This is a genomic window from Streptomyces sp. NPDC002838 (assembly GCF_040295365.1).
Lineage (GTDB): Bacteria > Actinomycetota > Actinomycetes > Streptomycetales > Streptomycetaceae > Streptomyces.
In genome coordinates, this window is record NZ_JBEOVF010000029.1 from 1 (window position 1) to 56,355 (window position 56,355).

Annotated in this window: 53 protein-coding genes and 7 pseudogenes (1 of these 60 only partly in view); 35 read left to right on the top strand and 25 right to left on the bottom strand. The window is 70.0% G+C overall.

The window, feature by feature from the left end; genetic code table 11:
• The coding region (locus tag ABT063_RS30930; protein WP_351063042.1) for a transposase at positions 1–252 on the bottom strand (252 nt) is incomplete at its 3' end.
• Positions 253–388: 136 nt separating this feature from the next.
• Here ABT063_RS30930 and ABT063_RS30935 point away from each other — a divergent pair.
• The 4 genes and pseudogenes from ABT063_RS30935 (at position 389) to ABT063_RS30955 (ending at position 5,337) form a co-directional block, all read left to right on the top strand.
• Positions 389–595, top strand: coding sequence for a hypothetical protein (locus ABT063_RS30935; protein ID WP_351062857.1), 207 nt, complete (start codon positions 389–391; stop codon positions 593–595).
• Between the two features lie 123 nt (positions 596–718).
• Entirely contained in the window at positions 719–3,334 is a 2,616-nt protein-coding gene (locus ABT063_RS30940) for a fibronectin type III domain-containing protein (protein WP_351062858.1), read from the top strand.
• 244 nt (positions 3,335–3,578) lie between these two features.
• Positions 3,579–4,632 (top strand): annotated as a pseudogene (locus ABT063_RS30950) (IS30 family transposase); the annotation flags it as partial.
• Between the two features lie 201 nt (positions 4,633–4,833).
• The gene (locus tag ABT063_RS30955) at positions 4,834–5,337 is read left to right on the top strand and encodes a GNAT family N-acetyltransferase (protein WP_073492597.1); all 504 of its coding nucleotides are present in this window, start codon (positions 4,834–4,836) and stop codon (positions 5,335–5,337) included.
• Positions 5,338–5,394: 57 nt separating this feature from the next.
• Here ABT063_RS30955 and ABT063_RS30960 read toward each other — a convergent pair.
• From ABT063_RS30960 to ABT063_RS30980, 5 genes and pseudogenes are all read right to left on the bottom strand, one after another.
• Positions 5,395–5,841: pseudogene (locus tag ABT063_RS30960) on the bottom strand (MaoC family dehydratase); the annotation flags it as partial.
• Between the two features lie 28 nt (positions 5,842–5,869).
• The gene (locus ABT063_RS30965; protein WP_351062861.1) at positions 5,870–6,727 is read right to left on the bottom strand and encodes an HpcH/HpaI aldolase/citrate lyase family protein; all 858 of its coding nucleotides are present in this window, start codon (positions 6,725–6,727) and stop codon (positions 5,870–5,872) included.
• Positions 6,728–6,827: 100 nt separating this feature from the next.
• A pseudogene (locus tag ABT063_RS30970) lies at positions 6,828–6,920 on the bottom strand (phosphopantetheine-binding protein); the annotation flags it as partial.
• Between the two features lie 38 nt (positions 6,921–6,958).
• Complete coding sequence (locus ABT063_RS30975) at positions 6,959–7,969, bottom strand: beta-ketoacyl-ACP synthase III (RefSeq protein WP_351062862.1); 1,011 nt, start codon at positions 7,967–7,969, stop codon at positions 6,959–6,961.
• Positions 7,966–8,094, bottom strand: coding sequence for a 4-hydroxy-2-oxovalerate aldolase family protein (locus ABT063_RS30980; RefSeq protein ID WP_351062864.1), 129 nt, complete (start codon positions 8,092–8,094; stop codon positions 7,966–7,968). The genes ABT063_RS30975 and ABT063_RS30980 overlap by 4 nt, the downstream gene beginning before the upstream one ends.
• A 44-nt stretch (positions 8,095–8,138) precedes the next feature.
• On the opposite strand from ABT063_RS30980, the gene trpA reads away from it, so the two are divergent.
• Together trpA and ABT063_RS30990 are read left to right on the top strand one after the other, a co-directional pair.
• On the top strand, positions 8,139–8,978 hold the full coding sequence (trpA, locus tag ABT063_RS30985; RefSeq protein WP_351062866.1) for a tryptophan synthase subunit alpha: 840 nt from the start codon (positions 8,139–8,141) through the stop codon (positions 8,976–8,978).
• A 689-nt stretch (positions 8,979–9,667) separates the two neighbouring features.
• Complete coding sequence (locus ABT063_RS30990; protein WP_351062868.1) at positions 9,668–10,108, top strand: hypothetical protein; 441 nt, start codon at positions 9,668–9,670, stop codon at positions 10,106–10,108.
• Between the two features lie 278 nt (positions 10,109–10,386).
• Here ABT063_RS30990 and ABT063_RS30995 read toward each other — a convergent pair whose 3' ends face one another.
• The 6 genes and pseudogenes from ABT063_RS30995 to ABT063_RS31020 all read right to left on the bottom strand — a co-directional run bounded on the left by ABT063_RS30995 (position 10,387) and on the right by ABT063_RS31020 (position 14,990).
• Positions 10,387–10,845 (bottom strand): CBS domain-containing protein, encoded by a 459-nt coding sequence (locus ABT063_RS30995; RefSeq protein WP_351062870.1) that lies wholly within the window; start codon positions 10,843–10,845, stop codon positions 10,387–10,389.
• A gap of 173 nt (positions 10,846–11,018) precedes the next feature.
• Positions 11,019–11,111: pseudogene (locus ABT063_RS31000) on the bottom strand (PucR family transcriptional regulator); the annotation flags it as partial.
• A 64-nt stretch (positions 11,112–11,175) separates the two neighbouring features.
• Positions 11,176–12,273, bottom strand: a complete 1,098-nt coding sequence (locus tag ABT063_RS31005) for an SPFH domain-containing protein (RefSeq protein WP_351062871.1) — start codon at positions 12,271–12,273, stop codon at positions 11,176–11,178.
• A gap of 27 nt (positions 12,274–12,300) precedes the next feature.
• Positions 12,301–12,738 (bottom strand): NfeD family protein, encoded by a 438-nt coding sequence (locus ABT063_RS31010; RefSeq protein ID WP_351062873.1) that lies wholly within the window; start codon positions 12,736–12,738, stop codon positions 12,301–12,303.
• A gap of 386 nt (positions 12,739–13,124) precedes the next feature.
• A complete protein-coding gene (locus ABT063_RS31015) occupies positions 13,125–14,654 on the bottom strand; it encodes a potassium/proton antiporter (RefSeq protein ID WP_351062875.1) in 1,530 nt (509 codons plus the stop codon).
• Positions 14,655–14,699: 45 nt separating this feature from the next.
• A complete protein-coding gene (locus ABT063_RS31020; protein ID WP_351062876.1) occupies positions 14,700–14,990 on the bottom strand; it encodes a DUF3040 domain-containing protein in 291 nt (96 codons plus the stop codon).
• Positions 14,991–15,958: 968 nt separating this feature from the next.
• On the opposite strand from ABT063_RS31020, the gene ABT063_RS31025 reads away from it, so the two are divergent.
• The 11 genes and pseudogenes from ABT063_RS31025 to ABT063_RS31075 all read left to right on the top strand — a co-directional run bounded on the left by ABT063_RS31025 (position 15,959) and on the right by ABT063_RS31075 (position 24,973).
• Entirely contained in the window at positions 15,959–16,909 is a 951-nt protein-coding gene (locus tag ABT063_RS31025; protein WP_351062878.1) for a HAMP domain-containing sensor histidine kinase, read from the top strand.
• 2 nt (positions 16,910–16,911) lie between these two features.
• On the top strand, positions 16,912–17,571 hold the full coding sequence (locus ABT063_RS31030; protein ID WP_351062880.1) for a response regulator: 660 nt from the start codon (positions 16,912–16,914) through the stop codon (positions 17,569–17,571).
• Between the two features lie 126 nt (positions 17,572–17,697).
• Complete coding sequence (locus ABT063_RS31035; RefSeq protein ID WP_351062881.1) at positions 17,698–18,105, top strand: hypothetical protein; 408 nt, start codon at positions 17,698–17,700, stop codon at positions 18,103–18,105.
• Positions 18,092–18,544, top strand: a complete 453-nt coding sequence (locus ABT063_RS31040; protein ID WP_351062883.1) for a CBS domain-containing protein — start codon at positions 18,092–18,094, stop codon at positions 18,542–18,544. Before ABT063_RS31035 ends, ABT063_RS31040 begins: the two co-directional genes overlap by 14 nt.
• Before the next feature lie 59 nt (positions 18,545–18,603).
• Positions 18,604–19,995: a Na+/H+ antiporter NhaA gene (nhaA, locus tag ABT063_RS31045; protein ID WP_351062884.1), complete on the top strand. Its 1,392-nt coding sequence runs from the start codon at positions 18,604–18,606 to the stop codon at positions 19,993–19,995.
• A complete protein-coding gene (locus ABT063_RS31050; protein ID WP_351062885.1) occupies positions 19,992–21,119 on the top strand; it encodes a site-2 protease family protein in 1,128 nt (375 codons plus the stop codon). The genes nhaA and ABT063_RS31050 overlap by 4 nt, the downstream gene beginning before the upstream one ends.
• 144 nt (positions 21,120–21,263) lie before the next feature.
• Positions 21,264–21,671, top strand: a pseudogene (locus ABT063_RS52360) (IS1380 family transposase); the annotation flags it as partial.
• 206 nt (positions 21,672–21,877) lie between these two features.
• A complete protein-coding gene (locus tag ABT063_RS31060) occupies positions 21,878–22,201 on the top strand; it encodes a TraR/DksA family transcriptional regulator (RefSeq protein ID WP_351062889.1) in 324 nt (107 codons plus the stop codon).
• A gap of 693 nt (positions 22,202–22,894) precedes the next feature.
• A complete protein-coding gene (locus tag ABT063_RS31065) occupies positions 22,895–23,149 on the top strand; it encodes a hypothetical protein (protein WP_351062890.1) in 255 nt (84 codons plus the stop codon).
• A 332-nt stretch (positions 23,150–23,481) separates the two neighbouring features.
• Positions 23,482–24,738, top strand: coding sequence for a cation:proton antiporter (locus ABT063_RS31070; RefSeq protein WP_351062892.1), 1,257 nt, complete (start codon positions 23,482–23,484; stop codon positions 24,736–24,738).
• A 76-nt stretch (positions 24,739–24,814) separates the two neighbouring features.
• Entirely contained in the window at positions 24,815–24,973 is a 159-nt protein-coding gene (locus tag ABT063_RS31075; RefSeq protein ID WP_351062894.1) for a hypothetical protein, read from the top strand.
• A 422-nt stretch (positions 24,974–25,395) separates the two neighbouring features.
• On the opposite strand, the gene ABT063_RS31080 is transcribed toward ABT063_RS31075, so the two are convergent.
• The 10 genes from ABT063_RS31080 to ABT063_RS31130 all read right to left on the bottom strand — a co-directional run bounded on the left by ABT063_RS31080 (position 25,396) and on the right by ABT063_RS31130 (position 33,123).
• Positions 25,396–25,599, bottom strand: a complete 204-nt coding sequence (locus ABT063_RS31080) for a cold-shock protein (protein ID WP_055711351.1) — start codon at positions 25,597–25,599, stop codon at positions 25,396–25,398.
• 277 nt (positions 25,600–25,876) lie between these two features.
• Positions 25,877–26,287: an Rv1733c family protein gene (locus ABT063_RS31085; RefSeq protein WP_351062895.1), complete on the bottom strand. Its 411-nt coding sequence runs from the start codon at positions 26,285–26,287 to the stop codon at positions 25,877–25,879.
• A 496-nt stretch (positions 26,288–26,783) separates the two neighbouring features.
• On the bottom strand, positions 26,784–26,939 hold the full coding sequence (locus ABT063_RS31090) for a DUF6131 family protein (RefSeq protein WP_351062897.1): 156 nt from the start codon (positions 26,937–26,939) through the stop codon (positions 26,784–26,786).
• A 453-nt stretch (positions 26,940–27,392) separates the two neighbouring features.
• On the bottom strand, positions 27,393–27,974 hold the full coding sequence (locus ABT063_RS31100; RefSeq protein ID WP_351062899.1) for a DUF6262 family protein: 582 nt from the start codon (positions 27,972–27,974) through the stop codon (positions 27,393–27,395).
• A 9-nt stretch (positions 27,975–27,983) separates the two neighbouring features.
• On the bottom strand, positions 27,984–29,162 hold the full coding sequence (locus tag ABT063_RS31105; protein WP_351062901.1) for a tyrosine-type recombinase/integrase: 1,179 nt from the start codon (positions 29,160–29,162) through the stop codon (positions 27,984–27,986).
• A 406-nt stretch (positions 29,163–29,568) separates the two neighbouring features.
• A complete protein-coding gene (gene tgmC, locus ABT063_RS31110) occupies positions 29,569–30,687 on the bottom strand; it encodes an ATP-grasp peptide maturase system methyltransferase (RefSeq protein WP_351062902.1) in 1,119 nt (372 codons plus the stop codon).
• Complete coding sequence (gene tgmB, locus ABT063_RS31115) at positions 30,684–31,631, bottom strand: ATP-grasp ribosomal peptide maturase (RefSeq protein WP_351062904.1); 948 nt, start codon at positions 31,629–31,631, stop codon at positions 30,684–30,686. The genes tgmC and tgmB overlap by 4 nt, the downstream gene beginning before the upstream one ends.
• Positions 31,628–31,840 (bottom strand): putative ATP-grasp-modified RiPP, encoded by a 213-nt coding sequence (tgmA, locus tag ABT063_RS31120; protein WP_351062906.1) that lies wholly within the window; start codon positions 31,838–31,840, stop codon positions 31,628–31,630. The genes tgmB and tgmA overlap by 4 nt, the downstream gene beginning before the upstream one ends.
• A gap of 327 nt (positions 31,841–32,167) precedes the next feature.
• Positions 32,168–32,389, bottom strand: coding sequence for a hypothetical protein (locus ABT063_RS31125; RefSeq protein WP_351062907.1), 222 nt, complete (start codon positions 32,387–32,389; stop codon positions 32,168–32,170).
• 290 nt (positions 32,390–32,679) lie between these two features.
• A complete protein-coding gene (locus ABT063_RS31130; RefSeq protein ID WP_351062909.1) occupies positions 32,680–33,123 on the bottom strand; it encodes a hypothetical protein in 444 nt (147 codons plus the stop codon).
• 407 nt (positions 33,124–33,530) lie between these two features.
• Between ABT063_RS31130 and ABT063_RS31135 the strand changes: the two genes are divergently transcribed.
• The 6 genes and pseudogenes from ABT063_RS31135 to ABT063_RS31160 all read left to right on the top strand — a co-directional run bounded on the left by ABT063_RS31135 (position 33,531) and on the right by ABT063_RS31160 (position 36,835).
• Positions 33,531–34,571: a helix-turn-helix domain-containing protein gene (locus ABT063_RS31135; protein WP_351062910.1), complete on the top strand. Its 1,041-nt coding sequence runs from the start codon at positions 33,531–33,533 to the stop codon at positions 34,569–34,571.
• Positions 34,572–34,583: 12 nt separating this feature from the next.
• On the top strand, positions 34,584–34,790 hold the full coding sequence (locus ABT063_RS31140) for a hypothetical protein (RefSeq protein ID WP_351062912.1): 207 nt from the start codon (positions 34,584–34,586) through the stop codon (positions 34,788–34,790).
• Positions 34,791–34,806: 16 nt separating this feature from the next.
• A complete protein-coding gene (locus ABT063_RS31145) occupies positions 34,807–35,280 on the top strand; it encodes a hypothetical protein (protein WP_351062914.1) in 474 nt (157 codons plus the stop codon).
• A 194-nt stretch (positions 35,281–35,474) separates the two neighbouring features.
• A pseudogene (locus ABT063_RS31150) lies at positions 35,475–35,863 on the top strand (DUF1152 domain-containing protein); the annotation flags it as partial.
• 262 nt (positions 35,864–36,125) lie between these two features.
• Positions 36,126–36,392: a hypothetical protein gene (locus tag ABT063_RS31155; protein ID WP_350846586.1), complete on the top strand. Its 267-nt coding sequence runs from the start codon at positions 36,126–36,128 to the stop codon at positions 36,390–36,392.
• Positions 36,389–36,835, top strand: a complete 447-nt coding sequence (locus tag ABT063_RS31160; RefSeq protein WP_351062916.1) for a hypothetical protein — start codon at positions 36,389–36,391, stop codon at positions 36,833–36,835. Before ABT063_RS31155 ends, ABT063_RS31160 begins: the two co-directional genes overlap by 4 nt.
• Positions 36,836–37,317: 482 nt before the next feature.
• On the opposite strand, the gene ABT063_RS31165 is transcribed toward ABT063_RS31160, so the two are convergent.
• Together ABT063_RS31165 and ABT063_RS31170 are read right to left on the bottom strand one after the other, a co-directional pair.
• Positions 37,318–38,445 carry a sugar ABC transporter substrate-binding protein gene (locus tag ABT063_RS31165; protein ID WP_502990919.1) on the bottom strand — a complete coding sequence of 376 codons (1,128 nt, stop codon included), beginning with the start codon at positions 38,443–38,445 and terminating at the stop codon, positions 37,318–37,320.
• 125 nt (positions 38,446–38,570) lie between these two features.
• Complete coding sequence (locus ABT063_RS31170; protein WP_351062919.1) at positions 38,571–39,485, bottom strand: LysR family transcriptional regulator; 915 nt, start codon at positions 39,483–39,485, stop codon at positions 38,571–38,573.
• Positions 39,486–39,706: 221 nt separating this feature from the next.
• On the opposite strand from ABT063_RS31170, the gene ABT063_RS31175 reads away from it, so the two are divergent.
• The 8 genes and pseudogenes from ABT063_RS31175 to ABT063_RS31210 all read left to right on the top strand — a co-directional run bounded on the left by ABT063_RS31175 (position 39,707) and on the right by ABT063_RS31210 (position 47,612).
• Positions 39,707–42,796 carry a DUF3604 domain-containing protein gene (locus tag ABT063_RS31175; protein ID WP_351062920.1) on the top strand — a complete coding sequence of 1,030 codons (3,090 nt, stop codon included), beginning with the start codon at positions 39,707–39,709 and terminating at the stop codon, positions 42,794–42,796.
• Positions 42,797–42,812: 16 nt separating this feature from the next.
• Positions 42,813–43,802 carry a glycine betaine ABC transporter substrate-binding protein gene (locus tag ABT063_RS31180; protein ID WP_351062922.1) on the top strand — a complete coding sequence of 330 codons (990 nt, stop codon included), beginning with the start codon at positions 42,813–42,815 and terminating at the stop codon, positions 43,800–43,802.
• A gap of 5 nt (positions 43,803–43,807) precedes the next feature.
• The gene (locus ABT063_RS31185) at positions 43,808–45,064 is read left to right on the top strand and encodes a quaternary amine ABC transporter ATP-binding protein (RefSeq protein ID WP_351062923.1); all 1,257 of its coding nucleotides are present in this window, start codon (positions 43,808–43,810) and stop codon (positions 45,062–45,064) included.
• Entirely contained in the window at positions 45,057–45,989 is a 933-nt protein-coding gene (locus ABT063_RS31190; RefSeq protein WP_351062924.1) for an ABC transporter permease, read from the top strand. Before ABT063_RS31185 ends, ABT063_RS31190 begins: the two co-directional genes overlap by 8 nt.
• Positions 45,990–46,100: 111 nt before the next feature.
• A pseudogene (locus tag ABT063_RS31195) lies at positions 46,101–46,175 on the top strand (hypothetical protein); the annotation flags it as partial.
• Between the two features lie 180 nt (positions 46,176–46,355).
• Entirely contained in the window at positions 46,356–46,919 is a 564-nt protein-coding gene (locus tag ABT063_RS31200) for a dihydrofolate reductase family protein (RefSeq protein ID WP_351062925.1), read from the top strand.
• 151 nt (positions 46,920–47,070) lie between these two features.
• Positions 47,071–47,298, top strand: coding sequence for a carboxymuconolactone decarboxylase family protein (locus ABT063_RS31205; RefSeq protein ID WP_351062926.1), 228 nt, complete (start codon positions 47,071–47,073; stop codon positions 47,296–47,298).
• Positions 47,295–47,612 (top strand): carboxymuconolactone decarboxylase family protein, encoded by a 318-nt coding sequence (locus tag ABT063_RS31210; RefSeq protein ID WP_351062928.1) that lies wholly within the window; start codon positions 47,295–47,297, stop codon positions 47,610–47,612. Before ABT063_RS31205 ends, ABT063_RS31210 begins: the two co-directional genes overlap by 4 nt.
• A gap of 126 nt (positions 47,613–47,738) precedes the next feature.
• Here ABT063_RS31210 and ABT063_RS31215 read toward each other — a convergent pair whose 3' ends face one another.
• Positions 47,739–49,055: a COG1470 family protein gene (locus ABT063_RS31215; protein WP_351062929.1), complete on the bottom strand. Its 1,317-nt coding sequence runs from the start codon at positions 49,053–49,055 to the stop codon at positions 47,739–47,741.
• Between the two features lie 232 nt (positions 49,056–49,287).
• On the opposite strand from ABT063_RS31215, the gene ABT063_RS31220 reads away from it, so the two are divergent.
• The 4 genes from ABT063_RS31220 to ABT063_RS31235 all read left to right on the top strand — a co-directional run.
• The gene (locus ABT063_RS31220; protein ID WP_351062930.1) at positions 49,288–49,980 is read left to right on the top strand and encodes a response regulator transcription factor; all 693 of its coding nucleotides are present in this window, start codon (positions 49,288–49,290) and stop codon (positions 49,978–49,980) included.
• A gap of 194 nt (positions 49,981–50,174) precedes the next feature.
• Entirely contained in the window at positions 50,175–53,456 is a 3,282-nt protein-coding gene (locus ABT063_RS31225) for a hypothetical protein (RefSeq protein WP_351062932.1), read from the top strand.
• Positions 53,453–54,160: a Pvc16 family protein gene (locus ABT063_RS31230; RefSeq protein WP_351062934.1), complete on the top strand. Its 708-nt coding sequence runs from the start codon at positions 53,453–53,455 to the stop codon at positions 54,158–54,160. The genes ABT063_RS31225 and ABT063_RS31230 overlap by 4 nt, the downstream gene beginning before the upstream one ends.
• Before the next feature lie 179 nt (positions 54,161–54,339).
• A protein-coding gene (locus tag ABT063_RS31235) for an ATP-binding protein (protein WP_351063044.1) crosses the window boundary here: on the top strand, positions 54,340–56,355 show its 5' portion. It continues 93 nt past the right edge of the window; the window shows 2,016 of its 2,109 coding nt (coding positions 1–2,016); it begins with the start codon at positions 54,340–54,342; the stop codon falls past the right edge of the window.

Sequence of the window (56,355 nt, forward strand, 5' to 3'; positions counted from 1 at the left end):
GCGGAAGAAGGCGTAGACCCGGCTCCAGGCGGGGAAGTCCGCGGGCATCGCCCGCCAGGAGATCCCGCCCGCGACCAGGTAGCGGATCGCGTCCAACAGCTGCCGGTGGCAGTAGCCCTCGGGCCGTCCACCCCGCCCCTGAAGCCAGGCCGGCACCGGCAGCAACGGCCGGACGGCCGCCCACTCCGCGTCCGTCATGTCCGACGGATACCGGCGCACCCGGTCCGGATGGTCGGCCGCGTTGCCGTACACGTGCGCGAGGCAATCGCACGACACGGCGGGCGAGTTGAAGCGGGCGGGCTCGGGCGCGTACAACAAAGACAACAGGGCCTCCGGGAACCGCTCGGAATGGGATCGCACCCCCGAGCTACCAGGAGGCTCTGCCTTCATGCGCGTACCGCCGGAAGATCACCGTCCAGGAACTCCGTTCGATCCGCACGTTCCAAGATCGGTTGAGATACGGCTTCATAGAGAACTGGCCAAGCAGGCCGAGCCGGCCGACGACAAACCCGAGGCCGAGCAGTTCAAGACCTGCGAGGAACAGGCCGCTGTTCTCCCGTTGTTTGTTGACCTTCCGTCACGTGCGCCGGTCTAGTTTCCTCGGCACTGTCCTCGGTAGGGAGATATGAACGTGGCTTTACGAAGACCTGCGGGCTCACGCAGATGGCTGGGCCGTTGGCTGTCGCGCCGCCGTGGCCGTCCCTCGTGGATGGCGACCGTGGCCGTGGTCGTGGCCACCGCGCTGATCTGCGGCACAGGGGTGTCCGCCGAGGCGGCGGTGAAGCAGCCGCCGTCCGTCCCGGCCGCTGCCGCCCAGGCCGCCGCGACCCCGGCGAATCTGCCGGGCACCCGCGCCCTGGGCGTTTCCGAGAGCGCGGCCGGGGACGTGATCCTCAGCTTCGACATGGGGACCAGTCTTGACCAGGCCATCCTGCGGCAACTGATCGCCGAGACCGATGCACGCAACCCCCGCCTCAGCGACACGATCAAACAGGACATCGAAACCCACGACTTGAACGTCCCGCACAACTGGTCGGAAGGCTGGGTCGACTTCGACGCCACGATCACCGCGACGCCCACGGGGATCGACGTCACCCTCCCGGAGGCGGAGGTGCGGACTGAGAGCACGTGGTGGCAGAAGGTCGTCGCGGCGGCGGCGGGTCTCGCGGCCACTATGGTCTCGCGGTCCCTGTGTCTCGGCTTCAACCCTGCGCTGGCGGTGGTCTGTGCGTCGATCGGCGCGTTCGTCGGTGCCTTCACCACCCGCGTCATCCTGCAGCACTTCGACGGCACCCTCGCGGACGGGAAGGAGTGGGCCACAACCCTCCTCATCGCCCTTTCCGCTGCCGTCATGGCGGCCGCCTGGGAGGCGTACGTGGGCCCGTGGTCGAAGAAGGATCTGCCCGTCCTGATCGAGCGGATCGGCAACGCGGTGGTGGCACTGGCACGGTCGTTGAAGGGGTGGCTGGGCAGCGTGGCAAACAAGGTGGCCGAGGCCGGCGCCACCCTGGTGCGTTTCGCCGACGCCGTCCGCCAGAAGGCCTTGGAGTACGTTCCGGAGTGGGGAACCGACCTCCCCGACCAGCTGCGGGTCATGGTCGTGGGCGATTCGATGACCCAGGGCGACGAGGGCGACTGGACCTGGCGTTACCGCCTGTGGGAATGGTTCAGGAGCGAGGGTGTCACCGTCGACTTCGTCGGGCCGTACACCGGTACCAAGAACCCCGCAGAAGCGAAGGCGCCGGCCCCACCGGCCCTGCAGGGTGCTCCCGACGCGGAGAAGACCGAGCCCGGCACCTCGGGCGGGTACGCCGCCGGGGCGCAGCCCTTCGACAGTGACCACTTCGCGGTGTGGGGCCGCCAGGCGGCCCAGGACAAGAACCTGATCCGTGAGCAGGTGGCGCTCCACAAGCCCGATCTGCTGCTGGTCGGGCTCGGGTTCAACGACATGGGCTGGTTCATCAGTGGTGCCGAAGGCACCCTGGCCAGCATGAAGACGCTGGTCGACGAGGCCCGCGCCGCCAAGCCCGACGTCAGGTTCGCCCTGGCCAACGTTCCGCAGCGCACCTTCATCGGGGGGCGTGAGGACCTGCCCGTCAAGACCGACACCTACAACCGGATGCTGGCGGACGCGATCCCCGCCTGGAGCACCCGCACCTCCCCCGTGGCGCTGGTCGACTGGCGCGGCAACTACAGCTGCGAGCTCGACAGTTGCCCGGCCGCCTACGACGGTCTGCACCCCAACGCCCTCGGCGAGTACCAGATCGCCCAGGCCTTCGAGCGCACCCTCCACACCGCCTACGGCATCGGATCCGGCGTCGGCACCGTCCCCGCGTCGCTCCCGGCCCGGCCGACCCCTGTACCGGCCGGCGTCTCCGCCGAGGCCGTCCCGTCCGGCATCAAGGTGAGCTGGGACCGCGTCTACGGCGCTCACGGCTACACCGTCCGCGCCCGGGTCAAGGGCGCCACGGACTGGATGGAGCACGACGTGTCGGCGAACCGTTACGACACCACGTGGACGCTGGGCGGCTGGCTGTGGGAGTACCAGGTCCGCACCGACAACGGTGACCAGACCTCCGACTGGTCCCCCGTGGTCGGTGCGATCTCCGACCCGCAGACCGCCCCGGCGCCGACCGACATCGTCACCCGGGCCACCGCCACGGGCATCGACGTCTCGTGGACGCCGCCGACCGGCGACTTCACCGGGACGATCGACCGCTACGAGGTCGTCACCTGGGACAAGGACGTTCCCGGCGCGTTCATTCAGAAGGTGGGGATCAGGGGCAACTCGGCGCACATCGACGGGCTGACGCCCGGCCACCGCTACATGGTCGCGGTGGCGACCTGGAACGCCGCCGGCGGCGGCTTCCCCGACGTCGCCCGCCCGGTCACCATCGGCGCCGGAACACCCGCGGCACCGACCAACCTGAAGGTCACGTCCACCGACGCCACCACCGTCGAGCTGACCTGGGACGGTTCGAGCCAGGCGGCCGGTTACCGGGTCTGGATGCGCAACATCAACGACGGGAGCGAGCTCAAGGCGGACCCGGACCAGGCCATCGAAGGCACCAGCCACTACGTCGCCTTCCTGTTCCCCGGCACATGGAACTACGAGTTCTGCGTCACAGCCCTCAACGGGTCAGCGGAATCAGGCCGTTCCAACTGCGTGGTCGCACCGCGCCCGCCCGGCTGGGAAGAACCTCCGCCCCCGGGAGAACCGGGTGAGCCTCCGCCCCCGGGGGAACCGGGTGAACCCGGTGAACCGGGTGAGCCCCCGCCACCGGGGGATCCGGAGGAGCCTCCTGCCCCGAGCGAGATCTCGATGATCGGGTAGCCCCGAACCGGATGGGGGGACTGTGCCCAGCTGCGATCCCGCAGTCCCCCCAGCAGGCTTCTGACCTGCTGCTTCATACCGGTGGGCGCGGACGGTTTCGAACCGCCGACATCCTGCTTGTAAGAGCGGGTGTCGCAGGTTTGACTCCTGTCGGGGGCACGACGTCGAGCAGGGCAAAGGCCCCGGACTCCCAGGCCAGCTTCCGTTCTAGTGGTCGTCGCAACACCCCACTTCAGGGGATGCGATGGAGTTCGAGATCCGGGAGATCCGGACGGCTCAGGGGCGGAAGAAGCTACTGCGTGAGCGGGAGACATACTTCCTGCTCATGCAGCAGGGCCTGAGCAACAACCAGGCGTGCCGGATCGTCGGCATCAACGCCAAGACGGGCCGCCGGTGGCGTAACGGCCGCCGCGCCGACCGCAAGCAGAAGGCGGCATGCCCGGTTCGGCCGGGCGGTGCCGCCTTCTGGCACGTCCAGGTACCTGCGCGAGGATGAACGGATTTACATCGCCGACCGGTTCCGGGAGAAGGCCACGGTCCGTGCGATAGGGGAACTGAACAGGAGCCCATCGACCATCAGCCGGGAGATCCGCCGTAACCGGCACCCCACCAACGGCCAGTACCGGCCCTTCGCCGCCCAGGCCCGCGCCGATGCCCGTCGACCGCGGCCGAAGGCCGGGAAGATCAAGCAGGTCCCCGGACTGCGCGCCTTCATCCAGGACCGCCTGGACCTACGGTGGAGCCCTGAGCAGATCTGCCAGGCCCTGCGCGCCCAGTTTCCCGACCGGCCGGAGATGCACGTGGTCCACGAGACCGTCTACCAGGCCCTCTACGTCCAGGGCCGGGGTGAACTGCGCCGCGACCTCGCCAAGGCACTGCGTACCGGCCGCGTCCGGCGCAAGCCCCGCCGCCAGGCCCAGCAGCGCCAGCCCCGCTTCCGCGACCCGATGGTCATGATCAGCGAACGGCCCGCAGAGGCCGCCGACCGCGCCGTTCCAGGTCATTGGGAGGGCGACCTGATCATCGGCAAGGACGGAGCCTCCGCGATCGGCACGCTCGTCGAACGCGCCACCCGCTACGTGATGCTCCTGCACCTGCCCAACGGCCGGGGCACCGAACTGGTCCGCGACGCCCTGGTGGAGACCGTCCAGCACCTGCCAACCCACCTGAAGCGGTCCCTGACCTGGGACCAGGGCAGCGAAATGGGCCGCCACCGCGAGTTCACGATCGCCACGGACATCCCGGTCTACTTCTGCGACCCGGCCAGCCCATGGCAGCGCGGCTCGAACGAGAACACGGCGGATTCTAGGGATCGTCGCAACACTCTGAGTGTTGCGACGATCTTAGAAGCCGTTGCCATATCGATCATGGAGTCTGTCGATCGAACGGGAGTCTCGATCGGGTGATCGCGGCTCCTGCCCAGCATGAGAGCAGGGCCTGGCGGTATGCGGGGAAAATCCAGGGGAGCGGACGGCCGCGCGCTGTTACGGTCGGGCGCCATGAGCTGGCTTCCCGATGACTTCGTCCACCCCGTCCTGGTACCGCTGCCGGGCGGTGGTCATCACCTGCGGCCGATCCGGGAGGCGGACACCCCGCTCGACTATCCGGCTGTGATGGGTTCGCGTGAGCGGCTGTGGACCATCTTCGGCCCGGCCTGGGGCTGGCCCGCGGCCACCATGACCTACGAGGCCGACCAGGCCGACCTGTTGCGGCACGAGAAGGAGATCGCCGCACACCAGTCCTTCAACTACGCGCTGTTCGACGCGGCGGAGACAGCTCTGCTCGGCTGTGTCTACATCGACCCACCGGAGAGGGCCGGCGCGGACGGCGAGATCTCCTGGTGGGTGGTGGACGAGCTGGTGGGCAGCAAGGTCGAGCAGGCCCTCGATGCGCTGGTGCCGCAGTGGATCGCTGCCGACTGGCCGTTCGAGCAGCCGCGCTTCCTCGGCCGCGAGATCTCCTGGTCGGACTGGCTCGCCCTGCCGGAGCATCCCGACACGTAAGTGGTTGTTGCACGTACGATCTCGAAGGCTGTCGATCGAACGGGAGTCTCGATTGGGTGAGTTGAAGCCGCTGATCTTGCAGGTGATGACGCCGTGCTCGGGCCGACTCTGGGACTGCCGGGCCTTAAGGATCTCCGTCTCCGCGTAGAGGGTGTCGCCGACGAAGACAGGGTGTTCGAGCCGGAGTTCATCCAGTCCGAGGTTGGCGGTGGTGAGACCGCTGGTACTGCGGATGCTCGCGCCCAGGACAATCCCAAGCGTGACCATGCCGCAGACCAGGACCCGGTCCCGTCCGAGCTTCCCGCAGAAGCGGACATCGGAGTGGATCGGCGCTGGGTTGCCGGTCAAGGCCAGCGTCATGACATGGTCGGTCTCGGTCACCGTCCGTCCGGGCCGGTGCTCGATGACCTGGCCGACGACGAAGTCGTCGAGACCGGCTCCGACGTTCTCCCGCACCCTGTGGTCATCGATCCGCCGGTAGCCCCGCGGGACTGCGCTGCTCATGGGAAGACTCCTTCAGCTACAGGGAAAATCAGTGGGATGCGGTGTCCGCCCGGGCGGCGAGGTCCCGCGCAGCGGCGACGAAGGGCGGGCCGACCATCTGGCTGCCGACGGTCGTGACGGCCGTCTGGGCCTCCTGGTCGGCGGCAACGATGGCGTGTGCCGCGGCGATCTCGTCCTCGGACGGGGTGAACACGCTGGTGATGACGGGAAGGTGCGCGGGGTGGACGGCGCCCTTGCCCAGGAAGCCGAGTTCCTTGGCGCGCTCGGTCTCCCGCTTCAGCCCGTCGAGGTCGTGCAGGTCGAAGTACGGGCTGTCGATCGCCGGGATGCCAGCCGCGCCGGCGCTGTTGGCCACGGCAGACCGCGCATACAACAGTGCCTCCCAGCCGAGTCCGCAGCCGACGAGGGCGGCGTAGTCCGCCGCCCCGAACAGCAGGCCGCCGAGGCGGGCGGCGCGCAGGATCGAGGGCAGTTGCCCGACGCCTCGCGGGGTCTCGATCAGTGCGTAGATCTCGGGGGTGTTGCCGCCGGTGTCCAGCACACCCGCAACCATCTCGATGTCGCGTGCCGTCTCCGTCTTGGGGACGAGCACGAGGGGCGGCCGGGCCGGATAGTCGGCGATGGCCGCGAGGTCGCGTACTCCCTCGGCGGTCAGCGGTGAGTTCAGGCGCAGACCCAGCATCGGGGCGGTTGCTGGAGCCGTCTCGGGGAGGAAGAAATGCTGTGCTGCCCTCCTGGCCGCGGCCTTGTGCGCCGGGGCGACGGAGTCTTCGAGGTCCACCAGGGCGACGTCGGCGCCGGAGGCCCGGGCCTTGCCGAACCGGTCGGCAGCCAGTGCCGGCGTGATGAGCCAGGACCTGACCGGCCGCTTCGCACGCCGGCTCATCGCCGCTCACCAGCCCGCAGCGTGGTCTCGACCAACAGCCAAGGGCTTCGACGGTGGCGGTCTTCTTCAGCACGTCGTCGCTGAGCTGCACGCCCAGCCGCTCGGACAGGAGCTCGGCGAGCTCCGCGAGCGCGAGCGAGTCGAGCCCGGCGTCCTCCAGGCTGGCGTCCGGGCGCAGTTCCGCCTGGTCCATGTGCAGGTCGTCGACGAGAATGCGTTCGAGTTCGCTGATCACGGGCGCTCCCTTGGGGTGTCGTAAAGCGGGTTGTGGTCGGCCGGCTTGAGGTCGGGCCAGATCAGCGTGGTGGCGCCCCACGTCAGGCCGGCTCCGAACGCGGTCAGGACGGCGCGGTGCCCCGGCTGGAGGGCTCCTTGCGCTGACGCCTGGGCCAGGGCCAGCGGGATGGACGCGGCGCTGGTGTTGCCGATGTGCTCGATGTTCTGGACCTGCCGGTCCGGGCCGATGCCGAGCCGTCGGCCGACTGCGGAGGTGATGCGGGCGTTGGCCTGGTGCGGGACGAGCCGGTCGACGTCCTCTATGCGCCAGCCTGCTCGCTGCACGGCGTGGGTGGATGCGCAGCACATCCGGTCGACCGCGTGCCGGAAGAGTTCCGGGCCCTGCATCCGCATGTGGCCGCCGTGCGGGACCACAAGGAGATCGCCGTGTGTGCCGTCGCTGCCGAGCACGACCGGCCCGAGGGCCCCTGCTTCCGTTGCAGATCCGCGGCGCAGCACCACGGCGCCGGCTCCGTCCGCGAACAGAGGCCGAGTGGTTCGGTCGCCGGGGGCAGGGAGAACAGACATACGGTCCGCGCCGATGACCAGGACGGCGTCCGCGGTGTGGGAGGCGATGAGGCCGGCCGCGGCGGCCAGTGCGTACAGGAACCCGGTGCACACGGCGGCGACGTCGAAGGCGGCGATGCCCGCGAGGCCGAGGCGGGCAGCGACGGCCGGTGCGGTGGCGGGCATCTGGTGGTCCGGCGTGGTGGTGGCGAGTACGAGGGCCTGCACCGGGTGCGGGCCGAAGGACGCCAGTGCCTGCGTGGCTGCGTCCGTGGCCAGGTCCTCGGTGGACACCCCGGCATCGGCGATGCGCCGGTGGGTGATGCCGGTGCGTGTGCGGATCCACTCGTCGCTCGTGTCCAGCACCGTGCACAGTTCGGCGTTCGACTCGGCCCGAGGGGGAAGAGTCGCTCCGAGGCCGCATAAGACGGCGGCGCGGCCAGCCTGGGGACTGGTCATGCCCTCTCCTTGAGCGTCCGGGCGACTTCGAGGATCAGGTCCTCCTGGCCGGCGACGACCCGGCGCTCGCCGAGCGCGAAGAACAGGTCCACCGGGTCCACTTGCTCGCGTTCGGCGATCTCCATGCCTTTTCCGAACGCCGTACTGTCCGGATCGCGGGTGACCTGCGATGACGTATGACGTACATGTACGTGACGCGGTGAACCACCAAAGCATCGCACTGCGAGCGGATTTGGAGCGTGCGCAGCCCACGCTCGGCGCGTTCTCGGTGGCCGGCTATCCAGATCTGCGTAGTGGTGTCGAGACGTTCGTCGCCTTCGCGCAGAGCGGCGCGACGGTGCTGGAGGTGGGCGCCCCGGCCGTGGAGCCGTGGCGCGACGGCCCCGTTATTGCCGCAGCGCATCGCCGCGCGCTTCGTGGTGGCGATGGTGTGAGTACCACGCTGGAGACGGTGCGGCAGGTATCCACCCTGTCGGACAGACCCGTAATCACGATGATGTATTGGGCGACGGTTCTGGCTTATGGGGCGAAGCGGATGGCTCAGGAACTCGCTTCGGTGGGGGCTGCCGGATGCCTCGTTCCGGACGTGCCGCCCGCATACGCGCCAGCCTGGGCGAGGGCAGCTGTTGAGGCCGGAATCATCGCACCCCTCTTGGCCAGTCGTGGCGTTTCGCTCGGCGAGCTGGGCGCCATGTGCCGGTCCGCGACAGGCTTTATCTACGCTCCTGCGGCGGCAGGGCAGCGGACGGGCTACTCGGCTGGGGTTGATCTTGAGAGTCTGGCCACGTTCGTCGGAGTGGCTCGGCGCGTCGCGCTGACGACTCCGGTCCTCACCGGCATCGGCATCTCCATCCCTGAGCTGGCCGCATCTGCCGTCCGGCGGTGCGGTGTCGCCGGGGTGGTGATCGGCTCACCGCTGGTGCGTGCGCTCACCAACGGAGGGCTTGATCGAGCGATCCCGGTCGTGGAGCGGTTCGCTACCTCGATGAATCAGGCCTGGGTGGGGTAACCCGTGGGCGAGCTACAGCAGGCAGTTGGAAGACCGGAACTGTCGCAAGCATGATCTTCGAGTTGTCTCGGCAGAGTCAGCGCCGTGACCAGGAGAAGAGGGTGTTGTTAGTGGGGGCGGCCGGGACGTCGGGCCTGGGTTAGTCCTCCTCCGTCTCCGTCCTCGTCGTGATCAAGTCCGGGCGCGGCCGGGCCGCGCAGCGGTCGCAGAGTCGCGCCGGGCTCTCGGCTCGTCGGCGGGCGTGAGCCCCAGGGCTCGGATCACCGTAAGGGGAACGACGCCCGGCCAGCCCAGCAACCGCATGCCCGCGATGTCGCCAGGGACTCCGGTGTTGCGGACCTGTAGGCCGGCGATCGTGGTCTCCCGCCACTGCTGACCGTCGCACGTCATGCCTCATCATGGCCCGGCCTGCACAGAGCACTGCATGGACGCTCCGGGCCCACCAACAGCCACGGCGTGGTGAGTGGCCGGGCCCCTGGTCTGGCAGCCCGGCCCTTCCGCGCGGAACACCGCCTCCGCACTGGGATGGGGCAGGAGTACGGCGACCGGCGTTGGACGCCGTCGGCGCAGCTGGTAGCCCACCCGGCGCCCGGACGGCGGGGTGACCTCAACACGGCATGGCTCCCCCACCGGCCCACGAGCGGATGCCAGGCTGAGCCCGTCATGCCGCTGTGGAATGGGAGCCCGCTTTGTCCGTCGCGTTCCGCATCAGGTGCTGCCTATGCCGCAACAACATCTCGCTCGCCGGGGACGTCATCGCCCTCGATGGAGAATGGCAGCGGCGCTACCCCGACATGCACGGCACGCTCGCCTGCGAACGGTGCGTCGTCACCTACGGCTGGAAGAGCTGCACCACGACCACGGGCGCTTTCGTCGACGGGCACATCGCCGCACCCGAGGACGTCGTGGACGTCGACTTCTTCGGCCACTTGCTGGAGCGCGGCACCCACCGGGCCCTGGTGATCCGCCATCCCCATTCCGGTCTGCTCCAGGGAGCGGAGTCGTACCTGCGCTGGCTCGCCGACCGCAAGGACACCCTGCCCGACGTCGCCGCGACGCTGCGCGAGGCCTTGCAGGAGTGGGACAGCGCGCGGCGCGGCTGCGTCACAGCCGAGCTGGCCGCCAGCTGAGCGGAGCCCTCCTCGCTTCCGGTCGGCGCCAGCGCGGATGATCAAAGCACGCGTCGGCTGCTTGGAGGAGGCCGAGCATCCTCGATGAGATCAAGGGGTACCGGCCCCCACACGACGGTGCAAGTGCTGCCAGAGTCGACACTGCGTGAAGTGATCGGCCTGCTGGTGCGGCTGATCGAGTCTGCCGGTGCACTGATCATCTTCCTCGGTGCCATCTGGGCATTCGTCCAGTTCCTGCGGTCAGGCGGCGCAGCCAGGGCGAATGAATAAGGGCCGCCTCATTCCTGCGTGAGGAAGTGTTCCATCAGCCGGGCCGCCGTGATCGCTCCCACCGTCCGCGTTTCCTGGCCGTCGCTCTCGACCACCACCACCAGCGGCGTGTGCGTACGGACCATCAACGCGGCCACCTGCGCGACACCCGTATCGGGCCCCACAACGGTCGGCAGGGTGCGGTGTCGGGGCAGCCACTGCGCGACGGTGAGTCCCTCCAGCTTCTCCCCAAGCCGCTCCAACTCGGTGTCGTGCAGGGCGAGGGTCGGCGCGGAATCCTCCAGAGCGTAGTCCGGGACGACGACGCGCAGCAGCTGCGATCCCGGCACGATCGCGTAGGGCCGCTGATCCGCATCGAGGACCAGCAGAGCCGGGAGTCGCCGTTCCACGAACAAGCGGGCCGCCGTCACCGCATCGTCGTCAGCCGAGACCGCCGGATACGGCTCGGCCAGGTCATGTGCTCGCATGCGCGGTCTCCTCTTCTCGGCCGGCCGAAGGGAGCAGAGCTGCGAACACGGCGGTACGGACAACAACTGCCGCATCACCAGGAGCTCACCCGGTCGGCGCCAACGCAGAGATCTTCGGCCGTTATCATGGATGCGTTCCCGATGAGGGGACTGCCCTCAGTGGGCGTGCCTGATTACAGGGGTATGGTCGGCCAGTCGAGCAACCGGGCGCCGATGACCGCAGTCTGCAGGGTATAGGGGTGGCTCGGGTCGATGGGGCCGGTGCCGGCCAGGGCGTCGCCGCCACTCAGTGGCGTCACAGCGGTCCCTGGCGAGAGCCCGAGGGTGGGCTCAGTCGCCGGACGTCTGCCCCCGGCGCGGCACCTTGGGCGACATCGCGGCCGCAGCCTCCGCCTTGGCGTCGCTCACCGCGGCGGCGGCCTGCTTCGCGGCCTCGTCAGCAGCCGCCCCGGCGTCGAGCGAAACCGCCGAGCCTGCATCGAGCTCTGGAACCCGGCTTTCGTGGGACGTGTCGTCGGCTGCTTTCTCGGGTTGCTTGGCTGCGGGGGGACCCGCCGTCGACTGGTCACCGAAGGCACTGGTGACGGTCCGAACTGCCTCGGTCAGCTCTCCCGGGATCACCCAGAACGTGTTGCTGTCGCTGCTCGCCAGGTGTGGGAGCGTCTCCAGGTACTTGTAGGCAAGGACCTTCGGATCGGCATTGTTGCGATGGACGGCCTGGAAGACACGCTCCACCGCCTTCGCCTCGCCGTCCGCCCGCAGGATCATGGCCTGTTGCGTGCCCTGTGCCTCCAGGATGTCCTTCTGCTTCGTGCCCTCCGCGGTAAGGATCTTGGCTTGCCGCTCCCCTTCGGCGTGCAGGATGGCCGCGCGCTTGTCACGCTCGGCCCGCATCTGCTTCTCCATCGCTTCCTTGATGGTGTGCGGTGGATCGATGGCCTTTATCTCGACGCGGTTGACCCGGATGCCCCACTTGCCGGTGGCATCGTCGAGGACGGCGCGGAGCCGGGAGTTGATCTCCTCACGCGAGGTGAGCGTCTCCTCCAGGTCCATGCTGCCGATGACGTTGCGCAGCGTGGTCACGGTGAGCTGATCGATCGCCTGGAGGTAGTCGGCGACCTCGTAGGCCGCCGCCCGCGGGTCCGTGATCTGGTAGTAGAGCACGGTGTCGATGTTCACCACGAGGTTGTCCTCGGTGATCACCGGCCGGGGATCGGAGGAGTAGACCTGCTCGCGCACGTCGAGTTTGGTGTTGACGCGGTCCGCCACCGGCAGCACCAGGTTCAGACCGGGTTGCAGCGTCCGGCGATATCGGCCGAACCGCTCGATGTTGTAGCGGCGCGCCTGCGGGACGATCCGCACGGTGGAGGCCACGAGGAAGACGACGATGATGGCCGCCACAAGAATGGGGATGACGACGGGGTCCACAGTGCCTCCGTTGCTGTGTTCAGCCGTTCAGGGAAGGAGTTCGCGGGGGTAGACGATGGCCGTGGCGCCTTCGATCTCCATGACTTCCACCAGCGCTCCCACCGGGATCACATGGCTCTCGTCGAGGGCGCGGGCGGACCACTCCTCGCCGGAGAGTTTGATCAGGCCGTGGGTTGCGGTGACCTCCTGCTTGACCTCGGCCCGTTTGCCGATCAGCGCATCACTGCCCTCGCGGGTGAGGGGTTGCTGTGCCATATGCCGCAGCGCGACAGGACGGACGAGGAAGAGACCCGCTGCCGCTGCTACCCCGAAGGCGACGAGCTGGCCGAGAACGCCGATGCCCACACCGGCGACCACGGCGGCCACCAGCGCGGCGCCCGCCAGCAACCCGAAGACCAGTGTCAGGGTGAAGAACTCAGCGGCACCGAGCACCCCGGCGGTGAGCAGCCATACGAACCACGGCATCAGATCGCCCTCCTTACAGAGGCCTTCTCCACGAAGCTACCTTCGGTAACGCCGGGCAACCGACACGGGAGCCGCGGTCTTGATCGTTGAAGCGTTTGCCCTGACCGGCGGGGTTACATGCGGGCCAGGCTGCGTCATGGCTCCTCCTCCCGCGGGACCGACGGATAGGGTCCATGCCACTCCACCGTCACACGCGGCCTTGCGGCATCGCCATCGGGGCCAACACCCATTTCCGCTGGTACCCGACACCCACTGCCGGCTGGCACCTGGGCGCTGACGATGAGTCCCTCCAGCTCACGCAGCCGCTGCAGGTACATATCGGCAGCAAAGGCGCGTTGATCGTGGTAGCTGTTCGAGTGTCCGTTCAGTGCTGTGCGTGCAAGGAGTTACTCGGTCCGCGCCGACGTGGCGGGCTCGGACTCGGGGGCGCCGTGTTCGCCGAGCCAGCGGGCTAGTTTGCCGCGCCGGCCGACGGCCCGCAGCCGACGCTCCGTGGCTTCCCGGGTGTGGGGGGTGGTGATGAGTAGGAGCTCGTCGCTTGCACGCAGGACGGTGTCGCGGTCGGGGACGAGGGTGGTGCCGTCGCGGACGATCAGGGTGACGACGGTCGGGGGCGGCAGCCGCAGTTCGAAGACGGCCACGCCGTGCAGCCGTGAGCCCGGTGGGATGGTGACAGTGAGCAGGTCGGCGTCCAGTACGTCGAGGGGGGCGGTCTCGACCTGGACATCGCGTAGCGCCCCGGGGCGGGTCAAGCGCAGGCGTCCGGCGACGGCGGGCAGGGTGGGGCCCTGGATGAGGGTGAACAGGACCACGAGGACGAACACGATGTTGAGTACGTCGCGGGCGCCGGCGACCCCGGCGACGATGGGGAAGGTGGCGAGCACGATGGGGACCGCGCCGCGCAGGCCGGCCCAGGAGATGAACGCCTGCTCACGCCAGGGGATACGGAACGGCAGCAGGCAGGCCAGAACGGAGACGGGGCGGGCGGCCAGCAGCAGGACCAGGCCGACGATGAGGGCCGGCAAGATCGCGGAGGGCAGTTCGCTGGGATTGACGAGCAGGCCGAGCATGACGAACAGGCCGATCTGCGCCAGCCAGCCGGCGCCCTCGGCGAATGAACGGGTGGCGGCGCGGTGGGGCAGTTTGGCGTTGCCCAGCACCAGTCCCGACAGGTAGGCGGCGATGATGCCGCTGGCGTTCACCGCTCCGGCGGCGGCGAAGGCGACGATGCCGAAACCGACCGTGGCCAGCGGGTACAGGCCGGTGGCAGGCAGCGCGATGTGCCGCAGCGCCGCGGCGCCCAGGCGGCCGATCAGCACACCGAGCATGCCGCCGACCGTGAGTTGGTAGAGCAGGTTGCCCAGGAGGGGAGCGGGCCCGGGCAGGTCGGTGGTGGCGGTGGAGAAGACCAGGACCAGGATGATGGTCGGGGCGTCGTTGAAGCCGGACTCGGCCTCCAGCAGCCCGGTCACCTTCTGCGGCAGCGGCAGCGCGCGCAGGACGGCGAAGACGGCGGCGGCGTCGGTGGAGGAGACGATCGCACCGAGCAGCAGGGCCAGGTGCCACTCGATGCCCAGGAGCCAGTGCGCGCCGGCGGCGGTCACCACGACGGAGACGGCCACGCCTGCCGTGGCGAGCACCCCGGCCGGGGCCAGGAGGCGTCGGACGTCGCTCCACTGGGTGGTCAGGCCGCCTTCGACGAGGATGACGGCCAGGGCTGCGGTGCCCATGGCCTGGGCGAGCTGGGCGTCGTCGAACTCCAGGCCGAGCCCGTCCTCGCCGGCGATGACGCCGACCGCGAGGAACAGCAGCAGGCTGGGCAGGCCGATGCGGTGAGCCGCGCGGGCGGCGGCGATGCTGGCCAGCAGTACGGCGCCGCCGATCAGCAGCGTCAGGTACAGCTCGGACAGGGTCATCGACGGGTCCTCGTGCCAGCCGCAGCCGCTGGACGGTCGCCGAGGTCAGGACCAGGGCGGAGAGGTGCGGTGTCTGCGCGCGTCACGCTCGGGGTCGAACAGCTCTGCGGCCATACCGGCCAGGACCAGGCCGGTGGCGATGAGCAGCCCGTGGGCCAGGGCGAGGCCAGTGGCCAGCACGGCCATGGCGACGGAGAGGAGCAGCCAGGCCCTTGCGTGCCGGTACTCACGCGGCGGGCAGGGGCGGCAGGCCCCAAGAGCGCGGGCGAACCGGGGATCCTCGCGGTCGAGGAGGGCCTCGATCTCAGTGAGCCGCCTGTCATCGGGTCCGGGCATGATGCCCACCTCCGGGCACGGGGCTGCGGGCAGGCGTCGCGGTCGACGGTGCGAGCCATCTGCTCTCCTTGGGAGGTCGGGGCATCACGATCACACCAGGAGGGGGAGTGCAGCCGTACATACGCGGCCGACACGGCGATGGTGAGGGCGGTGACGATCAGGCCGTAGACGGTGAGGTGCCGGAACGAGACCTGGCAGCGGAGCGATCGGCGACACGGAGGGCGACGATTCCGGTCGGCGGAGGCGCCGACCCTTGTGGGGTTGCCAGCCGGAACCGCGCCGAGTGTGCGAGCGCCCGCCGCGGGACGCACGCGGGCTCTGGTCTTCCCTTCCGGGTGAGCCGACCACCGCCGATCGGGCAGCCGGTGGCGCCGAAGGGCCCACTGTGACGGTTGCCGTCGACCATGCCGTAACGCTCACGGCCATTCCTCCCCCACGCCCGGCCTGCCTGTTCCGGCCGTGCTGACGCCCGCCATACGGCGCACCCATCCAGCCGCCGTGCGACGCAACCGCAGCACCAGCAGGGCCGGACCGGAAACCGACTCGGTGTGACCTGTTGGCTGTGGCGCTGCGTACATCGGTGCCGGGCTCCTCTCGTGATCCGAACGACCTGCGGCTTTTCCCGCCCAGCCAAGAGGAGGGCTGTCGAAAGCTGGGCTCGCGTCTGCCGACGCCGCAAGCGGTCGCCTCCGCACGACGGTCAGTGGGCCGACAGCGGGGATTGGCTCCACCCTCACTCGCCACAGGCGGCGGCCGCCATCGGGTCCGACACCCAATTGCGCGCGGGCCAGAGCTGTAGAGGGGACGCGGAAATGGGTGCCAGACCCGATGGACGTTCGCCCTGCCCGGCGCAGACTCTGGAGCAGAGCGCCTTGGGCGCAGGCAGCCTTCAGTGACCGGCCGGCCCGCCGTCCACTGCCGGGGAGGCGATAGTGGAAGCAAGAACCAGCTTGAGGAGACGGTATCCGGTGCCGTTGTTCTGGAGGATCTTCCTGCTCAACGCCGTGGTACTGGTCGCAGCCGCTGCGCTGCTGCTGCTGGGCCCGGTCACCGTGTCGGCCCCCGTCCTGCTCACTGAGGCCGCTGTCCTCAGCGGCGGGCTGGCCGCGATGCTGATCGCCAACGCGCTCCTGCTGCGCATTGGCCTGGCTCCGCTGCAACGCCTCGCCCGCGCCATGACCAGCACCGACCTGCTGCGCCCCGGCGCCCGCCCGGCTGTCGGCGGTCACGGCGAGGTTGCCGAACTGATCACCACGTTCAACACGATGCTCGACCGGCTGGAAGCCGAACGCGCCACCAGTGCCGCCCGCGCCCTGACCGCGCAGGAAGCCGAACGCCACCGCATCGCCCAGGAACTCCACGACGAGATCGGCCAGGCGCTCACGGCCGTCCTGCTCGACCTCAAACGCGTCGCCGACCAAGCACCCGACCCGGTACGTGAGCAACTGCACCAGGTCCAGGAGACCACCCGCGCCAGCCTTGACGAGATTCGCCGCATCGCCCGCCGCCTGCGCCCCGGCGTCCTTGAGGAACTCGGACTGACCAGCTCGCTGAAATCCCTCGCGGCCGAGTTCACCAGCCCCGCCCTGTCCGTACGGCACCACATCGCGCCCGACCTGCCGCCGCTGGGCGAGAACGCCGAACTCGTCCTCTACCGCGTCGCCCAGGAAAGCCTGACCAACACGGCCCGCCACGCCGACGCCACGCGCGTCGGCCTCACCTTGGTGCGGACCCCGGACGGCGTAGAACTACGCGTGCGCGACAACGGTCGAGGCATCGAGGGGGCCACCGAAGGGGCGGGCATCCGCGGCATGCGTGAACGCGCCCTGCTCATCGGCGCCGGCCTCACCCTCGGCCCCGCCCTCGACGGAGGCACCGAGGTACGCCTGACCGTCCCCACCCCCCACCGGAGTCAGTGACCATGACCGAGGCGACGCCCACCCGCATCCTGCTGGCCGACGACCACCACCTGGTCCGCCGCGGAGTGCGACTCATCCTCGACAGCGAACCCGACCTCACCGTGGTGGCCGAAGCTGGCGACGGAGCCGAGGCCATCGAGGCCGCCCGTACCCACCATCCCGACCTGGCCGTCCTCGACATCGCCATGCCCCGCCTGACCGGCCTGCAGGCCGCCCGCGAACTCTCACGCAACCAGCCGGAGCTGCGCATCCTCATCCTGACGATGTACGACAACGAGCAGTACTTCTTCGAAGCCCTGGCCGCCGGCGCCTCCGGCTACGTCCTCAAGTCCGTCGCCGACCGCGACCTCGTCGAAGCCTGTCGCGCCACTATGCGTGACGAGCCCTTCCTCTACCCCGGCGCGGTCAACGCCCTCATCCGCAACTACCTCGACCGCGTCCGCGAAGGCCAGTCCCTGCCTGCCAGGGCCATCACCGACCGCGAGGAGGAGATCCTCAAACTCGTCGCGGAAGGCCACACCTCACAGGAGATCGCCGACATCCTCGTCATCAGCTCCAAGACCGTCGAACGCCACCGCGCCAACCTGCTGCAGAAGCTCGGCCTGAAGGACCGTTTGGAACTCACTCGCTACGCCATCCGCGTCGGACTGATCGAACCCTGACCACACGACCGAGGCGGCACCAAACGGCGTCGGCACCGCGGAGAGCAGCCCCGCGAGCGATCGTGGCGTTCGCGGATGAGACCCCGTCCCACAGACGCACCGCAGGTGATCGATATGAACCCCTCGATGGACGACCGGCACATCCTCGCGGAGATGGAGCGGCGTCTCTCGCAGGAGGATCCCGAACTGGCCGCACTGATCGATGCGTTGAACCAGCAGTTCCTCCACGAGGACGAGGACGAGGATTCCGAGGGATGGGTCGATGACAGCGGCAGGCGGTTCGACTGGCGCTGGAAGACGGGTATCGCCTGTGCGGTCATCGCGGTGCTGGGTCTCCTCCTCACGGCCATCCTCACTGCGACGCCGCCGTCTGCGGATGACAAGCAGGGACCGCCGAACAGCCGGCTCCCAGCAACCTCCGTTCATTCGCAGCGCCGGGCTGCCGGTTACGGGGAGAGCCGCAGAACAAGGCCGACTCGTCTCCCGCGACCAAGCACCGAGCTGCCAGGGGGAGGCCCCGATGCGCGCCCGTGATCTCGCGCAGTCTTATGTCACCGTCAGCCAGGACACCTCGGCCGTCGAGGCGCTGAGAGCGCTCGTCGAACACGGTTTGCCCGGGCTACTCGTGGTCGACTCCGGCGGGCAGCCGTACGCGGCGCTGCCCGCCTGCGAGGTGGGCAGGGCACTGCTGCCTGTCCAAGAGGATCCCCTTCTCGCCGAAGTGATCGACGAACCTCACGCCATTCAACTGTGCCGCGCGCTCCAGGGGCGCAAGCTCGTCGACTGCCTGCCTGCGGGCAGGCCGCTCCTGCCCACCGCCACTCCGGACTGCACTGCCCTGAAGATCGCGGAAGTGATGGGCCGCACCCGAAGTCCGCTCATCGCGGTCGTCGATCAGGGACAAGGAGGCCAAAGCCGCCTTCTCGGCGTCATCACCGCCGCGCGCCTGGTGGATCAGCTCCTCAAGGCGTGAGCGGCCGTTCGCCTCGAAGCGACCCAGGAGGCGCGCCCCGTCATCGAAAGGTCAGCCGCATGCGCCGACGCAGCCGTAGCAACCGGACTTTCCTCGGCCGTCTCCCGCTGCCCGAGCGCAGGTTCGTGGCGGACGCGCTGCGTACCGAGACGGTCGGAGGGATGCTGTTGCTCGCCGCGGCTGCCGTGGCGCTGGTGTGGGCCAACACCCCGTTGCGCGATGCATACGATTCTGTACGGGACTTCCACTTCGGTATCGAGGCCCTGGGGCTGGACCTCTCCGTGGCCCACTGGACGGCGGACGGACTGCTGGCGATCTTCTTCTTCGTCGCCGGCGCGGAACTCAAGCGCGAGCTGGTGGTCGGCGAACTGCGCCACCCGGGAACGGCGGCACTGCCGGTGATCGCGGCTGCCTGCGGCATGGCGGTACCGGCCCTGGTCTACGGTCTTGTCGCCACCAGCCTGGGCGGAACGTGGAACGGCTGGGCCGTCCCCATGGCCACCGACATCGCCTTCGCACTGGGCGTGCTCGCGGTGATCGATACCCACCTGCCGTCCGCACTGCGCGCCTTCCTGCTAACCCTCGCGGTGGTCGACGATCTCGGCGCCATCATCGTGATCGCCCTCTTCTACACCTCGACAATCAACCTCGCGGCTCTCATCGGCGCCGTCCTGGGGCTAGTGCTGTTCTTCCACCTGCACGACCGACGGCGTGTGCACGGCTGGTACTGGTACCTGCCGCTCGCCCTGGCCATCTGGGGCCTGATGTACAACAGTGGCGTCCATGCCACCGTGGCAGGAGTCGCCATGGGCCTGCTCCTGCGCGTGGCCAAGGACGGCGAACGAGGTCGACGTCCTGCCGAACAGATCGCGCACCTGGTCCGCCCGGCCTCCGCCGGAGTGGCCGTACCCCTGTTCGCGCTGTTCGCGGCTGGCGTCAGCGTCACCGGCGACACGCTGAATGATGTCGTCAGCGAACCGGAGCCGCTCGGCGTGGCCCTGGGCCTGGCCGCCGGCAAGGTACTGGGCATCTTCGGCGGCTCCTACCTCGCCGTCCGCTTCACCCATGCCCGGCTCAGCCGGGACCTCGCCTGGGCGGACGTGATCGCCGTGGCCATGCTGGCCGGCATCGGCTTCACCGTCTCACTGCTCATCGGCGAACTCGCTTACCCCGACCCCACCGACCTCGAGCACATCAAAGCCGCCGTCCTCCTCGGCTCCCTTGCCTCCGCACTCCTGGCCTGCCTGCTGCTGCGGCTGCGCAACAACAAATACCGGCGACTGTACGAGGAAGAGAACCGCGACGATAACGCCGACGGCATCCCCGACATCTACCAACACGCCGACTCAAGCCCGCCACAGAACGCCCCCCGGAACACTCAGCAGCCAGACCACCCTGGTCACGACGACAGCGGAGGACCGCCTGCCCCGATCACCAGGAGAGGACGATGAACAACTCAGTACGGATGGGACGTGTCCTCGGGGTGCCGCTGCGCCTCCACTGGACCGTGCCCCTACTTCTGCTGCTCTTCGGATACAGCCTGGCCAGTCAGACACTCCCGGCCGCCATTCCGGACCAGCCCAGCTCTATCTACACGGTCGCCGGCCTGGCTGGCGCCCTGCTGCTCCTCGCGAGTCTGCTGGCCCATGAGGCCGCCCACGCGATCACAGCCCGAAACAAGGGCATCCGGGTCCAGAGCATCACCCTGTGGGCCCTGGGCGGGATGACGGAAATGGGCAGGCCGCGGGCGGCCGGAGCGGCCTTTCTGGTAGCCGTGATGGGGCCGCTCACCAGCCTTGTCATCGGTGCTGCCGCAGTGGGGGCAGGCATCGGGCTGAACACGTTGCCCGGCTGGGAAATGCCCGCGGCCGTCCTGCTCTGGCTCGGATGGGTCAACCTCGTCGTCGGCGTGTTCAATCTGCTGCCGGCCGCACCGCTCGACGGAGGACGGGTGGTGCAGGCGCTGATGTGGTGGCGTACCGGAGACCGGGACCGCGCCGAGCGCGCGGCCGGACGCAGCGGGCAGATTCTGGGCATCGTTCTGATCGGCGTCGGATGGATCGCCGTCCTGCGCGGCACCCTCAGTGGGCTATGGCTGGCGCTCATCGGCTTCTTCGTCATGATCGTCGCGACCGCGGAGCGCCAGCACGCGACACTCGCTCCCGCCCTGCGCGGAGTCCGGGCGGCCGACGCCATGTCGAGTCCCGTCGAGACGTGCCACGACTGGCTGACCGTGCAGCGGTGCATCGACGACGTGGCCGTGCGAACCTCTCACTCCAAGGTGATCCTGATCGACTTCCAAGGACATCCCAGCGGCCTGCTCCACCTCCCGCGGCTCGCGAAAGTCCCCGCCCCGCAGCGGGAGACCCTGCGTGTACGGGATGTAGCGATCCCCTGGGCGCGGTGCACCACCTGCGCACCGGACGACCCGCTGGAAAACGTGCTCGAAAAGCTCTCACCGGCCAGTGGCATGCCCATTGTCGTCACCGACGGGCAACAACTAGTGGGCATCATCACCGAACACGACATCTCCCGGCTCGTCCAGCGCCGCACACTCCGCGGGGAGAACCAGTGACCATCCCACACGGCTTTCACCGGCCGCGGACGCGGCATCCCGCAGCGATCACGGCGACCCAGCGGTAGGAGCCATGCCGCTCCCGCTGCTCACCCAGATGCGGGCCGTCCGGGTCGGCGAGCCGGACGGCGTTGGGCCGGCGCAGCCCTCGCCGCGGGCGGGCCACGGCCTTGGCGGCGATCCCCACCGCCCGCGCCAGCGTGCGTGAACACGTCGGGAAGTTGACCGGCGCAGCGGCGTTGGACTCCGCAGTTTGGTAACCGTGGACCTGGACGCGTGTGGGTGATCGCACATCCCGAGAAAGCAGGACGACGTGGCAGCGACCTGGAAGAAGAGCATCGGCCACCATCCGCTGATGGGGTTCGTCGACCACGGGTATAACCGGACCTGGCGAGCGGGTGGCCGGTCTGCTGCGCCCGTGAACGCGGGCATCAACACTGCTGACCATATCGACGCCCTCCTACTGGCAACTGGCCCAACGGCCCAAGCCCCACTGGGGGCGGACGCCGAACCCTGATCCGCACCGACTTCGGCGGCGGCACTCACGAGTTCGCGCTCTGCGCATCAGGGTTGCTGCCGGGACGGTCCCCAGCGGGGCAGGGCGCCACGCTTCGCGTACACCTACATGCCACACCAGGGCAGAAATGGGGTCTGCCACCGATGTCCACCCCCACCCCTGATCGGTCAGGGTGAAAGCCAGCGGGAAGCATCGGCTGCCCGGCCCGCTTCCGAACGTGCGTGAGGAAAGGATCACGCCGATGGCACTGAACACCGCCGGTGTGGGGTCGCCTGAGGAACGCACCGGCGTGCACCAGGCACGGCGGCGCCTGGAGCTTGAGCGCGAGGTTCGCCTAGCCCAGTTGGATGCGCTCAACGAGGCCGAGCCCACGGCCGATGGTGTGTTGGCCAGCCAGAAGAACACTGTTCGACGCGCGCTTATCGGCATCGACAAAGCCTTGGCCCGGCTGAACGACGGCGTCTACGGCACGTGCCGGAACTGCGCCCAGCCCTTCCACGCAGCACAGCTGGAGATCCGGCCTTTGACGCGATACTGCGTCACCTGCCAACAGCGCACCGGCTGACGCGCTTTGCCTTTGCTTGCTGCCAAGGGAGATGCGAGCCGTTACGGGGAAGTCCAGGACTGCGCCTTCCAGTGGCCCACCACCGGAGGAACCTTCGACTACCAGCATTTGCACTGGCTGGCCGGTCTCACCGAGCGAGCGACGCATGCCTTGCGCACTCCCGACCTGGACGGCACCGACCATGACAGCCACAACGAACAGGCGGCATGGTCCGCTGCCGAGGTCCGGCAGCAGACGGACGGGCGGGCGGGGCCAGATCGATCGGGGTTCCGCCTCCCGTCAGGGCCCTTTGCGGTCGCGCCGGTCAAGCGGACCACCTGAAGGAGGGGCCGCGCACCGCAGAACGGGACGGTTCCGCAGCGTACTGGTGGAGATCGAAATGCCGGACGGTTTGTTGGTGTCCACCTCGGGAGATCGTGGAGGACCTCCGGTCCTCGCCTACGTGACGCTCTCGGGTGCGAGGGCGGCGTCGGCCAGCGCTGCATCATGATGTCCGCGCGCAACGCTGCCATGGCACCTGGTCTGTGTGTGCCTGGTGGCACCGGCGCGAGGTCGCGCCGTCCAGTGGGGTGCGGCTGCGCCGCAGGGCGAACTCTGTGAGAGTCGACGCGGAGGAGTGATAGCCACCGCGCATGCATGGCTATTCGTGGACGAGGGAGGGTGACAGAAGTCGTGGCTGGTCCGATCAGACGCATGGCGGCTGCGGTCACCTCCCCGCTGCGGGCGTTCCTGCACGCGGAGAGCGCGGGCTGGATCGTCCCGGACCAACGAGTCCCCGAGATTTCCACCCCCATCAGCCTCGCCGTGATCGCCCTCGTGCTCACGGTCGTCACCGTGGCAAGCCTGATAAAAACCAGGCGCGACCCGACCGCCAAAGCCCACCCAGGCTCACTGCGCGCACACCACCCCAAACCCGCGGGCTCCGACCAGGAAGCCAGTCACTCCTGAAACTGCGCAGAGACGCAGGTCGGCCGGGCTCGGAGCGCCTCCGCCACGCCCGGCATCCCTGCCGCGGACACGCGCCCCTACTCGCACCATGGCGCCTACGTCGCGAAGTCCTGAGCGCGCCTCTATTGGATCTGCGGCACCGGGAGGGCCAAAGTTCTCCGGTGACGCAGCGTGCATCGGACCAGCGACACCCGGGATCGGCACTGACCTGCATGGGGCTGACCGCTCGCGATCGTCCATTGAGCCGCGTGATGGTGGGTATTCGCTCTGGATCCCAACAGTCCACACGCATTGATCCACGCGTCACGTAACGAGAAGGGCGGGCCACAGCGGTGACAAGCGCGGACGCGGTATTCGCGTGGCTGGGGGTCGGAGCATTACTCGCGGCCGTGCTGCCCCGGATCCTTGCCGGACGACCGCTGTCGCTACCGCTGGTCTTCCTGCTGTGCGGCATCGGCGTGTATCTGCTGCCTCTGCCACTGCCCGTGATCGACCCGGTGGATGACCGGGTGGTGGCCGAGCATGTCACCGAAGTCGTGGTGATCATCTCCTTGATGGGTGCGGGGCTGGCGCTCAACCGGCCCGTCGGGTGGCATCGGTGGGGCGCGACCTGGCGATTGCTGGGTGTCACCATGCCGTCGACGTTCCTGATCACTGGGCTGGTGGCCTGGTGGTTGCTGGACTGGCCGCCGGCCGCCGCGCTGCTGCTGGGGGCCGTCTTGGCGCCGACCGATCCGGTGCTCGCTGCGGAAGTGCGGGTGGGCGAGCCCACGGATGACGAACACGATGAGGACGAGGTGCGGTTCGCTCTCACCAGTGAGGCGGGCCTGAACGACGGACTCGCGTTTCCGCTCACGTACGCGGCCGTGGCGCTGGCCGCCGCCGCAGGCAGCGGCTGGTCGGCCGGGTGGATCGGTCCGTGGGCCGCGCAGGACCTCGCGTACAAGTGCGCTGTGGGTGTGCTGGGCGGACTACTGGCGGGGCGGTTGCTCGGCTGGCTGTTCTTCCGGACACGATCAAGGGCGCTGCGGCTGTCTCAGCACCGGGAGGGCTTCGTCGCGCTGGGCGCCACCTTCCTGTCCTACGGAGTGACGGAGCTCGCCGGGGGTTACGGCTTCCTGGCGGTGTTCGTCACCGCGTGCGCCATCCGGGGCGCCGAGCGAGCCCACGGCTACCAAAACGTCCTGCACGACTTCATGGAACAGGTGGAGCGCCTGCTGACTGCGGCCGTGCTGTTCTTGCTGGGCGCCTTCATCGCGCTGGGCGGCCTGTCTGCTCTGACGTGGCAGGGCGCGGTCACCGCATGCGTGGTGCTGCTGGTGATCCGGCCGCTGTCGGGGTGGGCCGGACTGCTGCGGAGCTCCCTGGGGAGCCGGGAACGCTGGGTGGTAGCGGCATACGGCGTCCGGGGGATCGGCTCGTTGTACTACCTTGCCTACGCCTTGGGCCAGCATGGTTTTGCTGTCCCAGAGCGGGAGCTGTGGGCAGTGGTGACCTTCACCGTGCTGGCCTCGGTCGTCCTGCACGGCGTCACGGCAGGCCCGGTCATCGCACGCCTCGACCGGCTCCGAGACACCCAATCCATGTAGCAGCCGCGATCTGTGCAGCACCCACGAAGCGTCCTTGTGAAGAAGGACGCTGACCTTACTGAAGGACGCGCGGTCTGTGAGAGGGGACGCCAACCAGTTCCGTCGCGCTCGTGCTCGCTGTCTGACCCACTGCGGGTTCATCCATGGCGACCTGTCGGAGCGGGGCACCGGCTCCGTGCTCGTGCTGCTCGCCGCCATCTCGCTCGTGCTGACACAGGCACGCAACCGGGCGTAAGTCCCGCTGGCCGGCAGGCCGCTCGCATCCCTGACCGGATCACTCACCAATGCCTTCGGCCGAGACATCAGAGACAGGTAGCTGATCCTCAAGAACCCGCATGCCCTCCCCTCCTTATCGCGCGACCACACTCGGGTATCGAGAGAGACGCGTCAGGAGTCTCGGAACGCGCGCGCTTCCGCGTTGGATCTGCTGCGGCTCTCTCGGACCGACACGACCATCTGGCCGTACCGGCGGCGCAGGGCCGCCTTGGAGTCCGTGTTCGCCGCCCGCCGACTGTCCGGCCCGTGGGTGCTGTGCCCGTCTACCATCGAGGCGGGCGGGGAGGCGAAGTGGGACGGGTTTCGGGCGCTGGTCTCTGTCGACGCGGGCCGGGAGCGAGGCGGCTACCGGACCGGACAGCCGCCCCTCTCCTTGCGCGGTCAGCCTCGGACGATGTTCTGGGCCTGCGGACCCTTCTGCCCCTGGCCGATGTCGAAGGTGACGTGCTCACCCTCCGTCAGCTCGCGATATCCGCTGCCCTTGATCTCGGAGTAATGCGCGAAGACGTCCGGGCCCCCGCCGTCCTGCTCGATGAAGCCGAAGCCCTTCTCGGCGTTGAACCACTTCACGGTGCCGCTGGCCATACTGGTCAATCCTTCATCCATACCTGGGAACAGCCCTTCATCCGGGCATGCTCCGGCTCACGCAACCGCACGAGCCCACAGCCGTTCTACCCCGCAACGCCACACCCATCCGACCGGCGACACGGCCAGAAAGCCGGAGGTTCGCCACTGCGCCACGGCGTAGGAGCCGCCAACACTTCCCGCGGAGAGACTGCGGACGTTCTCGTGGCAGACGACACCTGAGCCGTCCGCGTTGCCCAAGATCCGGTGCCGCATCAACCTTCAGTCACACCGCGCCTCATCCGGTCTTCCACCCCTTCCGGGTGTCAGTGCGCTCCCACTCCGCAGTCCAGTGCGCCATACGGTGCCGCTCCAGCCCCAGGCACACGACGCAAGCAGCACCGAGCACGGCGACACCCGCGCCGAATGCCGCCAGCACGCCGCCCAGGATGGCGTGCAGGCGAGCCTCCTCCTCGGTCAGGGGCCTCGGCCATGATGCGGCCGTTCTGGTCGTCCATACGGTGACCGTGCTTCCGGCCGGGGTCTTGGGCGGCACTCTGGCCTCCTCCGTGTGCGCCGAGCCGTCCAGTGCCGTCCAGCGCACGGTGGCCCACACCCGGTAGTCGATCGCCGCCCGTGCGGGCAGCGCCTCCGCGTCCTTGACGAGTACGGCCGAGACCGCGCCGCTCGGCACGCTGCTGCTCGGCATCCCGCTCCATAGTGCCCGCAGCAGCCAGCCCCGCGATCAGGCCACCGACCAGCGCTGACACCGTAGGTAGTGGCGGGGCGCTGGTTACCTGTTCGGAGGTCCTGCTGGCGCTCAGGAGCGGAGTGTCCCGCTTGGGATCCATTGGCTGCGGGGCCGCCGAGTCGGGTCGTGACGCGGCGGTAGGCGGCGCGGGCATGGAGGGCGGGCCGCCGCCGTTCCCGCGAGTGCGGCGGCGAGTAGAAGGGGTGTCGCTCAGGCCGGCAGCGACGTCGTTGACGAACAGCCAGCACGGTACTGCCTTACCGGTGACCGCGGTGAATCGGGCGGACAGACCCCCAGCGCGGTCGCCAGCGGCCGCGGGGGCAATCCCGTGCGCACCGTGCGGCCTGCGGGTGATGGCCGATTGATGGCCGCGGCTTGCTGGGCGTGGCAATCCGGCACACGGCCAGGCGCAGGCCCGTGCGTCAGCCGGCACCGATGACGGTGCCGTCCAGGGTCACCAGTAGTGGCGGCGGCCGGCGACCGCGTGTCCCATGGAGCCCATGATCCACAGCACCGCGCCGATGACCGCGAGGATGATCCCGATCGTCCACAGGATGGATATGCCGGTGATGAATCCGACGACAAGCGAGATGATGCCGAGGAGAAGCATGACCGCCTCCGGTGCGCAGTAGTGCTGCTTTCACTGTGGACCCCAGGGCTGTGCTGGGGAAGGCCCGGTGGCCACGTATTTCAGGAACGGAAGCGTGATCGCGGCGCCTACTGAGCCGTTCACGGCGGCATTGTCGCGTTCCTGACCCTGCAGGCGCTTCTGGCCACCGCCATCGCCGCCCGCGCGGTGCCGCTGCCGGTATGGGCCGCCGCTCTGATCATCACCGCCGTGCTGGGCGTGATCACCGCGATCATGCGCTGAGCGGCGAGGGAGAAGGAGGGCCACCGCCCACGCCCGAGCAGACGATCGGAAGGAGTAGCCAACACGGCGAGCTGTATACAAAGACCTGACGGGGAAACTAGCTGGTGGCTGCCTCAGACGCTGCGGCGCGACCCCACCTTCGGGGAGAGGCACCGTGCGGCCACTTCGGAGTCGTCCGGACCCCCGAGAAGGTCAGCGTCCCGCTTGGCCACCCCGTTGATGTTCGACGAGTTGGGCTTCGAGTTCGGAGAGGCGGTTCTCGGCGAACCGGAGGTTGGCGCGGCAGCCTTCGAGGCGTTCTTGCAGCTCGCGGTGTTCCTGCGTCAGCTGCCGGACCCGACGCTTCAGGCTGGCGTTCTCCGCCGCCGTGGTTGGTTCACTGCTGCCGGCCGTCTCCGTGTCGCGGAGCTGGCCCATGAGCTCACCGATGCGGTTGCGCTGGGCCCGGATCTCGTTGTGTGCCTGCGTGAGTCCTTCCTCAGCGTTGAGGGCGCGCTCGCGCCATGTCGCCTCAACGCGGTCGTGCTCGTCTGCGACGCGACGGGTGCGCCGGCTACGGGTGGCGGCGACCGCGTCCTGGACCATGGGGCGAGCCTGCGGATTTTCGTAGAGGAAGGTGTTGGAGACGCCGGCGCGACGGGCGATGGCCGTGACGGTGAGCCGTCCGGTCTCGCGGCGGAGCTGGGCGATGGCGGCTTGGACGTCGGCGAGCTTGCGCTGGGTCTGTCGGCGCCGTGCGGCGATGGCGGCCGCGGGCGGGATAGTGGAAGTCATCGGCGTCGGTCAGCTGGCCTGAAGGCTGAGGTCGTCGAGCTCGGCTTCGTCGTCGTCCTGCTGGTGGGCGAGTTCACCGGCTCGGAAAGCGGCGGACCAGACGCGGCCGTAGTAGTCCTGGGGGCGGCGCAGGTCGAGGCTGAGCGCCTCTTCGAGCAAGCCGGTGGCGGCCAGGGCGCGCTCCAGTCCGTCGATCGCGCGAGCAGTGGGGTCGAAGTGCTTATGCAGGTAGTCCCGGGTGGCCGGGTCGGGTGCACCCTCGGCGAGCATGCGCCAATGCTCGCGTTTGCGGTGCCAGTAGACGAGGTCGGCGCCCGTCATGACGAACTTGTCGCAGTTGTGGCAGTCAAGGTTCCAGAGGCAGGCGCCCCCGTCGACGACGGGTTGGAAGGTGCAGAAGCCTCCTTCCGCCGGAGTCGAGCGGTGGGTGAGGTCGACGAGCATGGCCTCGGCTTCCTGCCGGCTCATGGGTTCGCCGCCGGACAAGACGATGCCGGGTTCGAGGGCGCCTGGTCCGCTGACCCAGACGGTTTGCAGGGCGTCGCTGAGGCGCGGGTCGGTGTTGGCGATGTGGGCGTAGTGCTCGGCCATGGCGTCGGAGATCTGGCCGAGGTAGCGCTTGATCTGTGCGAGGTTAGCCCCTGCCTTAAGCAGGTTCGTGGCCAGGGTGTGCCGGGCCTGGTGGGCGACGGTGTGAGGGATGTCCAGCGTGAGAACCCAGTCGTGGAAATGCCTGTGGAACCAGCCGTAGCTGACGCTCTTCACACCGGTCCGGTTGGCCGTACGGCGCGGGAAGAGAGCCAGGTCGAGCTCCTCGGCCGGAGTCGGCGGACGGCCGTGGCGCTGCGCGAAGCGGGCGCGGGTCCTGGCCTGCCGCGCCTCGATGCGCTGGTAGATCCGTTCCGAGATACGGATCGCCTCGTCGAGCTGCCCGACCTTGGTCTGGTCGTGCCAGAGCAGGGGCAGGCCCTTGTACCGGCCGATGCAGTCCAGGCGGAGGGTGAGGACCTCGCTGGCCCGGCGCCCGGTGACGACGATCGTCTCCCAGATGTCGCGCAGCCCGCGGTCGTCGATGTCCGTGCTGTCCAGGCGGGCGAGGTTGGAATCGTCGGCCAGGGCGCGGGCCGCCTCGTCGGAGAACGGCCGACGGCGCTTGCCGCGGACGTTCCCACCGCTGGGCAGCGCCACGACGAACTGCCGCTCCAGTCCGATGCGTTCGGTCCGTGCTCGGCACGGCGCCGCTGATCGGCGACGAAGCCGACCATGTGCTCCTTGCGCAGCAGCGTGGGGTCGTGGCCGCCCTCGGGAGCGTGGGCCTCCAGGTAGGCGCTACTACGCCGGCACCAGCTCGCGACACAATTGACGACCACTCAGCCGCATGTGAGCACTGCCTGGACCACCAAAAACGTAGCTCGCCAAGATCCCCGGCAAGACCTAACGGAAGTACGTCAGTTCGTGTCGGCGGCTTCGCTGACCGGTAGCACGTCCGCGGCGGCCGTCGTCAACCTCTGCATCACGGTCCTCTGCGTCTGGACACGACACCGGCCCCGCCTGTCCTCCACCGGAGGCGGAAGGGCGGGGCCCGAATGACGGGTTACCAGCGGATGGTCTGGCCGTGTGGGGTGACGCTGACGGTGAACTCCTCCAGTACCGGAGACCCGGCGGCATGCCAGCGGCCGAGCTGCTCCTCTACGGCATCCCAGAGGGCGCCCGACCCGTCTTGACGGACGGCCCACCGGCCGCCGTCCTCGTAGAGGGCGGCCCAGGAGCCGGACTCGGCGTCGATCAGAACGTCCTCGGTGCGTCCGTCCCGTGGCAGGGTCAGGCGCTGTGCGCCCGGTACGGAAGACTTCGCGACGAAGCGGGAAGTCCAGTTGTCCAGTACGTCAGCTCCGATGACGGCCTCGCGCTCCTTGCCCTCGCTGAAGTCGGGGAGCAGTCCGAGCGGCGGCGGCATGTGGGGACGCGCGAGCATGAAACTGACCCCGCCGCCCAGCAGTGGGCCGGACGCCGTTCCGTCGTCGTGGACCGTCAGGCGCGCGAGCTCCGACGAGCCGAGCCACCCGCCCACGGTCGCCAGGATCAGGCCGCCGGGCCGGGTCTGCTCGATCCACGCGTCAGGAATCGTGCGCACGCCGCACGTGGCGATGATCCTGTCGAAGGGCGCCCCCTCGCCGTGGCCGAGGAGCCCGTCGCCGGTGACGAGTGTGGGGTACATCCCGGCATGGCCGAGGGCTGTCCGCGCTCGCGCGGCCACGTCCTCGTCGTACTCGATCGAGGTGACGTTCTCCTCGCCGAGCCGCGCGCACAGAACCGCGGTCGAGTATCCGGTGCCGGTCCCGATCTCCAGCACCTTCGCCCCGGGCTCGACCTGGAGGTCCTCCAGCATGCGCAGTACCAGAGAGGGCACGGTGCTGGAGCTGGTCGGCTGGCGCATGATCTGACCGCGGATGTCTTCCGGCACGATCGTGCCCGCGATCTGGGTCACCAGCGACTCATCCGCGTAGCAGCCTTCGAGCCACCCCTCGTCACCTTCCCGGACGGATTCCCACGCCGTGGGCACCGACCCGGTCACCAGGCGGAAGAACCCGCCGCGCAGGAACTCGTGCCGGGGGACAGCCGCGGCGGCTTGCTTCCACGGCTCTGTGCGCAGGCTGCCGTTGGCCGTCATCCTGTCGAGGAGCTGCCTGTGGAGCTGTGATTGATCGGTCACGACTTCCTCTCCAAAAGGTCTGCCAGGGCCGCGCACATGGGAAGACCCGTCTCAGGTTCCAGCCAGTACCACTGGCCGGAGGGGTTGCACTCCAGGAACCACCATTGCCCGTCCTCCGCTACGCAGAAGTCGAAAGCCCCGAAGACGAGCCCGAAGCGGTCCATGTAGCGGTAGAGCGCAGCTTCGATCCCCGGCGGCGGCTCCACCGGGGTGTAGGTGAGCTGGTCGTAGTTGGTGCGCCAGTCGAGGAGGTCCGAATCGATACGGACGCAGAACACGTAGGCGCCGATCACGGTCACCCGTACGTCGGCTGTCTTGGGAATGCGCTTCTGGAACAGGTGTGCTGTGCCCGCTACGCCGTCGTCGATGTCCGCCGCGGACACCTCGGCGACCTTGACGACGGACGAGACGCCGTCGACTCGGTACACGGGGTTGTACAGCGGCTTGTAGATGACCGAGCCGTTCCGCTTGATGAATGCCCGGGCCGCGTCGGGGCTGGAGGTGATGAGGGTGGGCGGCACCAGGAACCCGGCCTCTACCGCCCCGGCCAGTCCGGCCGGTTTGAACTCCGCATCCCCGATGCGGTGCGGGTGGTTGACGTAGAGGCACCCGGGCAGTGACGCCAGTACTCCCCCGAGTCCATACCTGGCCTGTGTGACGGCGAACCGGGCAGCCTGCTCGCTGAGGTGCGGGAACGCGAAGCCGGTCGGCCGGCGGTAGTAGAGGGCGCGGATGTTGGCCAGGTCGGCCATGCGGGAGGCGGTGAGCAGGCGGCCCCGTATGCCGTGCTGGGTGATCTCTGCCTCCACCGACAGTGATGCGGGGAAGTCCCCCGAGTCGAGCCGCACGACCGGGACGTCCCGGTCGTGCAGCCCGCTGATCACCACGTCGGCGGTGGGGTCGTGCAGGCTGGTGACGACCAACACCGGACGCGGATCACTCACTGGTCGCTGTCGCTCCCCTGGTCGGAGTCCGTGTTGCCCTGGCCCTGCCCGTCCGGGCTAGTGCCCGTGGAGGGGGTCGTGCCCGTGCTGGTGCCGTGGCCGGGCATCTCCATGACCTGGTCGGCACCGTCGTAGAAGACGGCGGTCTGCGTGGCCGGGTCCAGTTGGGCACTGGCGTACCCGGGGGCCATCGTGGGGTAGGGCTCCATGCGGCTGACTCCCCAAGGGAGGGGGGGTGGTGATTCCCTGGGGGACCGCCGGGCCCGTGGGCAGACGGTCAGAGTGAACGAACATGCCTCTCCTCTGTGTCCTGGTGGTGGAATCCGCCTGGATGGCGGGTGATGGGGTGGCGCCGGGGCCGCAAAGGGACGTGGGCCCCGGCGCCGTTCCGCCCGCGCCGAATGCCGTTCGTCGTACGGGCGGAGCTTGTGACTGCCCCATGGCCAGGGCCGGACGGCGGCCGGGCCACCGGGCAAGCACTCCGAGGGCCAGGTTCCGTCAGGCCTCCGGGGGTGTTGGGGCGGCACGGTGATGAGTCAGCGGTCCGGGGCCTGGCTCGCCGTCTCCTCGTCTGGTGTGAGCTCACCGGGACGTTCGAGCAGGTACAGCAGTGCACGCGCATTCACTCCGGCGTCGTGCAGCCGCGCCGGCAGATCGGCGGTCGGCGCATTCTGGTCCAGGATCTCGTCAGCGTGCCTCAGCACCATGCGCGCCAAGCGCTGCATCTTCTCCTGCATCCGCGGCGTGAGCGTCGCCAACTTCGGAGCGAGTAGCCGCACACACTCCTCAAGTTCCGCGATGAGGGACGCTGTTCGGCCGGATTCGGCCTCGGGTCCCACAGCGCGCGCTCGCACGTGCGCTTGATCGCTGCGGCGTCGATCGGCGGCGCCTGACTAACTCCCACTGCGTGCCTCCGAAGTCGAGCGGGCGCCCGTCAAGACCTCCACGGTCACCGGATCACTCCCTGACTACGTGCCGCCTGGCCGGAGCGGACCAGTTCCTCCACCTCGTCCAGGTGACAAAGGTCGCCGGGCGAGTCCATCGGGAGTCACCAGTACGCGCGTGCGGCCGGCTCGGTGAGATGGACGGCCGGGACGCCGAGGAAGCTGTCACGTCCGAGGCACCCCACGCCCGGGAAGTCCCGGTCATTCCAGCGCCACGCTGCGGATCCGGGCACCAGGGCGTAGTGCAGGAGGGAGTGGAGGTCCATGAACACCGCGCCGCCGTCGAACCACTGGCGGAGAAAGGCGTCCACCTCCCTCGGCTCGTGCGTCTTGGCCGCGGCCCACACCAGACCGGCGGGAATCCGTACGGCGGAGAAGATGCTGCCGCAGGCAAGGAGCGCGATCTCCTGTTCCGCCCACTGCACACGCACCGTATCCCGGTCGTCCGCAGCACCGAGGAGCCAGTGAGAGACCGCGAGTTGACGCTCCGGAAGGGTCGTCAAACTCGTCGCCTCCGTGACCTCGGTGTCAGTCTCAGCGCCGGTCACTTGGCCTCCTCCAGCTTCCCGGCCGGGCCGGCCATGTCGGTCCTGCGGAGTCAACGGCGTTAAGGGGTTGAGGGGATACGGGAGGACGGGACCCCGTGTCCTCACGGACGTGGTGGTGAGGTCCGGGGGTGTGGTGACTTTCCTCTGCGTGGTTCCTGCTCTGGTGTCGGTCATCGGAGCCTCATCGTGGTGAGGGGATTGAGGGGCGGTGGTCATCCGTCCCGGGGACACAGGACGGCCTCCGCCGCACCAACGCGCCGGAACATGACGGTCGTTGGTGCTGACATGAGTCAACGATCAATCGGGCCCGTGCGACCATCGCTCATGCGGCACCCGCATACGGATATGCGCTGAGCGGGTACGGGTGGGCGCCCAAAGCCGTGGGACTCGTAGCGTGGGGGTACGCCGTGGATTTCCAGACTGGGCCGATCCGGGATGCGTCCCGGGCCGGCGATTACGGACGCGTCATCGAGCTGGCCCGCAAGGAGCAGCGGATGACGCAGAAGGCATTGGGCCAAGCCCTGGGCTTGTCGCAGTCCGCCGTCTCGCGTCTGGAGAGCAAGGGCCAGGGCGACTACAGCACGAACATCCTGGAGGCGGCAGCCGCACACCTCGCCATTCCGCCGGCGCTGGTGGGTCTCGCGGACGGCCGCCCACAGGGGCAGGTGAAAGAAGGGTCAGACGAGATGCACCGCAGGACTCTTCTGGGCGGGGTCGTCGCAGCCGCGGCGACCTCGGCCCTATCTCCTACTCCTGCCGCTGATGCCACCGACAGCGGCGGCGGGCAGGCCGCCGCCCTGCGCCTGTCCACCAGCGCCTACAGACGACTCGACGGCTCCACCCCATCCCGTGACCTGTACGACACCGTCGAGTCTCACATCCGGCTCATCCAGAGCATCACCCGATCCGCGAACGGCGACGGCGACCGGGCCCGGCTGGCAGCAGTGGGCAGCGAAGCCGCTTCCTTCGCGGGCTGGCTCGCGTGGGACAAGGGCGACAACGGCTCCGCCCGTTCCTGGTACGGCGCAGCGATCAAGGCCGCCAAGTCGGCCGATAACCCCTTGCTGGCCGCCTACCAGACCGGCACGCTCGCTCAGTTCGAGGCACACGCCGGGAACGGTGTGGAGGCACTCAACCTCGCCCGCCGGGCACGGCGCGCGCTCGGCGACCGGCGTCCGGCCGTCGCGGATGCGTGGCTCTCCAGCGTCGAGGCGCTCGGCCACGCAGCGGCCGGAGACCGGCGGGCGGCCGACAAAGCCCTGACCGCGAGCCGGGCCGGAGCAGAGGCCCTGAAGGCATCTGAGGAGCCGCCTCCCTGGCCGTGGGTGTTCTCCTTCACCCCGGACAAGGTGGCCGCCTGCCGGGTAGCGTGCGGCGCACGGCTCGGCCTCTCGGACTGGGTGACCAGTGATGACGTAGAGGCCCTGGCCACCGGCCACGCCAAGTAGCGCGCCCTGCTGGTGCTGGACATCGCCGCCGGCTACCTCGCCGCCGGCAGGGTGGAGGCCGCGTTCGTCCTCGCCTCGCGCGCCCTCGACGCCGGCCTGACGTACCGGTCCGGGCGGATCGTGGAGCGTGCCCGCGCCGTGCGCCGTACCCTCACAACCGCCTCCCCGCCCAAGATGGTGCGGGACTTCGACGACCGCCTACACGGCGTCTACCTGTAGAAGAGGGGATCACGGCATGCGCGTAGGGATCACCGGACACCGCGGGCTCAGCAAGGACGTAGAGCAACGGGTGCGCGCGATGCTCGCTGAGGCCGTACGCGGCTTTGACGCCGACGGTCTGACGGCCGTGTCGTGCATCGCCGATGGCCCCGATTCCTGGTTCGCCCAAGCGGTGCTGGAGCACGGCGGACAGCTTGAAGTCGTCGTTCCCGCCACCGAGTACCGCGAGAGCCTCCCGGAGTGGCACCACCCCGTCTATGACGAGTTGTACGGCAGCGCGGCCGACGTCCACGAGACCGGCATGGCCGAGTCAAGCTCTGAGGCGCATCAGGCCGGCAGTGAGATCCTCGTGGGCCTGGTCGACGAGCTCATTGCGGTGTGGGACGGGAAACCGGCCCGGGGGTACGGCGGGACAGCTGATGTGGTCGCGTACGCCGAGCGGACCGGTGTACCAGTGCGCATCGTGTGGCCGGAGGGTGCCAGTCGATAACCGGCACCTCCCGCGTCGGAAGGGCCCTCGTGGTCTCGTCGTTGGCGGCGTCGCTTCCGTAGGCCCTCGGCAGCGACTCGCCCCGGTGCTGAAGAAGCTGCGCCCGTACGGGAATGTGGGCGCGGTTCAGGAGGTCTTGGAGAAGGCCGCTTCTCAGGACTCGCTCACGGAGCCCTGGATCCATTGGAGGCATCGAGGCAACCGGGATGCTGGCGGCGACAGCCCGAGGCATACGCGGCACGTGCGGGATGCGGGATGCCGGACTCCCCGTCCCCCTCACCGACGAAGGGCCGACCGCCCATGAGGTCGACCTGGACGACGCGCTGAGCCGCAACCAGCTGGCCCGCCCATCACGGCGACCACCACCCTGGACGAGGCAGAGGCACACAGCCGTGAAATCTGCGGCTACTCGGAGATCGACTACGAACGCGACAAGGCCGCATGGCTCAAAGACCAGCCACCGGTGCAGCTCGACCCCCAGGCCGTGCTGTCCCAACTCGACCAGTTCGAAGCCGAGGCCCGGCACCGCGGAGTCACCCACACGACGTTCCGCCGCATCACCGAGGCGACGCACCCTTGTGGCGCATCGCAGCCACCGGTACCTCCACCCAGGGGGCACCGAGGGCATGAGCGCATTCAGCAGCGACTTCGGTCTGGACGCTGCGCGCGACGTGACCGCCGACGCAGACAATCCATCCCGTCCGTGAGGACATCCGCGGTGTTCTGCCCCGCCTCACCGCTGCGGGCTCGGTCGCGGCCGTCGTGTGCATGGGCGACGGCCTCACAAGCGGCGCCCGCGCCGAGAAGAGCAGGCAGCGCCACACGGAACATGGCATACTTGAAGTATGGCAACTCGGAAGATCACCATCACCGTGCCGGAAGAGCTGGTGGAATCGATCAAGGAGCGCGTCGACGCGCGGGGGGTGTCCGGCTACATCGCGGCCGCCGCCGCTCATCAGGACGCCATGGACCGACTGCGCGAGCTGGCCGATCGTCTCGAAGAAGAGCACGGCGCCGTGACGGACGACGAGCAGCAAGCAGCGCTGGACCGCATCGCCGCCATCGACGGCTGGCATGACGAGCAGCGATCACACTCGGACGAGGCCGCGTGAGCCGCACGGCCCGAGCGAAGCCGCACCGGCCGCGCCAGCGCGTCTTCGTGTTCGACTCCGAGGCTCTCTCCAAGGCGGTTCAGGGCGATCGGGATTTGGCTGCGCTGATCAAGACGGCTCCGCGGCTCGACATCCCGATCGTCACCTCGGCGCTCACAACCTTGGAAGCATGGGACCCTCGCGAAACGTCGAGACAGCCACTGTGGAACTGGACGCTGTCCCGGATCCGCGTCGTGCACACGGACGACCAGGTGATCGCCATGGCGCGCGACATGCTGAAGGCAGCCGGCCTGCATGGGCACAAGTACGCCATCGACGCCGTTCTGGCGGCTGTGGCCGGGCGGGAAGCCGTGCAGGGAGCTCAGGCCACCGTCTTCACCTCCGACACCGACGACATGAATCAACTCCTCGCGGGACACTCCGTGCGAGTCGAGAAGGTCTGACGACACGCCGCCCGCACCTCACTCCGACCACTCGCTGGCTCCCCCGAGCACCCCATGCCCTTGTCGGACGGCGTCCACCGGCACGTATTCAGCACACACAGGCACGGGAAGCACCGTGAACACGTGAGAACTACGGAGGTGTGTTTCCCCTGGGTCAGACAACCCGTGGCTCGTATCTGCCCAGGTCACAGCCCCGCCCAGGGAAAACTCCTTTAAAGCGGGTGTCGCAGGTTCGAATCCTGCCGGGGGCACCGGCCAAAGGGCCACCTACCAGCCGCGGGTGCCGACCGCCCCTTGCCTGGGGCTTCTGGCCCCGGTTGCGCGGACCGTCTCTGGGCCGTCCGAGGCCGCTCGGCAGTGGCCGACGACGAGCAATGACGACCACTCAGCCGCATGTGAGCACTGCCTGGGCCAGCAAAAACGCAGCTCACCAAGATCCCCGGAAAGACCCAGAGGGAGAACCACCATGCAGGACCACGCTGTCACTCGGTGAGTCCGGCCTCCTCGCAAGCCGACTCGAACCTCGGCGTGCAGATCTGGTCGGTCGTGTACACGCCGTCCTTGACCACGGTGTCCTTGATGTTGTCGACGGTCACGGGGATGGGGTCGAGCAGGATGGCGGGGATGTCCTTGGTGGTGGGCGTGTCGACCGTGGTCTCCGCGACGTCGTCGAGCTTTTCGCCGCGGCCCAGGGCGACGGCCATCTCCGCGGCCGCGTCGGCCTCTGCCTTGAAGGGCTTGTAGACGCTCATGTACTGCTCGCCACTGAGGATGTGCCGCAAGGCCGCGAGGTCGGCGTCCTGGCCGGTGACGGGGGGCAGTGGCTCGATGCCGGCGGCCTTGAGGGCGGAGATGACGCCGGCGGCGAGACCGTCGTTGGCGGCGTAGACGCCGTCGATGCTGTCGGTGCCCAGGGCGGCGATCGCGCGGACCATGTTGGTGTGGGCGCTCTCCTGCCTCCAGCCCTGGATGTCGTACGTCTTGCCGATCCTGACCTTGCCCTCGAGGACGGACAGCGCGCCCTTCTTGAAGGAAATGTTGGTCGGGCTGGTCTGGGGACCGTTCATCATGACGATCTGGCCGTCGTCCGCCTTGTCGCCCAGGGCCTTGAGGAGCGCCTCGCCCTGGAGCTGGCCGACCCGTTCGTTGTCGAAGGAGACGTAGGCCGAGATCGGGCCCTCGACGAGGCCGTCGTAGGCGACGACCGGGATGCCCGCGTCGTGTGCCCTCTCGACCGCGGGGCGTAGAGATCTGAAGTTCACGGCGCTCATGATCAGGACCTCGATGTCCTTGTTGATCAAGGTGTCCACCTGTTGTTGCTGGGTGGCCACGTCCCCCTCGGCGTTGGCGTACTCCAGCGTGCAGTCCTCGCACAGCTCCTTGAGCTTCTTTTCGATCAGGGGCTTGTCGAACTTCTCCCAGCGAGTCTGGACGATCTGGCTGAACAGCAGGCCGACCGTGAAGCCGTCCTTGCCGGAGGCAGTCCCGCCCGAGTCGGCGGACTCGCCGTCCGTGCCGCAGGCGGCCAGAGACACGGCCAGCGACAATGCGGCTGCGGTGATGGCCGTACGACCCCGATAGGCGCTCACGCGGGGACCTCCCTGGCTCATCCGGGACCCCCTGGCCGTCCACGCCGGCCATTCATTGCCAGGATAAGTCGGGCGGTGCGGTGCGGCTCGCGATCCTGCGATGCCTGCGATGTCTGCGAGGTGCGGATCGGTGTGCGGCGGGGACGCTACTCCGGAGCCGGAGCCGGAGCCGGAGCCGCCGCCCGGTCCGGCACCTGACCGCACAGCTCCACGAACCGGACGGCCGCAGGCGACCGCTGCTCGCAGCGCCACACCATCACAGCGCTGCGGACCAGCAGTGGTGTCGTGGGCACGACGACCGCCCCTTGGCCGGCCGCGTCCACGGCGAGCCGGCGCGGCAGCAGGGCGGCGCCGGCGCCGGCCAGGACGAGCGGGACGATGGCGGCGCGGTGCGTGGTCTCGACCGTGATACGGGGCGGCCTGCCGTCGATGGTCAGCGCGCGGTCGACGAGGGCACGCATGGCGGTGCCCTCCGGTGTCGAGATCAGCGGGTACTTCGCCAGTTCCGCGACGCTCACGGCCTGCCCACCGTCCGGTCCGGAACCGGGTGGCAGCACGGCGAAGAACTGCTGGCCGGGCAGGCGCAGATGGTCCAGCCCCTCCAGGTCGACGGGGGACTCGGCAAGACCCAGCTCGCACTCCCCGGTACGGACCATCCGGGTCACCGCGTCGTCGTGTTCCGGGTCCGAGACCCGGACGTCGACCAGCGGGTGCTTCTCCCGGAACCGGCCGATCAGGTCGGCGAGCGGGTCGACCGCGAGCGTCGTCAGCGCGACGATGTCGAGCCGTCCGCCGGCCAGTTCCACCACACTCTCCACCGAGGCCCGTGCCGTGGCGAAGTCCCGGAGCACCTGCTGTGCCGGGCGGACCAGCGCCTCACCGGCCGCGGTGAGGCCGACGCCGCGGCCCAGCCGGTGGAACAGGGTGGCGCCGAGGTCCCGTTCCAGCGCCCGTATCGCCTGCGACAGGGAGGGCTGTGCGATCCGCAGACGGCGGCTGGCGTTGGTGAACCCCCCGCTGCGTACGACCGCGAGGAAGTACTCCAGTTGGCGACGTTCCATTGACGGATCCTATGGGTCCGGTCAAGAACTGGTCTTCCTCCGCCGGGCGTACCCGTTGTTCTCGCCGCTGTCGGGGCGGGATCGTTTTCCGCCATGAGGCGGGTTTCCGCCGGGAGGCAGCGTCGCCTTCACTTCTCAGTCTCCTTCCCTTCAGTCTCCTTCCCCTCAGTCTTCTTTCCCTTCCCCCCTTGGTCACCACTGCCCCGAAGGGATGCCTCCCCATGACGAGGTGCTGCGGCATCGACCACCACCAGGCCGGCTACACCGAGCGCCAGCGGATGGACCTCGACCGCGTGCTCGCCTTCAACCGCCGCCTGGCCGCGGCGATCGACGCGTGTACGGACATCTCAGCTGTCGTCGCCACCCTGGACCCCGATCCGCTGCGCTACATGTGGGTCGACGAGGGCGGCGGGCGGCTCACCGAGTATCTGGCCGCTGGGGAAAGGGAGTTGGGGGCCGCGGACCGGCTCGCGGGGCACCGCCGGGTGCCCGGGCGGGCGGTGTGCGGACAGCGCTCGGCGGCCCGGCCGGCCGTCGCGGCGGCGGACGACGGCCGGGTCCTGTACGTGTGGATCGAGTGGCAGGAGGACGTCGGGGAACGCGTGGTCGCGGCGCTGGCGGACGGCCCGGGCGCCGAGGCGCTCCCGGTCGTGCTGGACGACGAGCCGTCCGACTGCTTCCGCCCGTCCGCCGTCTTCGACGCGGAGGGCGCCGCCTGGGTCTGCTACGGGCGGGCGGACGCGGACGGCCGGGTGGACGTCTGGGCGCACCGCCACGACCCCGCCTCCGGGTGGGGCGCCGCGCGGCGGGTCGGCGGGACCGGTCACCCGTCGTTCAACCAGGAGGTCGTCGCGCACGCGGACGGCGGCGTCGAGGTGGTGTGGCAGGGCCCGCACGGGGCCGGCTTCGGCATCTGGTCCCGGCGATGGCACGGCGGGGTGTGGGGCGGGACCCGGCTGGTCAGCGAGGGGGCGGCGGGCAACGCGTGGGATCCGGCGGTGGCGGCGCTGCCGGACGGCGGCAGCGTGTACGCCTGGTCGGAGTACGTGGCCGGGTCGTACCGGGTCGTGGTGTGCACGGGGGACACCTCGGAGAGCTTGGGCCCGGTACGTCCGGTCAGCTCGGGCACCGACTACGCGCTGCACCCGAGCCTGGCGGTGACGGCGGACGGCGGGATCTGGTGCGCGTTCGACCTGATCGCGGTGCACGGGCACGGCGGTTCCGGCCCGACCCGGCTGCGGCCCGCGGCGGAACTTCCGGAAGCACCGCGGCTGGCCGGGATGCGGGACAGCGGCGATGCCGTACCGCCGGAACTGCTGCCGGAGGTGACGGCCTCACTGCGTGTCGTGCGGGTGACCGAAGACGGACTGCTGGAACCCGAGGGCATCCTGGCCGAGGGGCTGGACGTCGTACCGGGCGGGCTGCCCCGGCTGGCGGCGGACGCGTACGGCGGGCTGACGGTGGCGTACCGCACCCACCGGCGGCTGCCCCTCATGACGTACTACTGGGAGGCCGCCGCGCAGACACTCGGCCCCGACGGCTGGTCGAAGCCGGTCACCTTCGGCGGCAGCGACGGCACGCTGGAGGAGGTCGCCGTGGCACGCTCCGGCGACGGGGTCGTGCTGGCCTGGCAGACCGACGGCCGCCTGGAGCGCAGCCTGACCTGGACGGAGGGCTTCGGCGGCCGGGAGTGCCCGGTTCTGCTGGAGCACCTGGGGTCGGTGGTGTGGCACGGCATGCACGGGGTCGGCGCGATCGGCACCGCGACGCTGGCCGCCGACGGCCGGCCCGCGCGGGCCACCCGCCCCCTCGCGGTGGTGTCGAGCAGCGACCGCCGCGAGGCCCGTTCCTGGGCGGCCACCGCCTCCCCGCGCTACCGGACCGAGGTCGACGGCGACGAACTCACCCTCTACTGGGGAGACTTGCACCGGCACTCCTTGGTAAGCCGGTGCACCTCCGGTGACGAGCCGTCGCTGGAGGACTTCTACCGCTACGGCTGGGACGTCTGCGACTACGACTTCTGGGCGGTCACCGACCACTCCGAGAACAGCAGCGCCTACCAGTGGTGGTCGATCCAGAAGATCGCCGACCTGTTCCGGGTCGACGGCCGCTTCGTGCCGCTGTACGGCTTCGAGTGGACCGGCGACACCGGCCACCAGAACGTGATCTACGGCTCCGAGGAACGCGGAGCGCCGATCTACTCCTCGTTCGCGGCGGGGTCGCGGACACCGGACGAACTGTGGGCGAGTCTGCGGCGCCATCCGGCCTATCCGGCCCTCACCATCCCGCATCACCCCGGCTCGGCGATGATCCCCTACGACTGGGACTACCAGGACCCCGAGTTCCTGCGCCTGGTGGAGGTCTTCCAGGCGTGCCGCGGCAACTACGAGGGGCAGGGCTGCTTCCGGCAGTACTCGGACGGCACGCTGGACGGGACGTTCGTACTGGACGGGCTGCGCCGGGGACACCGCTTCGGGCTGATCGCCAGCTCGGACCACGGCAACGGCGCCAGCTACGTCGGCGCGTACGCCGGAGAGCTCACCCGGGAAGGCGTGTTCGACGCCCTCCAGGCGCGCCGGGTGTTCGGCGCCACCACCCGGGACGTCATCGTCGACGTACGGGTGGGCGGCGCCTTCATGGGCGGCGAGATCCGGCACACCGGGCCCGTCGACATCGAGGTCTACGCCCGCGGGTTCCGCGACCTGGCCCGGATCGAGCTGGTCCGCGGCGGCGAGACGATTCGGTCGCTGTCGCCCGACCTGGGACTGCCCGACGGCTGGGTCGAGCTGCCGCTGCGCGTGGAGTTCGGGGGCAGCGGCGTGACCACCGACTGGAGCGGGCGGCTGCGCATCGACGGCGGCAAGGTGGTGCGGACGCCGTACTGGGGCCCCGAGGTGACCATGGCCGACGAGGGCGAGGTGCGGTGGACGGCGTCCACCAAGTCCTTCGGGGAGCCGTACGGTTCCCAGCGCGGCGGGATCGAACTGACCCTGGTCGGCCCGCCGGAGGCCACGGTCGATCTGAAGACCGCGCAGGGCGGCACCACCGTCGCCCTGGGCAAGCTGCTGGCCGGGGCGGTCGAACTGCCGGGCGGGGACGGCGGACGGCTGTGCCTGGGCCGCGGCACCGGCGGGCTGACCTCGCTCGGCGGCACCGAGCGGCGACTGACGTGGACGGACGATCCCGGCGGCCCCGCGTTCTACTACGTACGTGTCATCCAGACCGACGGCGAGATGGCCTGGTCCTCTCCCGTCTGGGTCGACCCCGAGGAGCCGACGGGGCGTGAACCCTCAGCCGTTTCACCCTCCTGACAGGAGAACAGCTCCCATGCTCCTCTTCGACAGCTTCCGTGGCAGATTGCGTTCGATACGCGGTCGCGCCCTCGCCCTGACCCTCGCCCTCCTCCTGCCGCCGCTCCTCGCGGGCTGCGGCGGCGGCGACTCCGCTTCGTTCGGCTCCTCCGGGGGCGGATCGGACTCCGTCCGTCTCGTCCAGCAGCCCTGGGCGGACCTCGTCGTCGAGAACCGGATCGCCTCCGACATCCTCACCGAGCTCGGCTATTCCCCCTCCGTCCAGGACGTGTCGGTGCCGCTGGGCGCGCAGGCGCTGTCCACCGGCAAGGCGGACGCGTACCTCGGCAACTGGTGGCCCTCGCAGAAGCCCGTGTACGGCAAGCTGATCGACGACGGGTCGGTCGCGGTGACGGGCACGCTGCTCACCGGCACGCAGTACGCGCCGGGCATCCCGGGGGCGACGGCGAAGAAGCTGGGCATCACCTCCCTCGCGGACCTCGCCGCCCACGGCGATGCGTTCAAGCACGAGATCCTCGGCATCGAACCGGGTTCGCCCGGCAACCAGTACATCCTCGACGCGATCAAGAAGAACGCGTACGGGCTCGGCAAGTGGAAGCTGGTCCAGAGCAGCACCGAGGCCATGCTCGCCGAGGTCACCCGCCGGGTCGCCAAGGACGAGCCGGTCGTCTTCCTGGCCTGGCGGCCGCACTGGATGGTCGTCAAGTGGGACGTGACCTTCCTCGCCGACCCGCAGAAGGTCTGGCCGGGCGCCGGCCAGATCCGGGTGCTCACCCGCTCGGGCCTGAAGAAGGACGACCCGAACCTGGCCCGCTTCCTGTCCCAGATCACCATCGACCCGGCGACGGCTTCGGAATGGATCGACGCGTACGACAACAAGAAGCAGTCGGCCGAGAAGATCGCCTCGTCATGGATGGCCGACCATCCGGAGGTCGTCAAGAAGTGGCTGACCGGAGTCAAGACGGTGAGCGGCGAGGACGGCGCCGCCGCGGTGGTCGGGAGTTGATCCACATGAGCACAGGACTCCCCACCACCCGGGCCCCGCTCGCGGACGCTCTTCCCTCGGCGGCTCCTCCCGTGATGATCGAAGGCTCCGGCCTGAGCAAGGTGTACGGGCTTCCCGAGCGCCGGGGCGCGGCGCTGCTCGGCGGCGGGCGGGAGGCCGTCACCGCGGCCGGGGGAACGCTCGCCGTCCATGACGTCGCCTTCACCGTCGGCCGGGGCGAGCTGTTCGTCGTCATGGGCCTGTCCGGGTCCGGCAAGTCGACGCTGCTGCGGATGGTCAACCGGCTCGTGGAGCCGACGTCCGGGACGCTGCGGATCGACGGCGCCGACGTGACCGGCATGGACGCGGACGAGCTGCGGGAGTTGCGCAACCGCAGGATCAGCATGGTCTTCCAGCACTTCGCGCTGTTCCCGCACCGATCGGTCCGGGAGAACGCCGCGTACGGGCTCCGGATCCGGGGCGTCACGGCGAAGGAGCGGCTGGAACGGGCCGACGCGGCCCTGCACCAGGTGGGCCTCGGGTCCCACGGTGACGCACGTCCCGACGCCCTGTCCGGCGGTATGCGCCAACGGGTCGGCCTGGCCCGGGCCTTGGCGACCGACGCCGACATCCTGCTGATGGACGAGCCGTTCAGCGCGCTGGACCCGCTGATCAAGCGGAACATGCAGGATCTGCTGCTGGAGCTCCAGGCGGAGCACCGGCGCACCGTCGTCTTCGTCACCCACGACCTCAACGAGGCCATGCGGATCGGCAGCCGGATCATGGTGATGAAGGACGGTGTCGTCGTGCAGTGCGGCACCGGGCCGGAGATCGTCTCCGCGCCCGCGGACGACTATGTGAGCGACTTCGTGTCCGACGTCGACCGGTCCCGGGTGCTGACCGCCTCAGCGGTGATGCGGCCCGCGCTGCTCACCGCGCACGTCGGCGAGGCTCCCGCGGAGGTGCTGGAGCGGCTGGCGAACGCGGAGGCGATCGGCGTCTTCATCGTGGACGGCGACGGGCTGCTGCTCGGCGTGGCACGGGACCAGGACCTCGCCGACGCCCTGCGGGACGGCGAGCCGGATCTCACCGGGCGGGTGGGGGACGCGTACCACTCCGTACGGCCGGACCGGCCGCTGGCGGACTTCCTGCACCTCGCGGGCCAGGGCATCGTCCCGGTCGCGGTGGTGGACACCGCCGGGCGGCTGCTCGGCGTCGCACCCAAGGCGGCCATCCTGTCCGCTCTGGCCCAGCCGAGGAGGACCGGCCGTGCTCATGCCTAGGATCCCCGTCGGGGACTACGTCAACGACGGCATCCAGTTCCTCCTGCGCCACCTCGGCGGGGTGTTCGACGGGCTGTCGTCCGCCGTGACCTCCGTGGTGAACGCGGTGTACTGGCTACTGCACACGCCCTCTTCCGGGGTGCTGATCCCGGTCTTCGCCGTCATCGCGTGGCTCGCGACCCGGCGCTGGCAGCTCGTGGTCTTCACGATCCTGGCGTTTCTGCTCGTCGACTCCATGGGACTGTGGACCGCCGCGATGCAGAGCCTCACCATCGTGCTGATCTCCGGTACGGCGGCCGTGGCGATCGGCGTTCCGATCGGGGTGTGGGCGGCCACCAGCGACCGGGCCGCCGCGGCGGTGCGGCCGGTGCTGGACTTCATGCAGACGCTGCCGGTGTTCGTCTACCTCATCCCCTCCGTGTTCTTCTTCGGCATCGGCGTCGTGCCGGGCACCGTGTCGACGACGGTCTTCGCCCTGCCCCCCGCGGTCCGGCTGACCGCGCTCGGCATCCGGCAGGTCGACAGGGAGATCGTGGAGGCGGCACAGGCCTTCGGCTCACGACCCCGGCAGGTACTGAGTCAGGTCCAGCTGCCGCTCGCGATGCCGTCGATCATGGCAGGCGTCAACCAGGTGATCATGCTGGCGCTGTCCATGGTCGTCATCGCCGGAATGGTGGGCGCGGGCGGACTCGGCGAGATCGTGGTCCGCGGCGTGACCCAGCTCGACGTCGGTGCCGGATTCGAGGGCGGACTGGCGGTGGTCGCCCTGGCGATCTTCCTGGACCGGGTCACCGGCGGCCTCGGAACCCCAGGTTTCCGCATACCGAGGCTGCGCCGCCGCCCTGCCGCGGACCGCGCGGCCCCGGCGCCGGAAGGCGCGGCCCCGGCCACCCCTGCCGCAGGACTTGCGAAGGGCACGTCCTGACGCGCCACCTCGCCCCGGGTCTGCGGCATGATCCGCAGGGCAGGCCGTTCAGGTCGAAGCGGATGCTGATCGACGTAATCCGGTGGCGAGTGCGGACCCGGGGTTCCGTGGCGGGACCTCCCGCCCTGCTATGGGGCCTGGCAGACGGTCTACGGACTGTTCCGCCGCTGGCAGCGCCTGGGAGTGTGGGCGGGGCTGCTCACCAAGCTCCAGGCGCGAGCCAACGCGCAGCATGCCGCCGGGGGGCATGCCGGGACGGCCAGGCTCAGAAGGTACCGCCTTGGCCCAGGGGATCCCGCGAGTCGCGATGAGTCCTGCGGCGTCCGGCGGTCTTACTGTCGAACCCGTCACCGAGGAGGACTTCTGATGCGCAGCGTGACCTATTCGATGAGCGTCTCACTTGACGGCTACATCGTCGGGCCGGACGGCGGCTTCGACTGGACGGCGCCCGACGAGGAGGTCTTTCGCTTCTGGATCGACGAGATCCGAGAGGTCGGCGTCCACCTGTTGGGACGACGGCTGTACGAGACGATGCTGTACTGGGAGACCGCCGACCAGGATCCCTCGCTCGACGACTCCATGCTCGAGTGGGCCGCGCTCTGGAAGCCGCTCCCCAAGGTGGTGTTCTCCACCACGCTGTCCGCGGTGCAGGGCAATGCCCGCCTGGCCTCCGGCGGCCTGGCGGAGGAGATCGAGCGGTTGCGAGCCGAGCCGGGGGAGGGCGACATCGCGATCGGCGGCGCGACTCTCGCCGCCGAGGCGGCCGCGTCGGGTCTGATCGACGAGTACCGGGCCATGGTCTACCCGGTGCTGGTCGGCGGTGGCATTCCGTTCTTTCCCCAGCGCGAGCGCCGGGTGGATCTCGAACTCGTCGAGAACCGCACCTTCAGCTCGAGAGTCGTCTACCACCGCTACCGTGTGGCGCGCTAGGCCGTGTCTTACGCCCTTGAGCCACGAGACGATCTCGTGCGCGATGTCGCCGATGTTGTCGCCCGTGGTGACATCGTGCTCGCAACAGGCCCTAGGGGTGTCACGGCGGACTGCTTCGTCGCCCTCGCCCGTGTCGAGGACGGCTACTGAGATGGTGACCATCGGCGCGCTGACCGCCGCAGGGGACAGCGCTCCGCAGTTTCGGTTCCACATCGGCGCGGCCCTGCGGGTCGGACTGGACGCGGCGCAGGTGGTGGAGGCGCTGATCCAGCTGGTTCCCTTCGTGGGATTGCCGATCGAGGTGGAGCCCGGCGGGGATCGTATGGACGGGGCGAGGGCAAACCGCGGGAGGCCGACGGCGAGCACGGTGTCGAGGTGATCGAGTCCCTGAACGACGTGGCACCGGATCTCGGGCGGTACATCGTCGAGTTCACCTTCGGGGACGTCTACTCACGACCGGGGCTGGACCTGCGGCAGCGGCAACTCGTCACTCTGGGCGGACTGATCGCCTTCGGCGACACCGCACCCGTGCAGAGGGTGCACTTCAACGCCGCGCTCAGGATGGGACTCTCACCGAGGCAGGTGATCGAGACAGTCATCCAGGCCGTCCCGTACGCGGGGTTCCCCCGGGCCCTCAATGCCGTCGGCGTCGTGCGCGAGGTCTTCGAGGAGCACGGGATCGCCACCGCCTGACCATCATGTGCACACCGCGGGTGCTGGTTTTCGGTCCCGGGTTATTCAATTCCAGACGAAAAGGATGTCGCTCCTTACAGATGTAACCAGCACAGATCAAGAATGATGAGGAACGTGGGGCGCGATTCATCGCGTGGTGCTGCTGAGCACACCGCTCACGTTCAGGATCTCGTGGCACCCCTGCGCCCGCTGACCGGTCGCTGGGGTGCCCGGCTTCGAACAGGTCACTTCGGCGGTCACGGTGTCGTTCGCGGTGACCTTGATGGGGGTGACCCAGTGATAGTCCTGGTTGCGGAAGGTCTCCAGCGCGATCGTGGTGATCTTGCGGTCGCCGAACGAGATCGTCAGCAGCCCTTCGTCGCCCTGGAAGTTGGCGACAACGATGTCCGTGACTTCGAAGACGCTGTCCTCGGGCACCTTGTAGGTACCGGGCTTGGTCTCCCCGCTGGACGTCCGCACGTCGATGGTCTGCGAGCTCTGCTGGCCGCCGCCGGCCGAGGTGCCGTCGTCGCCCGATCCGGGCGCCCCGCCCGTCTCCGGGCCGCCGGGGGAGGCGTCCGGACCGCCGCCGGAACCGGTGCCCGGGCTCTGTCCGCCCTGCTCCCCGCCGGGCGTGGGGCGCGGCTGGACCGCTTCGTTGGCCGCTTCCTTGGCGGCGCTGCGCACCGCGGGCCGGACCAGCGTGAACCAGGCGAGCAACAGCGCGAGCAGCGCCGCGAGCACGATGAGCAGCCACTTCGGAAAGACCGGGATCTGGACGAACTCCGCGTCCAGCGGCGCCCGGACCTCGGTCTCGTCCCGTCGGATCTCCTGGTCACCGGATTCGGCGGTGTCCACGGTGAACGGCCACACCACGGGGGCGCCGAACCACGCCGGCTTGCCCGTGCGGACCCGCAGCCCGACCTCCGCCGACTCGCCGGGCTCCAGCTTCGGTTGCGCCGGGCTGAAGGCGAACCCCAGCTCCTCGCCCGCCTGGCCGGGGGTGAAGCCCACCTGTACCGGGGTGTTGCCCTGATTGCGGACCGCCAGCCGGTAGCGGCCGCGCAGCCAGCCGCGTCGGCGGCGCGGGGCCAGCTCGGTGTGCAGCTCGTGGAACTCCTCGACCTGCACGGTGGTTTCGAGGACCCGCACCGACTCGGGGTGCTCGGTCGGCAGGACCCGCACTCCGAGGGGCATCTCACCGGCCCGGATCTCCGGAGAGCGCGGTGGCTCGAGACGGAGCGTCACCGTTTCGGAGGTGCCGGGATAGAGCGAGACCCGCGGGGGATCCACGGTCGTCCAGGAGGCGCAGTCCCCGACGACCTTCAGGCTGTACGCCTCGACGATGTCGCTGTCGTTGCGGACGGTCAGACTGGTCGTGGCGGTGCTGCCAGGGGCCACCGTCACAGCCGGGATGTCGAGGCCGGGCGCACCGGGACCGGAAGAAGCTGCAGAAGGCGTCACGCCATCACGGTAGGACCGCGCCCGGGGGCGCCACGAGGAGCGCGAGGGCAACACCCGGGCAGTCGCGGTGCCCGGGAAGTCAAGGCCAACTCACGTGTCACGGTGAGTCGTTGGTGAGGCCCGCCGCCTCCCGCGCGCCGCCTTCCGGTGCCTGCCCCGCCTCGGCATCCTTCCCCCCGAACTCATGAAACAGGTACCCCCCATGTCCTGCGCAGAGGAGAACAGCCCTGCCATGTCAGCCGCCCCCTTAGGCGAGCCGGCCCCTGCCGGCTCCAGCAACCGGGCCTCTCGCTCCGGTCGCCCGGACCGGGTGACCGTGGCCGTCTACGCCGCCGATCCGATCCTGCGCGTCGGCGTCGTCCAGCAGTTGCGCCAGCGCCCCGAGATCGACCTGCTCGCCGACGCCGACGCGGAGCGGGCCGAGGTATCGCTGGTGGTCGTGGACCATGTCGACGACGACGTGGCCGCCCTGCTGCACCGGCTGCGGCACAACGCCGTCACCCGCACGGGCCTCGTGATCGGCACCCTCGGGTCCGGCGCGCTGCAACGCGTCATCGAGTGCGGCGTGGCGGCGGTGGTGCGGCGTGCCGAGGCCGACCAGGACCAACTCCTCCACGTGGTCCTGGCGATAGCCAACGGCGAGGGCGTGCTGCCCGGCGACCTGCTCGGCAAGCTGCTCACCCACGTGGCCAGCCTCCAGCGCTCGGCGCTCGACCCGCGGGGTCTGGCCCTGTCCACGCTGACCACCCGCGAGGCGGACATGCTGCGCCTGGTGTCGGAGGGCCTGGACACCGCGGAGATCGCCCGCAAGACCGCGTACTCCGAACGGACCGTCAAGAACGTGCTGCACGAGATCACCACGCGGCTGCAACTGCGCAACCGGGCCCACGCGGTCGGCTACGCGCTGCGCAACGGGCTGATCTGACGACGGCTGGGACGGCTGATCTGACGACGGCTGGGGACGGCTGCTCTGACGACGGCCAGGGACCCGGCACTGCCCGAAAGCGCACCGCGCGTTTCCCCCGGGTACGGCCCCGCCGCCCTGCCGCTGCGCACGCGGCTGTCGCAGGGTGGCGGGGGCACATCCAGATGCCGCACCACACTGCGAGGGGGACCGTGATGGGAACCGCTGGCCTCGGCGGGCGGTACCGCCTGGGCAGACTCGGCACGTCGTTGTTGCTGCTGCTCCCGCTGCTCGGGGTGACGGCGGCCTCCGGGCAGGGCAGCAGCGCCGAGCCCAGGCCGCGGGCGGCCGCCGCCGTGGACACTCGGGTGGCGTACGCCGGTACCGGGCACCGCAGTCTCGGCAAGGCCACGCCCGACCCCAACGACCCCTCCACCACACCGCTGTTCGGGGACGGTCCGGCCCACTTCGACGTCCAGCCGTCCGCCGTCGGCGACCAGATGGTCTTCGCGAGCCGTCGCGACGAGAAGAACCCGCAGATCTATCTGCGGGCCGCCGACGGTTCGGTACGCAAACTCACCAGCGGCATGGACGCGGCGCACCCCCAGCTGACCCCGGACGGCCAGTCCGTGCTGTTCGACTCCGCCGAGGCGAGCGGCCTGGGCGGCGGGACGCAGCGCGACCTGTGGCAGGTGCGCACCGACGGCACCGGCATGACGCAGCTCACCGACACCACCGCGAACGAGGAGGACCCGGCGGTCTCCCCGGACGGGCAGCGGATCGCGTACTCGAGCGACAGCGACGCGTCGGTCGGGCAGCAGATCTACGTACGGCCGTTGGCAGGCGGCACCGCCACCCGGATCACCGATCCCGAGAACGGCGCGGCCACCGAGCCCGCGTGGAACCCGGTGAACGACGACGTGAACCGGAACTGGATCGCGTACACCGCCACCACCACCGTCGACGGGCAGTCCCAGCCCCGGCTGCGGATCACGGACGGGACCAGCGACGAGCCGCTGTTCGCGGGCACGTACGCAACCTGGCGTGCCCACGGGGCGGCGTGGAAGCCCGACGGGGACGGGGTGGTGTTCCTGAGCCCCGAGATCACCTGTACCTGTGCGGGCAACTATGACCATGTGTTCAGTTCGCCCCCGCACTCCGACGAGGAACCCCAGCTGGAGATCAATGAGGACCGGGAGGTCCTCTCGCCCACCTGGCTCGGCCCGATCGACGGCGGCGGCGTGGTGGTGGATCGCACCACGGCGGCAGACCCAGCTCCTGGAGCCCCTGACGATGGGCTCTCCGGCGCGCACGTGGTGACGCTGCAGGACGCCCGGATGGACGGATCCGACCCACGCGACCTGGGCCTGACGATCCTCAACGAGGACCCGGAGGCCGACACCAACACCGATCCCGCCAAGGACCCGCTGTTCCAGCCCAGGGACGCGTACGACCCGTGGACCGAGCGGCAGAACTACACGCCGGACGGCCGCCGGATCGTGGTGACCCGCTTCGAGAACAACGATGACGGCCGACGGATCGAGCGGATCTGGATGGTGGACGCCGACGGCTCCAACGCGGCGCCCATGCCGCTCGCGGGACGCGCCGCGACGGACTGGGACACCGACCCGACGTTCTCCCCGGACGGCAAGTACCTCGCCTTCACCCGGACTTCGCCGGGTGGCGTCGGCGAGGCCGCGGGACCCAGCCGCATCCTCATCGCGGACGCGGCCACCGGCGCGATCACCGGCGAGATCACCCCGCCGGCCGGGCAGCTCCAGGGCCAGGATGCCCAGCCCACCTGGTCCTCCGACGGCACCACCCTGGCCTTCACCCGCAACATGGAGATCGACGGGGGCGGCGGCAACAAGCACATCTGGACCGTGCCCGTGAACAACCTGACCCGGCAGCGCGACCTGAGCGCCACGAACTGCCCGGGCAGCTGCGCGGTCATCGACGACAGCCCGGCGTTCTCCCCGGACGGACTCAACATCGCCTTCAACCGCAAGAGCGGTGGCGGCCGGATCGACGAAGGCGGCGGCCTCCTCCTGACGTCCCTGTCGGGCGACGACTGCCAGGTGCTGCTGCCCGCCTCCCTCCTCGATCTCCCCGGCGCCTGCGGCCGGGAGCTGCCGGAGACCTCGGACACCGGCCCGTTCCAGCCGCGGGACGCGGCCTGGACGGCCGACGGCCAGGGCCTGGTGTTCAGCTCCCGCGCCGCCCTCGCGGTCAACAGCCCCGAGAAACTGCAGCTCCTGGACGTCGAGTCCGGCGACCTCACCCCGCTCACCAGCGATCTCCCGGGCCGGCAGAAGGAGCCGAGCGTCCAGCAGTCCGTGGACCTCGCCGTCCAGGCGCCCGGCACCGCCCCGGAGGTCACCGTCGGCGACTCCACCACGGTCCAGGTCGACGTCGTGAACAACGGCCCCGCCGCCTCACCCGGCACCCGGCTGACCGTCGCTCCGCCGCCCGGCGTGCGGATCACCGGCCTGACCTGGCCCGGGGGCACCTGCGATGCCGCATCCCTCCAGTGCGACGTCGGCGTGGTGCAGCCCGGCGACACCGTTCCGGTGACCGTCACCCTCACCGGGGTCACTCCCGGCGACGCGCCGGTCGACTGGTCGGTCACCGGCACCGTCCTGGACCCGCGGCCCAGCGACAACGCCGGCCGGACCGTGGTGCCGGTGCGCGAGGCCACCGAGCCTCCGCCGCCGACGACCCCGCCGCCCCCGACGACCGCGCCCCCGACTACCCCGCCGCCACCGACCACCGCGCCCCCGACGACCCCTCCGCCGCCCACCACCGAGCCGCCGACGACCCCGCCGCCCACCGTGCCCCCGGAGGAGCCGGAGGCCGGGCCAGGGGTGCGCGTCACGGCCCAGCCGAACCCCGGCTACGTCGGCGGGCGCGTCGTGGTGACGTACACCGTGCGCAACGGCCGTAACGCGCTGGCGACCGGGCTGCGGCTGCGCGTAGGCCTGCCCAAGGGCATCCCGAACAACGGGCCGCCGGCGGGCTGCGACCGCTCCTGGGTGTGCGCGCTGCCGGACCTGGACCCGGGCGCGAGCACCGTCGTACGGGTCGTCCTCAGCCCGAAGAAGGCGATGACCGGCCGAGTCACCGGCAACCTCACCACCACCGGGACGGACGCCGACAAGAGCGACAACACCGCCCGGCAGCGGCTGCGCATCCTCCAGCCGCGGATCGTCGCGGTGCCGGAGATCGGCAAGCCCGGCTTCGTCACCTCGGTGCGGGGCACGGACTTCCCGCCGGGAGCGCCGGTGCGGTTCACCTGGAAGCCGGGGATCACCGCGGCGGCGGCGCCGACCGTGCCGGAGCCGGACGGCACGTTCATCGGCCAGCTGCTCATCCTCGCCAAGGACCAGACCGGACCGCGCGTCATCACCGCCAGGGGCCCCGGGTTCTCCCCGGTGACGACCGACTTCCTGGTGGTCAGCGGCACCGTGCAGCCGCCCGACGAGATGGTCCGCCGATGATCCACGAGGTCGACGAGGGGCTGCGCCGTCTGCTCGGCGAGTCCGGCCTGGAGGCATCGGGCGTCGAGGTGGTCTTCGACGCCCCCACCCGGGACTGGGCGGCGCGCCGCAGCGCCCCGACGGTCTGCGTCTTCCTGTACGACATCCGCGAGGACGCCACCCGGCGCGGCAGCGGCGCCGGTGAGGTGTACGACGGGGACGGGCACCTGGTGGCCCGGCGCACCCCGCCTCGCTGGTTCGAGCTGACGTACCTGGTCACGGCGTGGGCGAGCCGCCCGCAGGACGAACACCGGCTGCTCTCGCAGGTGCTCGCCTGTCTGGTCGCCACCGACACGCTGCCCGCGCGGCTGCTCACCGGCACGCTCGCCGACCTCGGCCTGACCGTGGGACTGGACGCCGCCGGGGCCGGGTCCGACGCACCGGCCGCCTCCGATGTGTGGTCGGCGCTCGGCGGGGAGCTGAAGGCGTCGCTCGGGGTGCGGGTGCGGGCACCGCTCGCCGGGACGACCGCGGCCGTCGCACCGCCGGTCACCGAAGGGCTCGTGGTGCGCTCCGCCGCTGGGCGCGAGGGCGGGGAAGCGGCGTCGGGGCGTCGGCTGCGCTACGCGGAGACGAGCGATCCCGGCACGGACGGCTTCGCCGGTCCGCGCGAGCGGGGGGTGGCCCCGGCCCGGCGCCGCCATAGGGGGGACCGCCAGCCGTGACGCACACCGCTGAACCCGTCGGCACCGCCGGACCGGCCGCCGGTGCCGCCTCCCGGCCTGCGGCCGACGCCGCTGCTGGAGCCGGCGCCGAACCTGCGGCCGATGCCACCGCCGGAGCCGACGCCCAGCCCACCACTCGGCCCGACGCCGACGCCGAAGCCGTCGCCGACGTAGAGCACCTGTGGACGCGACTGCGCGCGGTCGAGGAACGGGTGCGGCACGCGGTGGCGGTCCGGCGTGCCGCCGATCCCGATCCCGACGACCCGTACCGGGGGCAGTACCTCACGCCCGAGGCGGCGGCCCGCATCCTGGATGAGCCGGGCGGTCTCGACGTACCCGCCCACGAGCCCTGGCACCCGCCGGCCGGTTCCGTCCTCGACGGACTCGCCCGGCGGTTCGGCCTGTCCTCGCTGGACATGGACCTGCTCCTGGTCGCGGTGGCACCCGACCTGGACGCGCGGTTCGAAAAGCTCTACGGCTATCTCAACGACGACCTGACGCGCCGTCGGCCCACGGTCGGGCTCGCCCTGGAGCTGTGCGGGCTCGCCGACGCGGCATCCGCCCGGTTCCGGCTCGCCCCCGGAGCGCCGCTGGTCGCGGGTGGTCTGGTGGAGGTCACCGAGCCGGAACGGCCGCCGCTGTCCCGGGCGTTGGTGGTTCCCGACCGGGTCACCGGGCATCTGCTGGGCAGCGCGCGGCCCGACGCCCGGCTCGCCGGAGTGCTCGGCGAGGCCCGCGAGGACCCGACCGCCGAGGCGGCGGAGGTCCACCGGACGGCGGCCGCGGCCGGGACCGGCGTCGGCCTCGTCCATCTGCGCAGCCGGGGCGGTGACGCCGAGGGGCTGGCCGCCGCGGCTCTGCGCGCGGCCGGGCTGCGCCCGCTCGTCCTGGACGCGGTCGCGCTCGCCCGGCGTTCCGGCGACGTACCGGAGCTCGCCCGGGTGGCCGCCCGCGAAGCCCGTCTGACCGGTGCCGGGGTCGTCCTCGGCCCCTTGGAAGCGCTGCCCGCGGAGCCCGCCGAACGGGCCCGAACACTGAGGACGTTGTGCGCGGCGCTGCAGGGGATCCCGCTGTTCACGCACGGCACCGTCGGCTGGGACCCGGCGTGGGCGGCTGACACCCCCGTCGTCCTGACCGTGTCGGCGCCTTCGCCCGAGCGGCAGGCGGCGCGCTGGAGGTACGCCCTGGACCGGGCCGCCGGAGCCGTTGGGGCCGCAGGTGTCGCTGGAGCCGCCGGCGCCGCCGGTGACGGCTCCGTGACCGGCGGCGACGCGGGGCACGGTTCCATGATCGGCGACGCCGGGCCGCTCGCCCGGGCGGTCGCCGCGCACCGCCTGGACTCCGGGCAGTTGCGCCGCGCCGCCGACGTGGCGGTGCGTACGGCCGCCCTCGCGGGCCGACCGGTGAGCCCCGACGACCTGCGCACCGCCGTACGTGCCCAGAACGGCGCGGGGCTCGACCGGCTCGCCCGCCGGGTGGAGCCGGGAGTCGGCTGGGACGATCTGGTGCTCCCGCCGCCCACCCACCGGCAGCTGCGCGAACTGGCGCTGCGGGCCCGCCACCGCGAGCAGGTGCTCGGGCGGTGGGGGATGCGGCCCGGCGGCGGCCGGGGGCGCGGCGTGATCGCGCTGTTCGCCGGCGAGTCGGGCACCGGCAAGACCATGTCCGCCGAGGTCGTCGCGGCGGACCTGGGCATGGACCTGTATGTGGTGGACCTGTCCACAGTTGTGGACAAGTACGTGGGGGAGACGGAGAAGAACCTGGAACGGATCTTCACCGAGGCGTCGGCGGTCAACGCGGTGCTGCTCTTCGACGAGGCCGACGCGATCTTCGGCAAGCGCTCCGACGTGAAGGACGCGCACGACCGGCACGCCAACATCGAGTCGGCGTACCTGCTCCAGCGCATGGAGTCGTTCGACGGGATCGCGGTACTGACCACCAACCTGCGGGCCAACCTGGACGAGGCGTTCACGCGCCGCCTGGATGTGGTGGCGGACTTCCCGGTGCCCGACGCCGGGCAGCGCCTCGCCCTGTGGGATCGGTGCCTGGGCGACCGGCTGCCCCGGGCCGGCGACCTGGACCTCGCCTTCTGCGCGGACCGCTTCGAACTGGCCGGCGGCTCGATCCGGGCCTGCGCGGTGACGGCGGCCTACCTCGCGGCGGAGTCCGGCGAGCCGCTCACCATGCGGCAGGTG

What these genes read in the sequence shown, in the direction of transcription:
- ABT063_RS31225 (WP_351062932.1), top strand. Translation starts at nt 50,175, where the DNA reads ATGGGAACCGCTGGCCTCGGCGGGCGGTACCGCCTGGGCAGACTCGGC.
- ABT063_RS31165 (WP_502990919.1), bottom strand. Translation starts at nt 38,445, where the DNA reads ATGAGCCAGGGAGGTCCCCGCGTGAGCGCCTATCGGGGTCGTACGGCC.
- ABT063_RS31185 (WP_351062923.1), top strand. Translation starts at nt 43,808, where the DNA reads ATGAGCACAGGACTCCCCACCACCCGGGCCCCGCTCGCGGACGCTCTT.
- ABT063_RS31180 (WP_351062922.1), top strand. Translation starts at nt 42,813, where the DNA reads ATGCTCCTCTTCGACAGCTTCCGTGGCAGATTGCGTTCGATACGCGGT.
- ABT063_RS31080 (WP_055711351.1), bottom strand. Translation starts at nt 25,599, where the DNA reads ATGGCCAGCGGCACCGTGAAGTGGTTCAACGCCGAGAAGGGCTTCGGC.
- ABT063_RS31100 (WP_351062899.1), bottom strand. Translation starts at nt 27,974, where the DNA reads ATGACTTCCACTATCCCGCCCGCGGCCGCCATCGCCGCACGGCGCCGA.
- ABT063_RS31230 (WP_351062934.1), top strand. Translation starts at nt 53,453, where the DNA reads ATGATCCACGAGGTCGACGAGGGGCTGCGCCGTCTGCTCGGCGAGTCC.
- ABT063_RS31060 (WP_351062889.1), top strand. Translation starts at nt 21,878, where the DNA reads ATGGCACTGAACACCGCCGGTGTGGGGTCGCCTGAGGAACGCACCGGC.
- ABT063_RS31090 (WP_351062897.1), bottom strand. Translation starts at nt 26,939, where the DNA reads ATGCTTCTCCTCGGCATCATCTCGCTTGTCGTCGGATTCATCACCGGC.
- trpA (WP_351062866.1), top strand. Translation starts at nt 8,139, where the DNA reads ATGACGTATGACGTACATGTACGTGACGCGGTGAACCACCAAAGCATC.
- ABT063_RS31085 (WP_351062895.1), bottom strand. Translation starts at nt 26,287, where the DNA reads ATGCCGAGCAGCAGCGTGCCGAGCGGCGCGGTCTCGGCCGTACTCGTC.
- ABT063_RS31155 (WP_350846586.1), top strand. Translation starts at nt 36,126, where the DNA reads ATGGCAACTCGGAAGATCACCATCACCGTGCCGGAAGAGCTGGTGGAA.
- ABT063_RS31030 (WP_351062880.1), top strand. Translation starts at nt 16,912, where the DNA reads ATGACCGAGGCGACGCCCACCCGCATCCTGCTGGCCGACGACCACCAC.
- ABT063_RS31205 (WP_351062926.1), top strand. Translation starts at nt 47,071, where the DNA reads ATGGTGACCATCGGCGCGCTGACCGCCGCAGGGGACAGCGCTCCGCAG.
- tgmA (WP_351062906.1), bottom strand. Translation starts at nt 31,840, where the DNA reads ATGGAGCCCTACCCCACGATGGCCCCCGGGTACGCCAGTGCCCAACTG.
- ABT063_RS31175 (WP_351062920.1), top strand. Translation starts at nt 39,707, where the DNA reads ATGACGAGGTGCTGCGGCATCGACCACCACCAGGCCGGCTACACCGAG.
- ABT063_RS30975 (WP_351062862.1), bottom strand. Translation starts at nt 7,969, where the DNA reads ATGACCAGTCCCCAGGCTGGCCGCGCCGCCGTCTTATGCGGCCTCGGA.
- ABT063_RS30995 (WP_351062870.1), bottom strand. Translation starts at nt 10,845, where the DNA reads ATGCGAGCACATGACCTGGCCGAGCCGTATCCGGCGGTCTCGGCTGAC.
- ABT063_RS30955 (WP_073492597.1), top strand. Translation starts at nt 4,834, where the DNA reads ATGAGCTGGCTTCCCGATGACTTCGTCCACCCCGTCCTGGTACCGCTG.
- ABT063_RS31190 (WP_351062924.1), top strand. Translation starts at nt 45,057, where the DNA reads ATGCCTAGGATCCCCGTCGGGGACTACGTCAACGACGGCATCCAGTTC.
- ABT063_RS31040 (WP_351062883.1), top strand. Translation starts at nt 18,092, where the DNA reads ATGCGCGCCCGTGATCTCGCGCAGTCTTATGTCACCGTCAGCCAGGAC.
- ABT063_RS31065 (WP_351062890.1), top strand. Translation starts at nt 22,895, where the DNA reads ATGGCGGCTGCGGTCACCTCCCCGCTGCGGGCGTTCCTGCACGCGGAG.
- ABT063_RS31145 (WP_351062914.1), top strand. Translation starts at nt 34,807, where the DNA reads ATGCGCGTAGGGATCACCGGACACCGCGGGCTCAGCAAGGACGTAGAG.
- ABT063_RS31050 (WP_351062885.1), top strand. Translation starts at nt 19,992, where the DNA reads ATGAACAACTCAGTACGGATGGGACGTGTCCTCGGGGTGCCGCTGCGC.
- ABT063_RS31170 (WP_351062919.1), bottom strand. Translation starts at nt 39,485, where the DNA reads ATGGAACGTCGCCAACTGGAGTACTTCCTCGCGGTCGTACGCAGCGGG.
- ABT063_RS31015 (WP_351062875.1), bottom strand. Translation starts at nt 14,654, where the DNA reads ATGACCCTGTCCGAGCTGTACCTGACGCTGCTGATCGGCGGCGCCGTA.
- ABT063_RS30965 (WP_351062861.1), bottom strand. Translation starts at nt 6,727, where the DNA reads ATGAGCCGGCGTGCGAAGCGGCCGGTCAGGTCCTGGCTCATCACGCCG.
- ABT063_RS31200 (WP_351062925.1), top strand. Translation starts at nt 46,356, where the DNA reads ATGCGCAGCGTGACCTATTCGATGAGCGTCTCACTTGACGGCTACATC.
- ABT063_RS30935 (WP_351062857.1), top strand. Translation starts at nt 389, where the DNA reads ATGCGCGTACCGCCGGAAGATCACCGTCCAGGAACTCCGTTCGATCCG.
- ABT063_RS31010 (WP_351062873.1), bottom strand. Translation starts at nt 12,738, where the DNA reads ATGCCGTGGTTCGTATGGCTGCTCACCGCCGGGGTGCTCGGTGCCGCT.
- ABT063_RS31020 (WP_351062876.1), bottom strand. Translation starts at nt 14,990, where the DNA reads ATGCCCGGACCCGATGACAGGCGGCTCACTGAGATCGAGGCCCTCCTC.
- ABT063_RS30980 (WP_351062864.1), bottom strand. Translation starts at nt 8,094, where the DNA reads ATGGAGATCGCCGAACGCGAGCAAGTGGACCCGGTGGACCTGTTCTTC.
- nhaA (WP_351062884.1), top strand. Translation starts at nt 18,604, where the DNA reads ATGCGCCGACGCAGCCGTAGCAACCGGACTTTCCTCGGCCGTCTCCCG.
- ABT063_RS31220 (WP_351062930.1), top strand. Translation starts at nt 49,288, where the DNA reads ATGTCAGCCGCCCCCTTAGGCGAGCCGGCCCCTGCCGGCTCCAGCAAC.
- ABT063_RS31035 (WP_351062881.1), top strand. Translation starts at nt 17,698, where the DNA reads ATGGACGACCGGCACATCCTCGCGGAGATGGAGCGGCGTCTCTCGCAG.